At 56.2% G+C, this 57671-nt stretch carries 42 protein-coding genes and 1 riboswitch (2 of these 43 cut by a window edge); of the genes, 10 read left to right on the top strand and 32 right to left on the bottom strand.

Annotated features, from left to right (window positions below):
• The 8 genes from ABH899_RS16420 to uvsE form a co-directional block, all read right to left on the bottom strand.
• Positions 1-847, bottom strand: the 5' portion of a protein-coding gene (locus tag ABH899_RS16420) for an ABC transporter permease (RefSeq protein WP_009675785.1). 113 nt of this gene lie to the left of the window's left edge; the window shows 847 of its 960 coding nt (coding positions 1-847); it begins with the start codon at positions 845-847; its stop codon lies off the left edge, out of view.
• The gene (locus ABH899_RS16415; protein WP_369998179.1) at positions 848-1927 is read right to left on the bottom strand and encodes an ABC transporter permease; all 1080 of its coding nucleotides are present in this window, start codon (positions 1925-1927) and stop codon (positions 848-850) included.
• Positions 1920-3458: an ABC transporter ATP-binding protein gene (locus ABH899_RS16410; RefSeq protein WP_009675899.1), complete on the bottom strand. Its 1539-nt coding sequence runs from the start codon at positions 3456-3458 to the stop codon at positions 1920-1922. Before ABH899_RS16410 ends, ABH899_RS16415 begins: the two co-directional genes overlap by 8 nt.
• Before the next feature lie 151 nt (positions 3459-3609).
• Positions 3610-4650, bottom strand: coding sequence for a BMP family lipoprotein (locus ABH899_RS16405; protein WP_009675828.1), 1041 nt, complete (start codon positions 4648-4650; stop codon positions 3610-3612).
• 249 nt (positions 4651-4899) lie between these two features.
• A complete protein-coding gene (gene ilvA / locus ABH899_RS16400) occupies positions 4900-6156 on the bottom strand; it encodes a threonine ammonia-lyase IlvA (protein ID WP_369998175.1) in 1257 nt (418 codons plus the stop codon).
• Between the two features lie 196 nt (positions 6157-6352).
• Complete coding sequence (locus ABH899_RS16395) at positions 6353-9709, bottom strand: efflux RND transporter permease subunit (protein WP_369998172.1); 3357 nt, start codon at positions 9707-9709, stop codon at positions 6353-6355.
• A gap of 215 nt (positions 9710-9924) precedes the next feature.
• A complete protein-coding gene (locus tag ABH899_RS16390; RefSeq protein ID WP_369998170.1) occupies positions 9925-12246 on the bottom strand; it encodes a YcdB/YcdC domain-containing protein in 2322 nt (773 codons plus the stop codon).
• A 164-nt stretch (positions 12247-12410) separates the two neighbouring features.
• Entirely contained in the window at positions 12411-13367 is a 957-nt protein-coding gene (uvsE, locus tag ABH899_RS16385; RefSeq protein ID WP_369998168.1) for a UV DNA damage repair endonuclease UvsE, read from the bottom strand.
• 207 nt (positions 13368-13574) lie between these two features.
• Between uvsE and ABH899_RS16380 the strand changes: the two genes are divergently transcribed.
• On the top strand, positions 13575-14210 hold the full coding sequence (locus ABH899_RS16380) for an FMN-dependent NADH-azoreductase (RefSeq protein WP_369998165.1): 636 nt from the start codon (positions 13575-13577) through the stop codon (positions 14208-14210).
• A 134-nt stretch (positions 14211-14344) separates the two neighbouring features.
• Here ABH899_RS16380 and ABH899_RS16375 read toward each other — a convergent pair whose 3' ends face one another.
• The 16 genes from ABH899_RS16375 to ABH899_RS16300 form a co-directional block, all read right to left on the bottom strand.
• The gene (locus ABH899_RS16375; RefSeq protein ID WP_009675810.1) at positions 14345-14650 is read right to left on the bottom strand and encodes a hypothetical protein; all 306 of its coding nucleotides are present in this window, start codon (positions 14648-14650) and stop codon (positions 14345-14347) included.
• Positions 14651-15072: 422 nt separating this feature from the next.
• Entirely contained in the window at positions 15073-17091 is a 2019-nt protein-coding gene (locus tag ABH899_RS16370; RefSeq protein ID WP_369998256.1) for an ABC transporter ATP-binding protein, read from the bottom strand.
• 75 nt (positions 17092-17166) lie between these two features.
• Entirely contained in the window at positions 17167-18918 is a 1752-nt protein-coding gene (locus ABH899_RS16365) for an ABC transporter ATP-binding protein (RefSeq protein WP_369998162.1), read from the bottom strand.
• A 479-nt stretch (positions 18919-19397) separates the two neighbouring features.
• On the bottom strand, positions 19398-20423 hold the full coding sequence (locus ABH899_RS16360) for a cytochrome d ubiquinol oxidase subunit II (RefSeq protein WP_218230507.1): 1026 nt from the start codon (positions 20421-20423) through the stop codon (positions 19398-19400).
• Positions 20420-21790 (bottom strand): cytochrome ubiquinol oxidase subunit I, encoded by a 1371-nt coding sequence (locus ABH899_RS16355; protein WP_369998159.1) that lies wholly within the window; start codon positions 21788-21790, stop codon positions 20420-20422. Before ABH899_RS16355 ends, ABH899_RS16360 begins: the two co-directional genes overlap by 4 nt.
• 298 nt (positions 21791-22088) lie before the next feature.
• The gene (locus tag ABH899_RS16350) at positions 22089-22808 is read right to left on the bottom strand and encodes a hypothetical protein (RefSeq protein ID WP_369998156.1); all 720 of its coding nucleotides are present in this window, start codon (positions 22806-22808) and stop codon (positions 22089-22091) included.
• 15 nt (positions 22809-22823) lie between these two features.
• Entirely contained in the window at positions 22824-23324 is a 501-nt protein-coding gene (locus tag ABH899_RS16345; RefSeq protein WP_369998153.1) for a DUF7689 domain-containing protein, read from the bottom strand.
• Positions 23325-23344: 20 nt separating this feature from the next.
• Complete coding sequence (locus tag ABH899_RS16340; RefSeq protein WP_369998150.1) at positions 23345-24325, bottom strand: ABC transporter substrate-binding protein; 981 nt, start codon at positions 24323-24325, stop codon at positions 23345-23347.
• Positions 24322-25092: an ABC transporter substrate-binding protein gene (locus tag ABH899_RS16335; protein WP_369998148.1), complete on the bottom strand. Its 771-nt coding sequence runs from the start codon at positions 25090-25092 to the stop codon at positions 24322-24324. Before ABH899_RS16335 ends, ABH899_RS16340 begins: the two co-directional genes overlap by 4 nt.
• Positions 25093-25630: 538 nt before the next feature.
• Positions 25631-25891 (bottom strand): hypothetical protein, encoded by a 261-nt coding sequence (locus tag ABH899_RS16330; protein WP_369998145.1) that lies wholly within the window; start codon positions 25889-25891, stop codon positions 25631-25633.
• Positions 25892-25981: 90 nt separating this feature from the next.
• Positions 25982-27349: a sodium-dependent transporter gene (locus ABH899_RS16325; RefSeq protein WP_369998142.1), complete on the bottom strand. Its 1368-nt coding sequence runs from the start codon at positions 27347-27349 to the stop codon at positions 25982-25984.
• Positions 27350-27542: 193 nt separating this feature from the next.
• Positions 27543-28424 carry an ABC transporter ATP-binding protein gene (locus tag ABH899_RS16320; RefSeq protein WP_369998139.1) on the bottom strand — a complete coding sequence of 294 codons (882 nt, stop codon included), beginning with the start codon at positions 28422-28424 and terminating at the stop codon, positions 27543-27545.
• 181 nt (positions 28425-28605) lie between these two features.
• The gene (locus tag ABH899_RS16315) at positions 28606-29661 is read right to left on the bottom strand and encodes a FecCD family ABC transporter permease (protein ID WP_369998136.1); all 1056 of its coding nucleotides are present in this window, start codon (positions 29659-29661) and stop codon (positions 28606-28608) included.
• Positions 29658-30665 (bottom strand): FecCD family ABC transporter permease, encoded by a 1008-nt coding sequence (locus ABH899_RS16310; RefSeq protein WP_218230515.1) that lies wholly within the window; start codon positions 30663-30665, stop codon positions 29658-29660. Before ABH899_RS16310 ends, ABH899_RS16315 begins: the two co-directional genes overlap by 4 nt.
• Positions 30666-30889: 224 nt before the next feature.
• On the bottom strand, positions 30890-31777 hold the full coding sequence (locus ABH899_RS16305; RefSeq protein ID WP_369998132.1) for an ROK family protein: 888 nt from the start codon (positions 31775-31777) through the stop codon (positions 30890-30892).
• Positions 31778-31911: 134 nt separating this feature from the next.
• Entirely contained in the window at positions 31912-34404 is a 2493-nt protein-coding gene (locus ABH899_RS16300) for a S1C family serine protease (protein WP_369998130.1), read from the bottom strand.
• 199 nt (positions 34405-34603) lie between these two features.
• On the opposite strand from ABH899_RS16300, the gene ABH899_RS16295 reads away from it, so the two are divergent.
• The gene (locus tag ABH899_RS16295) at positions 34604-34975 is read left to right on the top strand and encodes a LysM peptidoglycan-binding domain-containing protein (protein ID WP_369998127.1); all 372 of its coding nucleotides are present in this window, start codon (positions 34604-34606) and stop codon (positions 34973-34975) included.
• Between the two features lie 65 nt (positions 34976-35040).
• On the opposite strand, the gene ABH899_RS16290 is transcribed toward ABH899_RS16295, so the two are convergent.
• The 5 genes from ABH899_RS16290 to ABH899_RS16270 all read right to left on the bottom strand — a co-directional run bounded on the left by ABH899_RS16290 (position 35041) and on the right by ABH899_RS16270 (position 43178).
• Positions 35041-39294 (bottom strand): Ig-like domain-containing protein, encoded by a 4254-nt coding sequence (locus tag ABH899_RS16290; protein WP_369998124.1) that lies wholly within the window; start codon positions 39292-39294, stop codon positions 35041-35043.
• 171 nt (positions 39295-39465) lie between these two features.
• Positions 39466-40317, bottom strand: coding sequence for a DUF72 domain-containing protein (locus ABH899_RS16285; RefSeq protein ID WP_369998121.1), 852 nt, complete (start codon positions 40315-40317; stop codon positions 39466-39468).
• Between the two features lie 233 nt (positions 40318-40550).
• Positions 40551-40769, bottom strand: coding sequence for a hypothetical protein (locus ABH899_RS16280; RefSeq protein WP_016423684.1), 219 nt, complete (start codon positions 40767-40769; stop codon positions 40551-40553).
• A gap of 227 nt (positions 40770-40996) precedes the next feature.
• A complete protein-coding gene (locus tag ABH899_RS16275) occupies positions 40997-42277 on the bottom strand; it encodes a DUF445 domain-containing protein (protein ID WP_009675851.1) in 1281 nt (426 codons plus the stop codon).
• A 214-nt stretch (positions 42278-42491) separates the two neighbouring features.
• Complete coding sequence (locus ABH899_RS16270; protein ID WP_009675829.1) at positions 42492-43178, bottom strand: metal-dependent hydrolase; 687 nt, start codon at positions 43176-43178, stop codon at positions 42492-42494.
• 89 nt (positions 43179-43267) lie between these two features.
• Between ABH899_RS16270 and ABH899_RS16265 the strand changes: the two genes are divergently transcribed.
• Positions 43268-43465 (top strand): hypothetical protein, encoded by a 198-nt coding sequence (locus tag ABH899_RS16265; protein ID WP_369998116.1) that lies wholly within the window; start codon positions 43268-43270, stop codon positions 43463-43465.
• A 30-nt stretch (positions 43466-43495) separates the two neighbouring features.
• Here the strand turns inward: ABH899_RS16265 and ABH899_RS16260 are convergent, their stop codons facing one another.
• On the bottom strand, positions 43496-44509 hold the full coding sequence (locus tag ABH899_RS16260; RefSeq protein WP_483312622.1) for a YeiH family protein: 1014 nt from the start codon (positions 44507-44509) through the stop codon (positions 43496-43498).
• Between the two features lie 707 nt (positions 44510-45216).
• Here ABH899_RS16260 and ABH899_RS16255 point away from each other — a divergent pair.
• The 7 genes from ABH899_RS16255 to ABH899_RS16225 all read left to right on the top strand — a co-directional run bounded on the left by ABH899_RS16255 (position 45217) and on the right by ABH899_RS16225 (position 52497).
• Positions 45217-46128, top strand: coding sequence for a LysR family transcriptional regulator (locus ABH899_RS16255; protein ID WP_369998110.1), 912 nt, complete (start codon positions 45217-45219; stop codon positions 46126-46128).
• Positions 46129-46349: 221 nt separating this feature from the next.
• Positions 46350-47933: a phospholipase D family protein gene (locus ABH899_RS16250; protein ID WP_369998107.1), complete on the top strand. Its 1584-nt coding sequence runs from the start codon at positions 46350-46352 to the stop codon at positions 47931-47933.
• Between the two features lie 108 nt (positions 47934-48041).
• A complete protein-coding gene (locus ABH899_RS16245) occupies positions 48042-49100 on the top strand; it encodes a permease (protein WP_369998104.1) in 1059 nt (352 codons plus the stop codon).
• Positions 49101-49298: 198 nt separating this feature from the next.
• Positions 49299-49500: riboswitch (cobalamin riboswitch) on the top strand.
• A gap of 288 nt (positions 49501-49788) precedes the next feature.
• Positions 49789-50556 carry an energy-coupling factor ABC transporter permease gene (locus tag ABH899_RS16240; protein ID WP_009675832.1) on the top strand — a complete coding sequence of 256 codons (768 nt, stop codon included), beginning with the start codon at positions 49789-49791 and terminating at the stop codon, positions 50554-50556.
• Positions 50553-50840 (top strand): energy-coupling factor ABC transporter substrate-binding protein, encoded by a 288-nt coding sequence (locus tag ABH899_RS16235; RefSeq protein WP_009675911.1) that lies wholly within the window; start codon positions 50553-50555, stop codon positions 50838-50840. Before ABH899_RS16240 ends, ABH899_RS16235 begins: the two co-directional genes overlap by 4 nt.
• The gene (gene cbiQ, locus ABH899_RS16230) at positions 50837-51646 is read left to right on the top strand and encodes a cobalt ECF transporter T component CbiQ (RefSeq protein WP_369998102.1); all 810 of its coding nucleotides are present in this window, start codon (positions 50837-50839) and stop codon (positions 51644-51646) included. Before ABH899_RS16235 ends, cbiQ begins: the two co-directional genes overlap by 4 nt.
• Complete coding sequence (locus ABH899_RS16225) at positions 51643-52497, top strand: energy-coupling factor ABC transporter ATP-binding protein (RefSeq protein WP_369998100.1); 855 nt, start codon at positions 51643-51645, stop codon at positions 52495-52497. The genes cbiQ and ABH899_RS16225 overlap by 4 nt, the downstream gene beginning before the upstream one ends.
• A 141-nt stretch (positions 52498-52638) precedes the next feature.
• On the opposite strand, the gene ABH899_RS16220 is transcribed toward ABH899_RS16225, so the two are convergent.
• Positions 52639-54321, bottom strand: coding sequence for a glutamine--tRNA ligase/YqeY domain fusion protein (locus ABH899_RS16220; protein WP_369998098.1), 1683 nt, complete (start codon positions 54319-54321; stop codon positions 52639-52641).
• 391 nt (positions 54322-54712) lie between these two features.
• Positions 54713-57671: the 3' portion of a S8 family serine peptidase gene (locus ABH899_RS16215; RefSeq protein ID WP_369998096.1), read on the bottom strand. The gene runs 272 nt beyond the window's last position; the window shows 2959 of its 3231 coding nt (coding positions 273-3231); its start codon lies off the right edge, out of view; it ends in the stop codon at positions 54713-54715.

Here is a 57671-nt window from a genome sequence, read left to right as displayed (position 1 = left end):
CCTGCGGGATGCTCTGCGACCATTCGAAGAGTTGAACATAGTTCCGGATCGCCTGGGAAAGACCGAAGAAGACGGCGGCGCCAAGCGCTCCTACCGGGTGCCATTTACCGAAGATCATGGCCGCCAGGGCGATGTAGCCCTGTCCCGAGATGGTGTTATGCGAGAAGTTGCTTGTCGTCGTCAGGGCGATCGTCGCTCCGCCCAGTCCGGCGAAAGCGCCGCTCAGCATAACGCCGATATAACGCATGCGGCGTACGTTGACACCGACGGTGTCAGCCGCACTCGGGTGCTCCCCGACGGAACGCAGACGCAGACCGAACGGCGTTTTGAACAGCACATAATAGGATACGGCCACAAGAATCAGCGCGATATAGGTGGTCGGGTAGGCCGTGAAAATACCGTAACCGAGTACCGGGATTTGCGAGAGACCCGGGATCGCCCATTTGCTGAATACTTCCGTCAGCGTTTCCGTTTGTCCGGCACCCTCGAAGAGGAGCTTGACGAGGTAGACCGTTACGCCCGCCGCCAGGAAGTTGATGACCACACCGCTGATGACCTGGTCCGATTTGAACGTGATGGTCGCAACGGCATGGATAAGCGAAAACAGAACCCCGAATACAAGCGCCGCCAGAAGTCCGATCCACGGAGACATGCTTCCCATGCCGGCTTCCTGTGCGTAAAACGTACTGACCGCCGCGGCGAACGCGCCGGATACCATCAGGCCTTCCAGTCCGATGTTGGTGACCCCGGAACGCTCCGAGAAAATACCGCCAAGGGCCGCAAAAATGAGCGCCGTGGAAAATACCAGCGTTGTATTGATCAGCTGACCCAAAATATCCAAACTCATCTAGACCACCTTCTCTTTCTTACGCTTGAAATAGAGAGGGGCAATCACCCAGCGCACGATGCCTTGTGCGGCTACGAAGAAAATGATCGAACCGATAACGATCCGGATCAACTCCGGCGGCACATCGGCGCCAAAGCTCATTCCCGCGGATCCGTAAGTCAAGATACCGAACAGAGAAGCGGCAAGAAGTACGCCGAACGGATTCGTCAGTCCAAGAAGGGCAACCGCGATCCCGTCGAATCCGTAACCCGGCGACGCCGGCATAACGGTCTGGTAATGGAACACGCCCAGCACCTCGAACACGCCGGCCAGACCGGCAAACATTCCACTGATAAACATGGCTTTGATGATGTTCTTGTTCACATTCATCCCCGCATATTCAGCGGCATTCGTGTTGTGGCCTACGGCACGGAGCTCGTACCCCTGCTTCGTCTTCCACAGGAAGAAGTAGAAGAATACGGCGGCAAGGATGGCAAAAAGCGTTCCCCAGTGCAGACGGGCGTTATCAAACATAGCGGACAGCCAGCCAAGGCTGACCGAAGCCGTCGGCTCAATGTCAACGGAACGCTGCTGCCCTTTCAGGAGCAGGAAATGGTTGACCGTGTAGTTCGCCAAATAAAGAGCGATCCAGTTGAGCATGATCGTGGTGATAACTTCGTTTACGCCCCGCTTTGCTTTCAGATAGCCCGCTATAGCTGCCCAAAGGCCGCCGAGAAGGGCGCCTACGATAATGGCAAGCGGCGCGTGAATGATCGCGGGCAGTCCGCCCAGTTTGATGCCAACGAAGGAGGCGCCTGTCATCCCGACGATAAACTGGCCCTCTCCGCCGATGTTAAACAGGCCAGCACGGAAAGCGAAAGCGACGGCAAGCCCCGTCAAAATGAGCGGAGTAATTTCGCGGATCGTCTCGCCGAAATCATACATATTCCCGAATACCCTCGAAAACAGCGATGAGTATGCGGTTATGGGATTGTACCCGCCCGCCAGCATAACGATGGCGCCGAATACAAACCCGAGCACGATGGCCGCGAGAGGAATGATAGCGGAATCCCGCATAAAAAACTTCATTATTTTATTCATGGGTCACACCTTCCCGCTTCATGCTGCCGGCCATCATCAGGCCAAGTTCCTGATCGTTCGTTTCTTCCGGCAGAACTTCCCCGACTATTTCCCCTTCGTAAATGACCGCAATCCGGTCTGATACGTTCAAAATCTCATCCAGCTCGAAGGAGATAAGCAGTACCGCTTTACCCTGATCGCGCTGGGCGATGAGCTGCTTATGCACGAATTCGATAGCGCCTACATCGAGTCCGCGGGTCGGCTGCGCCGCGATAAGCAGATCCGGATTCCGGTCGATCTCCCGGGCGATAATCGCCTTCTGCTGGTTCCCCCCGGAGAGAGAACGCGCTTTCGTATGAATGCTCGGCGTACGAACGTCGAACGCTTCGATGAGCCGTTCGGCTTGTTTATCGATCGCCTCGTAATTCAGGAAACCGCCGCGGTTAAAAGCGGGACGATGGTACGTCTGAAGCACCATGTTCTCACTCATGGAAAAATCAAGAACTAGCCCGTGTTTATGCCGGTCTTCGGGAATATGGGACACGCCCGCTTCCGAAATATGACGCGGCGACCTGTTGACGATTTCTTTGTCCAGCAGCTTAATCGATCCGCTGTCCACTTTGCGCAGACCGGTCAGCGCTTCGATCAGCTCGCTCTGTCCGTTGCCGTCCACACCGGCGATTCCGAGGATTTCCCCGGCTTTCACGTCGAAGGACAATCCGTTCAGAACCGGCAGCCCGTCATGCGATTTCGCCTTGACGTCACGGACCTGAAGAACAGGGCCTTTCGGCTGCGCCGGCTTCTTGTCGACTTTGAAGGAGACGCTGCGTCCTACCATTTTCTCGGCCAGCTCGCGGGTCGTCGTCTCGGACGTTTTGACGGTATCAATCACTTTACCTCTACGGATGATCGTAACCGTGTCGGAAATTTGCATAATTTCCTTGAGCTTATGCGTAATGAGGATGATAGACTTGCCTTCGGCAACGAGACGTTTCATGATATCCATCAGCTCAGTGATTTCCTGGGGAGTCAGAACCGCTGTCGGTTCATCGAAAATAAGGATGTCAGCACCACGATAAAGCGTCTTCACGATTTCGACACGCTGCTGCATGCCGACGGAAATATCCTGTATTTTAGCATGGGGGTTTACTTGGAGGCCGTACTGCTCGGAAAGCTTTCTGACCTGCTCGGCTGCGGATTTGTAATCAATGTTCATGCCTTTCTTCGGTTCCATCCCCAAGATGATGTTCTCGGTGACGGTAAACGGCTGAACCAGTTTAAAATGCTGATGTACCATCCCGATTCCCAGCTCGATCGCCTTATTGGGGCTGTCGATCAGAACCGGCTGGCCATTGACTTCGATACCGCCTTCATCCGGCTGGTACAAGCCAAAAACAATATTCATCAAGGTCGATTTACCCGCGCCGTTCTCTCCGAGGAGGGCGTGAATCTCCCCTTTTTGCAGCTTAAGAGAGATGGAATCGTTTGCGACAATTCCGGGAAAACGCTTTGTGATTTGCTTCAACTCAACGACAGGGGTCGCTGCACTCATGAAATCACCCTTACTAAGGTTATTGGTAGAAGGTCTGGAAAGTAAGAACAAGGCCAGTTATGCAACCAGCCTTGTTGTATGCTCCATCATAAAAACGTACATAAACATGCGTCATGGTACATGGTGAAAAGGGTGCAGCCTAAACGAAATCTTATTGCTCAGGTACTTTGATTTCGCCTTTGATGATTTTCTCTTTATATTCGTCAGCAAGCTTCAGCACATCCGCAGGAACGTTCTTGCTGGAAGTGGAAGCAAGGCCTACGCCGTTGTCTTTCAGACCCAATGTTACAGGAGCGCCCGGTTTGAAGTTGCCGTCAACGACCATTTTGGAGTACTTCGTTACCGCTTCTTCAACGCCTTTAACCATGGAAGTCAGAGTCACTTGATCGCCGAATTCCAGGGATTGGTCTTTGTCTACGCCGATAACCCATACTTTTTTGCCTTGCTTGATGCGGTCGTTCGCTTCGTTGAATACACCGTTTCCTGTTGCTCCGGAGGAGTGGAAAATGATGTCCGCGCCGTCGTTGTACATAGTGGCGGCTGCCGCTTTGCCAAGGTCAGGCTTATCGAATGCGCCCGTGTAGTTGATCAGGACTTTAGCGTCCGGATTTACAGCCGCAACGCCTGCTTTGAAACCGGCTTCGAAACGTTTGATAACCGGAATGTCCATACCGCCGACAAAACCGATTTTATTGGATTTCGTCATTTTCGCCGCTACTACGCCGACCAGGAAGGAACCTTCGTTTTCGGCAAAAGTGATGGATTGAACGTTCGGAGCTTCCACCACGTTATCGATGATGGCGAAGTTAGCCGTCGGGTTTTGCTGAGCTACGGTTTTCATAGCGTCCGCAATAACGAAGCCGATCCCCCAAGTCAGGTTGTATTTACCTTGTACAAACTGGTTGAGGTTCGGAACATAGTCGGAATCCGCTTTACTTTGCAGATACTTTGTGGAAATGCCTGTATCTTTCTTCAGCTTCTCAAGCGCTTCCCAAGCGGATTGGTTGAAGGACTTGTCGTTTACGCCGCCAACGTCTGTTACCATGCCGATTTTCACATCGGACTTCTTCTCGCCGCCGGCCGCATTGCCGCTTGGCGCCGCGCCGCCATTGTCAGCCTTCTTGCCGCAGCCTGCCAACACAAGCGTGAATGCCAGCATCATGACCAGCGACAGCTTGAAAAAATTCTTCATAAAAGTAAAACCCCCTGTTTGGTTTTTGTAAGCCTAATCCCTGCATCATAGTATTGGATACGAATTGTAAAAATATGTCGAGAGGACTAGGTTTAATTATACCGCGTAACCGATTATACATGTTGGGTAATCCAAAATCCACAACTAAATATACTACGGTTAATTAAATTTTTTTGTCACTGAGAAAACGCTGCCAAGCCAGGCGGCAAAAGAGTCCCGCACCCCATGGGGGACGGCTCTTTTCAGCGGTCAAATCAGCAGATTAAACAGGGTAGGGTCGTTATTAATTTCGACATAATTGATATCTTTTTTGGATAATCTCGAGATGAGGCCTTCGTAATCGTCTTTGTTTTTCAGCTCGATGCCGACCAGGGCGGGCGCATTGTCCCGATTCGTTTTTTTCATATACTCAAAACGCGTGATGTCGTCGGTCGGTCCCAGCACTTCTTCCAGAAACTCGCGGAGCGCTCCGGCCCTCTGGGGAAAGTTGACCAGGAAGTAATGCTTGAGGCCTTCATAAATGAGAGACCGCTCCTTAATCTCCTGCATCCGGTCGATATCGTTGTTGCCTCCGCTGATCACACATACTACGTTTTTACCCGCAATTTGGCTGCGGTAAGCGTCCAGCGCCGCTACGGGGAGGGCTCCGGCCGGTTCGATGACAATGGCATTATTGTTGTACAGATCCAGAATCGTCGTGCATTCTTTGCCCTCCGGCACCAGCACGATGTCATCCAGCACGTGCCGGCAGATCTCGAACGTCATCTCGCCGACCTGCTTGACCGCCGCTCCGTCGACGAACTTGTCCACCGTCTCCAGAGTCACGACCCGGCCCTCCTCCATGGAGCGCTGCATACCGGCCGCTCCTTCCGGCTCCACGCCGATCACGGCGGTTTCCGGGGAGACGGCCTTGACGTAAGCGCCGACTCCTGCCGCAAGTCCTCCGCCTCCGATGGAGGTGAAAATAAAATCAGGCGACACCGGCATCTGATTCAGCACCTCCAGGCCGACCGTTCCCTGCCCGGCAATTGTCCGAGCATCGTCGAACGGGTGAATGAAGACTTTATTCTCACGCTCGCAATAAATACGGGCCTGAGTGGACGAATCGTCGAAAGTATCGCCGATCAGGACCACTTCCACGTAAGGGCCCCCGAACATTTTTACCTGCGAGATTTTCTGGCGCGGGGTAGTGGTCGGCATAAAGATCTTACCCTCAATCCCCAGATGGTTGCAGGAATAAGCGACTCCCTGGGCATGATTGCCTGCGCTGGCGCATACGACGCCCCGGCTCCGTTCCTCCTCCGTCAAACTTTGAATGACGTTGTAGGCACCCCGTATTTTAAAAGAACGGACGACCTGAAGGTCCTCCCTTTTCAAATAAATATTGCAGTCGTACTGCCTGGACAGAAGCTCGCTGCGCTGAAGCGGCGAAGGCTCAATCACCCGGCTTAGCGCATGGTTGGCGCGTATGATTTCTTCAACTGTGACAGTGTTCGGATTGCTCACGACAGGACTTCCTTTCCGGTGTGGTAATGGTATTCCGATTATTGTAGCACAAGTCGGGCTTTTAGCGCTTGTCTCCGCCGAAAATAAAGAAACCCGTCTCCCGGCTCAATCCGGGAAACAGGTTTCAGATGCAGAAAGGCGATGAGTATCACCCTGGGGCGCCGGAGCACGAAAATGCCGAACACCGATACAGCGCTTAGTCCTCCAGTTCGGAAGCCGGGCGTCTGCGCCGGAATTTCGCCAGAAATTCGTACACGACGGGTACGATGATGAGCGTCAGCAGCGTTGAGGAGATCAGACCGCCGATCACGGTAACGGCGAGTCCCTTGGAGATCAGACCGCCGCTTTCGAATCCGAAGGCCAGCGGCAGAAGCGCGCCGACGGTAGCGAGAGCCGTCATCAGAATAGGCCGCAGACGGGTGGCGGCCGCCTCGAGGAGCGCCTCGCGCGTTCTCATGCCAGCTTTTTCGTTATGAATCACCCTGTCCAGCAGAACGATGGCATTCGTGACGACAATGCCGATCAGCATGAGCGCCCCCATCATGGCCGACACGCTCAAGGTTTCCCCTGTTACAAGAAGGGCCACAATGGCGCCGATGATCGTGAAAGGGAGCGAAAACAGGATCGCAAACGGAGTCAGCGCTCCTCCGAAGAACATTACGAGCACCAGATACACAATCGCGACGGCCGCGATCATGGCGAGACCGAGCTGAGAGAAGGTCTCATTGATCTGTTCCGTTACACCTCCGAAATCGACGCGGACGGACGAAGGGAGGCCGAGCTTGTCGATCTCGCTCTTCAGTCCTGTGGAGGCTGCGCCCACATCCTTCGACGTAATATCGGCCGACACCTCGGCGTACAGCTTCGTGTCCCGGTGGGTAACCGCATTGGGCGACTGGCCCTCCTCTACCTTGGCTACATCCTTCAGAGGGACCTCCACACCAAGCGGGGACGTGATGGTGCTGTTTTCGATCGCAGAAAGATCCGCGTACGTTTTTTTGTCGGCTTGTACGTAAACGTCGACCTCTTTGTCTTCGACGCCAACTTTGGTCAGAACGGGACGCTCGCGATCCCGGTTGAAAGCCATGGCGATCTGACCGGCCGTCAAACCGAGCTTGCTGAGCTTGGCCGGGTCCGCGACAATCGTGTATTGGCCGTACGATTCAGACAGGCTGGAGGCTACCTTATCGAATTCCGGCCTATTCTTCATCAGAGCCTGAATTTTATCCGCAGCGGTTCGGATCTCGTCGAGCTTCTCTCCGTATACGTAGAGACTCAGCTTGCTCCCCCCTACGCCGCCGCCCATATCCATCGGCTTCCAGCTGCCTTGAACGGTGTCCGTCAACCCTTGGACCAGCCTCTTTTTCTCAGCCGTGAAATCGGCAAATGCAGGATCGTATTCCACATAAAAAAGCGCGGACTTGGACGGCCCGGGCGACATCGGATTCTGGCCGCCCACGGAGTACTGCAGATTTCGGACCCCGCTGCGCCCAAGTACATATTTCTCCGCTTCCAGCGCCTTCCGCTTTACATCGTCCAGCGTCTCGCCCGGAGAAGGCGTGTACGTCACCATCGCGTATTTCTGCTCTTCCTCCGGAAGAAAACTGACGCCGACCCGTGTAGCCAGCAGAAGGCTGCCCGCCAGAAGGAGAATAGCCGTGCCGAAAGCGATAAGTTTATGATTCAGCGTCTTGTCCAGGACCCGCCTGTAAAAACGCCCCAGACGGCCGGTTTCGTCATGGCCGCGCCGGTTTTGGCCTTTGCCGCGGACGCGTAACCGGACCGATTCGGCCGGGTCCATGCCAAGCGGAAGGGCAGCGGGCGCGCCTCCCTCCGCATAGGCGGGAACCGGAGCCGGACCCATGCGCTCCAGCCTGCGGCGGAACATGGAATGCCCGAGCATCGGCACGATGGTGATCGCGACGAGCAGCGAGGCAAGCAACGCGAATACCATCGTCAGGGCGAAGGGCAGGAACAGCTGCCCGACGGGGCCGCTCACGAAGCCGAGCGGGAGAAAGACCGCAATCGTCACGATGGTCGACGATAGGATGGGCATAAACATCTCCCGCGTCGCTTCGCGGATAAGGGCTTTGCCCCGCAGAGGCTCGGACGGACTGGACATCCGCCGGTAGATGTTCTCGATGACGACAATCGAGTCGTCCACCACGCGGCCGATGGCGACTGTCATCGCTCCCAGCGTCATGATGTTCAGCGTGATGTCCATCTGCTGCAGCAGCAGAATGCCGATGAGCAGCGACAGTGGAATCGAGACGATGGAAATCAGCGTCGTCCGCCAGTTGCGCAGGAACAGCATGATGATCAGTACGGCGAACAAAGCGCCGAATACGGCCTTGCTCAGCATCGTGTTGACCGAATCCTCGATCGGCTTGCCTTGATCGAGCATGGTCACGGTCTCCACGCCGCTGTTCGCCTGCCGGAACTCGTCGGCCTTCGCCTTGACGGCGTTCACGACGTCCACCGTGTTCGCGTCCGGCGCCTTCACGACCTGGATGCCGATGGACTCCTTGCCGTTCGTGCGGGAGATCGAGTCGGCCCGGTCGGCCAGCTCGATTGCCGCCAGCTCGGCAAGCTTCACGGTCGGCAGACCGGCCGCCCCCACAGGCGACGGCACTGCGCCGCCGACCCTGCCGGCGCCTGCGGCAGTGCCCGGGGCCGCCGCAGCACCCGCACCGGGCGGTGCGCCCGACGCCGCTCCGCCGGGGGCACCGGGTGCTCCTCCTGCGCCCCCGGCTGCCGCTCCCGACCCGGAGCCTGCCGGGCCTGCCGCGCCCGCCGAACCGGCTCCGCCGGGAACGAGCGGAATCTCCAGGTTCCGCAGGTCGTCCAGGCTCTTCACGTTGCCGTCGACGACGAGGGTTTTCTCGGTCCGCCCGACTTCGTAGAGGCCCAGGGGGACTTGGACGGCCGCCCCCTGAATGATCCCTTTGACCGTATCCTCGCTCAGCCCGTAGGTCTTCAGCTTGTCCCGGTCAAAGGTCAGGCGGACTTCCTGCTGGTGCTGGCCCGAGATCTCCACGCTTGCCGCGCCCGGAACCCCTTCGAGCGCAGGGAGCAGATCGCTCTCGATCTGCCGGGTCAACTCGTCAAGCGACTGTTTGTCCCCCGCTACGCTCAGCGATACGACAGGAAATGCGTTTATGTTGATTTTGGACACTTTCGTTTCCTGCGCCCCGCTGGGAAGCACAAAATCGGCGACTGCTTCTTTCACTTCGGAAGCGGCCTTGTCCATGTCCTTCTTATACGAATATTCCATCACTATGGAAGATACGTTTTCCATGGAGGTCGAGCTTACAACGTCTACACCGTCCAGGCTCCGGACCTTCTGCTCGAGAGGGCCCGTGATCCGGTCGGCCACTTCTTCCGGTGCGGCGCCGGGATATACCGTTGTGACGGTAAGAACAGGCACTTCCAGATTCGGAAGCGTCTCCTGCTTCATGCCGAGACCGGCGTAAATACCCGCGGCCGTCACAAGAATCGTAAGCAGCCAGATAACCAGCTTATTGTTCAGAGAATACCGGATAATCCCTCTCACTATTTTCACTCCTGTCTGTTCCTCTGAATGTGTGTCGTAAAAACAGTGACTCCTTAAATAAGGGTAACCCTGCGAATCTCCCTGAGCAAATGGTGCCCGATTCAATTCCGGCCCGTTACGGTGGTCTCCTGCCTATTCTCCTTTTTTCCCAAAAAAAAGACTGCCGAACCCGGCAGTCTCTTAATTTTTTTATGGAATTGTGTATAACGGGGAGGTTAACGCTTCTGCAAATACCGGTAGAAGGCTGTTGCCGCCTGCGCGCGCGTCACCTCAAGTTTCGGACTGAACTTGCCCCCGTCCGCGCTCATGATGCCCATTCCGGTCACAATGGCTGCGTTTCCGATGTTTTTAAGTTCGGAAGCATCCGTAAAATTACGGTTAAAGACGTTATCGAACTCCGTCAGCTTCTTGTAGTTCAGCGCACGGACGATCAGCGAAGCCATTTCCTCGCGGGTAATCGGCTGCTCCGGATTGAACTCGTCGGACGTCCGGTCGATCCATTTGCGGTCCAGAGCCGTTTCCACGTAAGAGAAATACGCATTGCTTTTCTCCACGTCTTTGAACGAGTTCTTGCGGCTGTCCATCGCTCCGGCCGGATAATACCCGCCTCCGCTGTCTGCGATGACGAGCATCTTGATAAGCTCCCCGCGCTTAATGGACTGGTCCGGCTTAACTTTGCCGTCTTTCACTTCGAGGGCCTGGTAATCGAGCATTAATTGCAGCTCGTTTTGCGCCCAGTGGCCCGTGATATCGTCGACTTTGACCGGCTCCAGGGAGATCACTTCACCGTTGTTCCGATTGCGCCATTTGCCGCTCTCCGCATCGAGAAAATAAGCGATGTTTTCGTATTTGTTCTCCAGCGTGTAAACAAGCTGGGCTTTTTGATTTTGGCTGTCCGCCGGATATTTGCCGGAAGCGACAAGAATATTGTAACGCTCAATAGGAATTCCCGGAGGAATTTGGCCTTCGATGCCGACGCTCTGGTAAACCAGGCGAAGCTGGTATTGGGAAAGCAGCAGCTCTTTCGCCTTATCTTTATCCAGCACGGCCGGCTTCTTAGCCGGGTACGTCAGCTTGCTTACATTCACGTAGCTGTTCTGAACATCGCCCGTACGTTTATCCACGCCTACATGAATATTGTCGTTCTCTACCCGGACCCCGTCAATGAACCGAGAGAACAGGAAGGTATACGCGTTATCCTGGTCGACCCCGACTATTTTGCTGTCCGTTTTGGGAGCTTCCGTCGTTTCCAGCACAAGCTGATTCGTATAGGAAGGGTTCGTTTTCTTTACGAAATCAACCGCCTTTCCTTTGGCTTCTTCAAAGGAAACTTTAACTTCCTCCGGCTTGACCGTACGGCTGGAACTATAGTCATAACTGGAGAAGTTCGTCAGTTCACCGGTTTTGGCGTCGATAGCCAGCGACACGTAACCTCTGTTATCCTTCGCTCCGTCTTTACCCGGGAGCGCCCATTGGAAATTCCAGTTAGCTTCCGTCTGCTTCGTGGATTCGTTCTCGTATTCGCTGTAGTTCGCCTCTTCGAGCTTGGCATCCGCCGGGATTTTAACCAGCTGCTGGGCCCGTTTAAGCGCGGCCTCCTTCGTCGTCACGGCCGTTCCTGTGCCGCTTTGAGGCTGCTCGGTCAGTGTCTTGACGGTGGCGGGTGCTTTGCTCTCATACAGCGGCTTGCCTGTTTTGGCGTCAATCTGAAGCGCCGCCATGCTGTAGGAAATCGCCGGTTTGAGCTCCTTCGACTGGTAAGGAAGGAGGTATTGAAGCACCGGTTCCGCTTGCGTGCGGAATGCTTTGTCAGCCTGCTCCGAGGTGATGACGCCTTCTTTTTTATCGAAAGTCACGTCTTTATCCCAGTACACGCGGTAATCGGAAAGATGTCCCTCGCTGTCTACGGCCACCGTGATGTTATTTTGAGGGAACGGAACACCGTCCACCACTCTTTCGAAAGAAAACCGGTAGTCTTCGTATACATTCAGCGGAGTTTTGCGTGAAGATTCGCGCAGGTCGTTGTACTTCACCTGCTTTTGAAGCTCGGGACTTAATTTAGCTATGTAATCGGATGCGATGGTTTTAGCTTGATCCAGGCTTGTTTTAGGCGGATAAACGGGCTTGCTGTCCGGGTTCTTGCTGCTGAAATTGTACCCGAGAAGAGCTCCGGAATCCGCATCCAGCGTATAGGACAAATAAGAATAGTAGTCTTTCTTTTCTTTGTGGCTGAAATTCAAGTTCCAGGTTTTTGCAGGCTTGCCGCCGAATCCCCGGGATACGCTTAAATTAGCCCCCTGGAGAGAGAAGCCTTCCGGCAGGGCAACGTATTTTTTAGCCAGCTCGACGGCCTGCTCCTTGGTGATTTTTACCTCCTCCTGGGAAATGTCGATCTGCTCTTTCCCTTGATCCGTAACCGGATTCGCAACAGATGCGGACGCCCCCGTAACCGCTTTGCTCGCCATAACCGGCGTAACCGTGCCGAACAGCAGTGCGGAAGTGACCACTGCCGTGCCTGCTTTCAGAATAATTTTCAAACGGACCTGCCTCCTTCGAATAGGTGGAATGGAACATACTGGATTCCAGTTCTCACCATCTGAGACGGACAAATCCGGGCAAAGGTTGCGGAAGAATTCCCCATTTCATAACCTGTTACTTTTTTGTCATTTCTCTGCGGTTTACGAGCCTTTTTCCTCCCTTGTCACATCGATAGAACGCCGCCGTCCAAGCGCCTGATTCCCCTTACGGAAGAAAGATCCTCGGCGAGCTTCAGGCATGCGTGATCTTTCCGCTTGGCCTCCACCATTACATCCAGCCGGTCCAGTCCTTCCTCCTTACATGCTTTCAGAAAAATCAGCAGCGGCCCCGCGTCCACATAATCGGCATGGGAACGGAACTCTTTGGCGTTCTTCGGCGTGGAAACATGAATTTTCATCGGGCGGTCCTTCCATGTCTCCGCTATTTGCGGGAGCATCTCGATACCCGGTTGAGAAGAGGAGTTGCACCCGTCGTGATGAAGGTCGAACATCATCGGGACCCCGCTCCGCTTACACACGGACATCGTTTCTTCGGCCGTGTAGGTTTTATCGTCATTTTCAAATGTTAGTCTCTTCAAAATACGCCCCGGAACCCGCGGCAGATTCGAGACAAGACGTTCGGCCGAAGCATACTTGTCCCCGTAGGCTCCGCCCACATGGATGTTAATGATGCAATCGCTGCCCATCCCCATGCCGTCGAGAATGTCAGCATGGTAGTCCAGGTCGCGTATCGCGGCGTCCACCACCGCATCCGAACCGTTGAGCAGCGTAAATTGGTTGGGATGCATCGACAGCCGGATATCGTGGCGACGGGCAAAAGCGCCCAGCTCGGCAAGCTCCTCCCTGTACACCTCTTTGACCCCGATATGGACATCGGGATGGGTGGCGAGCGGGATCAGCGAAGAACTGAGCCGGTACAGGCGGATCCCGTGCGCCGCATTATAATAAAGGATTCTGCGCGTAGCTTCCAGATTGCGGCGGCCCACCTCGATCGCCTTTGCCAACGATTCTTCGTAAGGCCCTTCTTTGAACCGTTTATACGTAAACGTGGAGCTCGGTGTGTTGTGATAAATAGCCAACGCCTGCGCTACATAGCCGATGCGAACTTCCAAGCTTTTCACCTCTTCTTCAGGTTTCCCGTGCCAAAATTTTTTACCCCGGCGCTTCCGGGTTGTATCTCTGAATGAAGAAGTTGTGCGAATTTGGCAGGCATACCCCTATCGGTGGCGGCAGATATTATCCCCGTATGGTTGTCAGCCGGAGCCTTCCGGAACCGGACGCCTCAATAAACCACAAATCTGACCGCACATTCTCAGGAGGGTTCCTTCATGTCTACGCTTCTCTATATTACGGCACATCCGCATGACGACCGGGCTTCTTACAGCATGGCCGTCGGCAAAGCGTTTCTCGATGCTTACCGCGAAAATCACCCCGGAGACCCTATCGTGACACTGGACCTGTACAAAGCGTACATTCCACACATCGACACGGACGTCTTTAGCGGCTGGGGTAAGCTGCGCTCCGGCAGTTCGTTTGATCAGCTCTCGGAAGAAGAAAAGAAAAAAGTGACCCGTTTCGGCGAACTGACGGATCAGTTTGTGGCGGGCGACAAATATGTTTTTGTCACCCCGATGTGGAACTTCTCCTTCCCTCCCGTTATGAAAGCCTATATCGATACGATCTGCACGGCGGGTAAAACGTTCAAGTACACGGAAAACGGCCCGGTCGGCCTGCTTGCCGGCAAAAAAGCGCTGCACGTCTACGCATGCGGCGGTATTTATTCGGAAGGCCCTGCAGCCGGGTCGGACTTCGGAAGCCCGTATCTGAAAACGATCATGTCCTTCTTCGGAATACCGTCTTTTGAAACGCTTTATGTGGAAGGGATGGCCCAGTTCCCCGACCGCGCCGAGCAGATTAAGCAAGACGCCATTAAAAACGCACAGGAAAAAGCGCGGACGTTTTAGTCCGAAACGACTTGAAAAAATAGGAGGGATGAAGCCCCTCCCTTGTCCCCGGACAGAGAAAAACCCGTAAATCCTAAGATTTACGGGTTTTCTTTGGTGCATAAGCGCTTCAGCGTCCCGACAGGGAGCTGAGCTTAGTACTGGTCGCGTCTGATCAGGGAAATGTTGTACGCGGACACCAGCAGACCGACGATTCTCGTGACATAGCCGACGAGCGGAATGTAGCTGAGGAAGGCCAGCACGATGTTGACGACAGCCGGAAGGAGCGTCCGGTTGCTGTTGATCAGGCCGATGACGGCACTCACGAATACGAGAGGCACTACCCAGCCGCCGGACCATAGAAATCCGAACGGGATAAGGCCGACTACGTAGCCGATGATAATTCCGATTTCCACAATAAGCTGAATCACATTCAAAACGCGTTTCGTTTCCGAACTCACGATAAATCCCTCTTTTCGCAAGGCGGCGGCGTGTGGTGAAAACGCCCCGTCCTATATAATTTTACACATAGCAGGGTGTAACTCTCGATCCGGACAACCTTACATAGGCGCGGGAGCAGTCCGCGAATCATGCAGATCGTTTCACCGGATTTTTATGCCCTTAAGCTTATTTTACGTACCGAGGCGTCTTCGCGTTTCATGCGTCCGCCTTCTTTCTTCCTAATTATACCTTAAAAATTTTATAAAAAAAGACCCGGACTTCTCCGGGCTCTATAGAAAATATAAAAAGACGAAGGGAAACCGTCTCCCAAAGGTCCATGGTAGGCCCCGCGGAGTCTCGAACAGTGCCGCGGCACGTTCATCCTCGTGAACCAGGGCGGGCAGCAATAGCAGACCGGGTTCCCTCCGAAGCTTAGCTGCTTTTACGTAGAAGCCGCGATACCGGTTGTGACGCCGCCCGAAGCAGCGCCCGCAGCGGATCCTCCCTGCTGCAGACGGTACATCTGGGAGTACCGGCCGCCCAGCTCCAGCAGCTCCTCGTGATTCCCCCGCTCCACAATCTCGCCGCGATGCAGGACCAGAATCAGATCCGCGCTGCGGATCGTAGACAGCCGATGCGCGATGATGAAAGTGGTCCGGCCTTTCTTGACGACATCGAGCGCAGCCTGAATCACGGCCTCCGTCTCCGTATCGATGTTCGCGGTCGCTTCGTCCAGGATCAGAATCGCCGGATCGAAAGCAAGCGCACGCGCAAAAGAGATCAGCTGCCGCTGGCCCGCGGAGAGCGTGCTTCCTTTTTCGAGCACGGGCTCGTCGAAGCCTCCCGGCAGGTTGGCGAATATGCGCTCGCCGCCGACATCTCGCAGCGCCGCATCCACCTTCTCCCGGGAAATCGTGCCGTCCCCGAGGCTGACGTTACTGGCAATCGTGCCCGTGAAAAGAAACGGGTCCTGCAGCACGATGCCCATATGCTGACGCAGAAGCTGCTTAGGCATGGCCGTGATATCCCGGCCGTCCACCCGGATCGTTCCTTTCTGCGGATCATAGAACCGGAACAGCAGGTTCATAATGGAGCTTTTGCCTGAACCGGTATGGCCCACGAGCGCCACGGTCTGGCCCTGCTTCGCCTCGAAGGAGATGTTCTTGAGCACGTAATCTTCCTTGTAAGCGAAGGACACCTGCTCGAAGCTGACATCGCCTTTGTAGCGGGGCAGCCGGCCTTCGGTAACGTCTTCGCCCGGTTCATCCATCAGCTCGAACACGCGTCCCGCCGAAATGATGGATTGATCGAGCGTCGCAAGCTGATTCACCATCCCGGTGATCGGCTGGAAGAGCCGGTTCAAGTAGTCGATGAAGGCGTACAGCACCCCGAAGGAGATCACGGATTCGGCTCCCGTTCCCATTGCGGCGCCTCCGAAATGCCAGAGCAGCAGCGCGAAAGATATGTTCCGCAGCACTCCGACCAGGTTATGGGAGGTGAGGGCGTTCAAGCTTTGCAGCTTCTGCTGGTGCTTGAGGTAATCCTCGTTGAGCGTTTCGAACTCCTCCATCGTTTCTTTCTGACGGCGAAACGCACGGATGATGGTCATCCCCTGGATGGCTTCATTGATCATCCCGTTAATGTCGCTTAAGCGCGAACGGATAATTTTGTTGTACCGCGAAGCGTACTTGCGGTAAACGATGACCCAGACGACCAGCAGCGGAACGATCAGAAGGCAAATCGCGCCCAGCTTCGGGTCCAGAAGGAAGAGGGCGATAAAGATCCCCGTGATATACACGAAGCCGGTGAAAAAGTTCGCCAGCACCGTCACGAACAAGTCGCGGACGGCCTCGGTGTCATTGGTCACTCTGGATACGACCTTTCCGGCCGGAAGATTGTCGAAATAATGGATGGGCAGCCGCTGAATTTGCCTGTACACGTCCAGCCGCAGCTTCTGAATAACGCGGTTTGCGGAAACCTGTAGCATATACCGCTCTCCGAAAGTGAAGACAGCCGCTATGGCCAGCAATCCGAGATAAAGCAGGGCTAGCTGGATTAATTTGGCCAACTCCGGCCGATAGAACACATAGAGCTCGCCTTTGGTCAGCGACTTCGCTTCGTATGCGGCGCTCTCTCCGCCTCTTGTAACCGTCAGCTTGCCGTCCTGCCAGGACCGCTGGCCGTCAAAGGAGATCGGTCCGTTAACGAAGACGAACCGGGTGCCGACCTGAAGCAGCCTGGCCTCGTCCCCGCGCGCTTCGCCTTCCGCGAAACGGTCCCCGCGTTTGTAAACGTCGCCCGCGTAGGACACCGTGTCCCCGTTTTCCATGGTATTTCCGGCGTTGCCGGTTTCCCGCGGGACTTTGTACCAGGGCTGCTCGATCCCGATGATATGCGTATCGATCATCCGCTTGGCGATAAAAGGACCCGACAGCTCTGCCGCTACCGCGACCGTAAGCATAAGAAGTGCAAGAATAAACAATTTTTTATGATGAAGTGCGTACTGCACCAAACGTTTGCCTGTGTGCAAGGCCGATCACCCCGCTTCCGTCAAATTGGATTCGACCTGCTGGCGCTCGTACTGTTCTTTGTACCAGCCGCCCAGCGCCAGCAGCTCTTCATGGGTTCCCGCTTCGACAATCCGGCCCTCGTCGAGGACGAGAATCCGGTCCGCGTGCTCGATGGCGGACAGCCGATGCGTGGAGATGAGCGTCGTTTTGCCGGCACGCTCCCGCCGGATATTCTCGATGATTCTCGCTTCGGTCCGCGCATCCACGGCCGACATCGCATCATCGAGCAGCAGAATTTCCGGATCGGCGATCAAGGCCCTCGCCAGCGAGACACGCTGCTTCTGTCCCCCGGACAAGGCTACGCCCTTCTCGCCGACAAGGGTATCGAGCCCGTTCGCCAGCGTACCGATGTCCTGCGTGAAGGCGGCCCGTTCGATCGCCCGCAGCACATCGTCCTCGCTTGCGTCGGACTTGCCGAACTTGATGTTCTCCCTTACGGTCTTGGAGAACAGAATCTGCTCCTGCGGCACATAGCCGATCCACGACTGCAGCTGCTCCAGCGGAATCTGCTGGATAGGCACGCCGCCGATGGTGATCGAGCCGCTGCCGGTCGGATACTGGCGCAGCAGTTGCTTCAGCAGCGTGGATTTCCCGCTGCCGGTCCGGCCGACCACGCCAAGGGTCTCCCCCTGACGCAGCATGAAGCCGATGTCCTCCAGATTGGGAGTACCCGAGGAAGGATATTTGAATGCGGCTTCCCGGAAGCCGATGGTACCCGGCTTCGCATCCGTCGCCGGCTGCGGAACGTCCTGCACATCGGGCCGGTACCCCAGCGTTTCGTTGACCCGGTCCAGAGAAGCGTTGCCCCGCTGCATGATGTTGATCAGTTCGCCGATCGCGAACATCGGCCAGATCAGCATCCCGAGATAGATGTTGAAGGACAGGAGCTGTCCCAGCGTAAGCTCGGTCTGAAACACGAGATACGCGCCGTAGCCGAGACCGATCAGGTAACTCGCCCCGACAAGCAGCTTGATCGTCGGATCGAACAGGGCGTCGATTTTCGCAACCGCAATGTTCTTGTTGTACACATCCTCCGTCAGCTCGCGGAAGCGCTCCTGTTCGTTGGCTTCTTGAACATACGCCCGCAGAACCCGGACGCCCGCCGTCGCTTCCAGCACCTGATCGTTCATCTGGCCGAACGCATCCTGGGCGGTCGTGTACCGCTCATGAATCGTTTTGCCGTAAAACTTCATGGCCAGCGCGATGAACGGAAGCGGCAGCAGGGCCGCAAACGTAAGCTTCCAGGAGATCGTGATGCCCATCGTAAAGAGGATCACGAGCATAAACGCGCTGGAGTCCACCAGCGTCAAAATACCGAAGCCCGCCGTAGCGGAAACGGACCGCAAATCATTGGTGGCGCGGGCCATCAGATCGCCCGTCCGGTATTTTTCGAAAAAGGTCGGAGTCATCTTGAGCAGATGCCGCATAAATCTGGAACGCAGCACGCGTTCCACCAGAAAAGCGCCTCCGAACAGCTGGTACATCCAAACATAGGTCATCAAATAAATAAGGACCGTAATTCCTAGCGTCCACGAAATCATGGCGATTAGCCGGTCCGCCGTAATCGAGCCCATATGGATCTCGTCGACCGCGTAACCGAGAATCTTCGGCGGAATAATTTCCGCGATACCGGCGACGATCAACAGCGTAATCGCTACCGTGTAGCGGATCCAGTGCTTTTTAAAAAACCAGCCGAGCTTCTGTAAAATACTGAACAAACAGGTCACCTTCTTTCTTTGTCCACGAAAAGCTTCTTGTTCTTTGTTTCCGTCATTCGTGTCTCTGTAGAAAAATGAGGGCGGTCTCCTTGCGGGACCATGAAAAAAGGACGCACCGTTCAACTAACAAACGGTACGTCCTCAAAAGCGCGGCAAAGCCTGCGCCCATTAAACCGGCTGCGGGCAGCCATGGTTACGGAAATGCGGGCGTCTGAACGCCGCTATCCCGATGTGCGGTTTAACGGGTGTACCGAATATTCAGCTGTTCCCTTGTTCACTGCATACGGACGCAGTCCATGGACAGGCAACATTCTAAACATCGATACCACCCTTTCTTCTCCGGTCATTTTTCTGCGCTTTCGCGTCAACTTGGTGTGATTGTAACACCCATTGGAAAGGAATGTCAACCCGAACAAGCCGGAGAAAATAGTTATAACCAAAATGGAGCAGTGCCGCCCGAACGGCCCTTTTTGCTCCGCTTATTCCTTTTGCAAATAGCGCTTATCTTTGAGAAACAGCCTCCAAAACAAATAAAACACGGGAACCAGAATCGCCGAACTCACGATATACCCGATGAAAAGCGAACGGAACATCGTCGGGTTCGTAATCCCTTCGTCGAACGTCAAGTGAGGATAAACCATGTAAGGCATGTGAGCGGAAAAATACGCATAGCTCGCCAATCCGTACTGGATGATGACCGTAATAATCGAAGCCCGCGGGTAGCCGCTGCGGCCGTCCGGTCTTCCTTTTAGCAGCAAAATATAGGCGGCGATGAAGGCCGCTACGGAAAGACCGAACCAGAAGGCGTACCGCTTGAAACCCTCCACCATCCACGGCGCATGCTCGGAAAAGGTGCTGACGGTGAGCAGGGCCATCAGCAGATTGATGGGCCCCCAGATAATCGCGAGCCTGCGGTAATCGCGGTACGTCTCCTCGTCCCCCGCTTCGCGGGAGTAGTCCGCTAAGAAGAGCGCGGACATGAACAGCTCGGTCGACAGCCCGAAGCCGAGATGCGCATACTCCGTCAAACTGGTGAACAGTTCACCGAGGTGAAGGACCGGCACTCCGTCTTCAACGGTGACGAAGCCCCCCAGCGTGATCGGCAGTACGCTGACCAGAAGCCCCGGGATAAGGAGACCCGTAATCCCGGAAACGACCCGCAGCAGGCGGCCGTGCTTCGCCACGGAGTATGCGTAGACCATAAACGTGCTGCGGACGAGCAGCAGCAGGAGAACGAGCGAGACCGGCACGAGCAGGGCCGCGCCGAGCATATGGGTCGCCTTCGGGAAGAAACCCGCAAGAGCCACGACGAACAGGACGAGAAACACGTTCGTCACTTCCCAGGTCGGCGACAAATACCGGTTCGCGAGGGCCCCCGCCTTCGTATGATGCTGTCCGCTAAAGTACATCGACCAGAAACCGGCGCCGAAGTCGATGGAGCCGAGAATCGAGTACGTAAACAGGAATACCCAGAGTACGCTGACTGCCAAGGTTACGTCGCTCATGTACTCGCCCCCTCGGCAGCCGGGGTCTGGTCTCCGTTAGCGGCGGCAAGTCCAAGCGCTTCCGAGACGGGATGCCGCTTGAAGTAGACGTGCATGACGATCGACGTCACGACAAGCAGAAACACGTAGACGGACACGAACATGACGAACAGGGTCCCGATGCCCTGGGACTGCAGGGCGGCTTCGCTGGTCCGCTGCACGTGGTAAACCGTCCAGGGCTGCCGGCCCGTGCAGCTGAAGATCCAGCCGATCTCGATCCCCAGCATGGAGAGAGGCCCCGAAGCGACCAGGACGGTCAGCAGCCAGCGCGGGTAGGGCTTTTTGAACCAGATCCGGATGAGCAGGCCCAGAAAGGCCAAGGCAAGCAGGAACATGCCGATGAACACCATCAGGTTAAAAAGGGTGTGAATGTAAAGCGGCGGCCAGTTCTCCCGCGGGAATTCGTTCAGGCCCCGGACCACGGTGTCGAAGCGGTTGCCTGCCAGCAAGCTGAGGAAGCCCGGTAGCTCGATCGCTCCCTTGATGGACTGCGTCGCTTCGTCGACTTTGCCGAAAATGGCAAGCGGGGCATGAGATTGCGTCTCGAACAGCCCTTCGGCGGCAGCGAGCTTTTCGGGGATGTGATGATGCAGCATCTGGGCCGTCGCATGTCCGTTGACGGCCGTGAAGGCGGTCATGATGCCCCCGAAGATGAGCGCGAGAAACAGGCCCTTGCGGTGGTAATCCGCTTCGCGCGGGGCTTTGCGCGCCTTCAGCAGCTTGTAAGCCGCCACGGACGCGACGGCGAAAGCGCCTGTCATATAGGCGGTGGACAGGACGTGCAGCGCCGTCGACCAGAGGCTCGGGTTGAACACGGCCTCCCACGGGCGGATGTCGACGAAGTCTCCGTTCGCGTTGATGGAGAATCCCCGCGGCGTGTTCATAAACGCGTGTGCGTCCGTGATCATCACCGCCGAGGCGCTCGCCCCGATCGCGACGAAGATGACGCTGATGATCCTGGCGATCGGAGGCAGTCGGTCGGCCGCGTACAAGTAGATCGACATAAAGAGGGCCTCGAAGAAAAAGGCCCACATTTCGATCTGAAACGGCAGGGCGATCACCTGTCCGACGATCCGCATAAAGCCCGGCCAGAGCAGAGAGAGCATCACGCCGACGATCGTTCCCGACGGGATGGCTACGCCGAGCAGAATGCCCGAAGCTTTCGTCCACCTTCTGGCGAGCACCACGTAGTCGCGGTCTTTTTTGACATGATACATAATTTCCGCAAACACGATCATCATCGGAAGCCCGACCCCGAGCGTCGCAAAAATAATATGAAACGCCATTGACGTGCCGAACAAGGCCCGCGCCATCACGACGGTATCCATAGATCCACACTCCTTTTGTAGCCACCCGGCCCAATTGCTTCCTGTAATATGGGTCAAAAAGGAAGAAAGTATGCGTTGGGGTAAGGAGAGATGTATCTGTCCGCACATAAAAAGAGCCCCTGTAATCCCAGAGAGGGACCTAGGGGCTAATGAATCTCATCCACGTTTGTTGTTTCTGGCAGATTTTCAAGCCAAGTGCAACAGTTCATCCATAAAGCATCGTAAGGAGAGTTGTATCCTCAATAGAGCCACTTTGCCAAGAAGAGGGCTTCAAAGTTGACCATGAAGGTCGTGAATACTAATTCTTTACTCTAAAACTTTTATTAATTCCCGGTTCTTCCGATGCCTTTTTTATCAGCGCTTTTAGTATCTTCACATCCTGCTTATGCTCACTTTCCCACTGTTCCATACTAATATCATCGTGTTGAATGGACGGGAGCTGGGTGGGACTATGGCTAACAATTATTTTTTGTAGAGATGGTTCTATTTCTTTTATTCCTTTTTCTTTAATGTATGGAATTGCCGGCGCTCCTAACTCAGCTAATTTATCGTTCTTCCATTCAAATGTTTCATTTGCGCTTACAATTTCATCCACCTTTTTTGGAACAGACTTCAAGTGGAGTTTCCACGCACGGATGAATTCTTCGGCATCAGACCACCGGTAATCTCCATTTTTGAGGTTTACCTTTGCAATTTCTTCAGCTGCTATGGCTAAGAGGTATTTATCTAACCCATAATTTTCACCTTCAGAAATGCGTTGTTCAATAACGGGTAAAGCAGGAATGCCCAGTTTAACTATGCGCTCATATTCTTTGTTGTTTTTTAAGTAAGAATAGGGATTTGAACTCAGACTGAGTTGAGGATCGATTTCTGTAAGGCGTTTAACTTCTAGCTGCATGTCTGTAAGGCTAATGTATATGTTTGAAGAAAGCGCAGCTGAAGAGTTTGAGCTTATCAAAACAAAAGATACTATCCCTACCAGAAACCCCGCTGTAACGCTTAACAGTAACTTTTTCATAAATTGTTTCTCTCCTCAATAATAGTATTGAACAGCCGGTCCATATCCCGGTGAACTGTTATACGGACTAAGAGAATGTGTAAAAACAATTTCAAGAGCACCCCATTTTGATTCTGTGGAACTTCCATTTGTCATTACTTTTGCAATATGTCCAACATTACTAACGGACCCATAAACAATCAATTTAGGAGGATTGTTAGGAGATCCATTATTTGTAGCGCTGTATCCGAATTCTTTCAGTACTTTTGTCATTTCTGATGCAGTCGGATTATTTTGTCCCCAAGGCCAAATTGTGTATGAAGTAACACCCAGTACGTAAGCTAAACAGTTGTAATTGGGGCTGAATGTTCCTTTTTGTACTTCAAAAGCTACGTTACTCCTGAGGTGTGCCTGATAATATGCTAGTGGTTCTTTATAAGGACCCGAATTAGCAAATACACTAACCGAAATAAAAGTTGTCATCGCGGTAATACATGCAATACATAATAATTTGAGTATACTCAAGCTCTTTTTCAATTTTTATCCCCATTTCATTTTTATAGTTTTCCTCTCAATTCAGGGTGTATAAATTCCGCCAATTGAATAAGATCTTCCGAAAGGCTACTGACTGAGCCGAAAGATATCGGCAGCTCAATCACGTTATTATTTTTTATAGCCGCTATATTCTCCCATCCATCACGCCTGTTTACTGGCTGGTAACCTTGTACAAACTTGATTTCATAACCGGATACTAGGATGCACTGTGGATTTTTATCTTGTATATCCTTCAAATTAGTTTCGACTCTATAAGGATTTGGTACCGTTAAATCTTGAATGATATTCTCTCCGCCCGCCATTTTAAGTAAATCATTTTCCAGAACGTCCCCCCCAATAGCCAGGAAACTCTTGATTTCTTCAAACTCCACATCTAAGCTGTTTTCCCAATAAACCGATGGTCGATTTAAGCCGTAGACAGCCTGCTCCACTTTACGAATGGTCTCGCTTAATTTTTCTGAGGCTTTTTTCGCCTGCTCTTTGGTGTTTATAATATTCCCAATCTGCAATAACTCTGACGCAACCTTTTTAACGGTAGATTGATCTGATACATAAGCAGGTATGCCCATTTTTTGGAGAGCTTTAGCGCTTTTGCAGTCACCTTCTGTCGGTTTGTATTTTGACATAATAACGACCAGATCAGGAGTTGTTTCAGCCGCAATCCTCCTCTCCGTCTCGTTAATCGAGCCGCCTATACCCATTCCTTCAAAACGTTTGACTTTTCCGCCAGCTCCCGCTTCTTTCAGAAAGTCCTCCTCCCATGAACCCTGAACAACAACATTTTGGGGCTCTTTCTGAATGAGCACCTCCGAACCGCAAGCATCTATGAATGTTTGTGGATAATGAGCTTTTTCTTCGGTGCTAGATTCGCTTTTACCGTTGATTGAACATCCGGATATCAAACCTACTACTATCAGGGTCATCATGAAAAATTTAATAAGTTCTATTCTCGGATTCTGAATATAAATTTCCTCCTTCCTCAAATTAATCCCCCCATCTCATTGATTCGGCTTATTGCTTCTGGATGAATCGCCTTAAAAAGAGTCATCAAGTTGTCTGACAACTCACTGTAGCGCATTTCATCGAAAGGATAAGCATACAGCTGTGAAGTCCGTATGGCGCGCAGGTTTTGCCACTCCTCACGCTCCTTAGTAGGAACATATTCAGGTGAACGGAAGTAATTTTGGTATAGAATCAGATCCGGATCAGCCTTGCGCAGTTGTTCCAGTGTAATGGGGATGCTATCCGGGCTTTGGTTGTCTACCCACGGTAGAATATTCTCTCCTCCGGCCGTGGAAAGCAAATCATCTTCCAACGTATTTTTTCCTACGCTTACACTGGTCACTTGATTATTCTTGGAAAAAGAGCGGTTGTACCCCCGTTCCCAGTAGACCTTTTTCATCGGCAGTCCCTTCCGGGCTTCCTTCACTTGCACAATGGCCTTCCCAAGCTTGTCCGATGCTTGCTCCGCAGGCTCTCGCCTGTTCAGAATGATCCCCACTGTGAGCATATCCGAAGCAATCTGGTCGATCTCGGAATGCCCTGTTACCCAGATAGGAAATCCCAACGTCCGAAAGCTTTGTATATTCATGCACATCTCCGAACCTGGATAAACCAGAACGGAAGGGGCTGGATAAAGGAAAAAATCCGGTTTCGATTTTGCGATAATCCGTTCCCTTGCTCCCCACAAACTGCTTGCCGAATCTTCCGTTACTTCGACGATTTTGTCGCTTGCCCCAATGACTTTCATAAAGTCGTTAAGTTCAGCATTGTCTACGGCGACCCGTTGTGGTTCACTCGGGATGGTAACCTCTGCCCCGCAAGCATCCTTCAAGACCAGAGGATAGGCCGTTTGCTTAGCTTTATGTTTTGAGACTAGAGAATCTGGAGTGGTAGCAAGTTGCGGATTCAGGGACTGCTCGTGAGAACAGCCGGAAGTGGCCGCTATACTTGACAGCGCAACCAGCTTGACCAGGAAACACCGGCACTGTCCGACACGTTTATTTTTAATTTGAATAGGCGCGGCCCCCTCCCTAATTATTCCCCATACAACAGTACTATTTTTTTACATATTTGTAAGTCGAAAAGCATAAAGAATGCATAAAATTATGTTGGTTGGATAAGGCTCCATCTCAACAATTTTATTTTGAGTATTCCTTGGGGTTCCATAAGTTGTACAAGATCGTTACTCATGGTATTCGTGCGGTTATCGCATCAAAAAAAGCCCCATTCCCCCAGCCTGGACTGAAGGGAATGGAGCCGCCTGAACCTGCCGGGGCAGGAAAGCCTCAGGAACGCGTGCCGTTGTGCAGGTCTTCGATCTCCTGCCGCAGTCCGTTTTCGACTTCCTCGAATGCAGGCTGGTTAAAGCTCAGCGAAGCGTCCTCCACGGCGCGTTCGGCATGCCGGATAGCCTGATTCGCCTGCTCTTCAAGCTGGGCTGTCGGGTGGGACAGCGCTTGGGAGACGGCGTTGTGGACCTTTTCCAGCGAATTTTGCGCTTGGGAAATCGGATTTTGCGACTGCAGACTGGAATCGCGTTCGGTCATGATTGAAGCCTCCTTCATCTCGATAGGAATTTCAGACTCCTATAGGATGAGGCAACCCTGCGGTGTTTATGCTAACGGGCTTTTTACGGATTAAGAAATGATTCCGACCGAGTATAGGAAAATAAGAACGATCAGCGGCGGAATCACGATGCGGAGCAGGAACACCCATACCCGCAGCAGTGTACCTTTGAGTCCGGCTTCTTCCATGGCGCGTTTCGAGGCGTACGCGATAAAGAGCGTAACGACCAGGCCCCCGATAGGAAGCAGAATGTTGGAGGTGACGAAATCCAAGGAATCGAACACCGTCTTGCCGCCGATTTTGAAATCGCTCAGAACACCGCCGACCGACAAGGCCGAAGGCACCCCGACGATAAAACAAACCGCGGTCGTCCAGGACGTCGCTTTAAGCCGCGACCATTTCCAGCGGTCCATCGCAAAGGCGACCGGCACTTCCAGCAGCGACAGGATCGACGTGAAAGCGGCGATGGCCAGCAGGATGAAGAACAGGCCGCCGAAGGCCGCGCCCAAAGGCATCGAAGAGAACGCCGCAGGCAGCACGACGAAGACAAGTCCGGGCCCTTGAGCCGGCTCCAGGCCGAACGAGAACGTAGTCGGGAACACGATGAGGCCCGCGATAAGGGCGTACAGCAGATTGCCGCCCGTAACCGCAACGGTCGCTTTGCCCAGAGACTGCTCTTTCTGCACATAGGAGCCGTACGTGATCATGACGCCCATCCCGATCGACATCGAGAAGAAGGCTTGCCCCAGGGCCACGAGTGTGGATTCGCCCGTCAGCTTGCTGAAATCCGGCTTCAGGAAAAATTCGATGCCCGCTCCGGCTCCCGGAAGCGTCAAGGCACGCGCCATCAGAATGAGCAGCACGACCGCAAGCGCGGGAATAAGCACCTTGTTGAATTTTTCGATACCGCCGGATACTCCTCTCGCAATTACCCAGCCGGAAAGCCCCAGAATAAGGAACTGCCAGGCTATCGGGCTGTACCCGGAGGTAAAGGTTTGAAACTGAGCGGCGTAATCCGTTCCTTTGTACAAAGCCCCCGTAAAGGAGCTAAGCGCATAATGCAGCGTCCAGCCCGCGATGACGGAATAAAAAGACGTGATCATAAAGGAACCGAACACCCCGAGAAAACCGAAGAAGCTCCAGCGTTTGGAACCCGACAAATTAAGAAAAGAGGTGGAGGCGTTCCCGCGTCCCGCGCGTCCTATGGCCATTTCGGCCAGCAAGACCGGCATGCCGACGATGACGAGACAGATAATGAACAGCAGCACAAAAGCCGCTCCGCCGTATATCCCCGTTATATAAGGAAATTTCCAAAGGTTGCCGAGACCGATCGCACTTCCGATCGCCGACATAATGAAACCGAGGGAAGAGAAGCGTTCCCCGCCCTTTTCACCGGCTGCCGGACCTGAAGTTCCCCCGTTTAAATCTTGTTTGCTCATGCTGTCACCTGCTTGTATTGGTCTAGGATTTTAACGGTCTGTATTAAACAGAGGTTTATTTTATCGGAAAGGCGAGGGTGTGTCCAGTTATTATTGACCTACGTTCAATAAATCACTATAAGTTCTTGAGGACTATAGCGGCCAAATAAAAAACGGCCGCCCGCAAGGGGCCGCCGCGTTACGATCTATTCGATTAAACCGGCAAAGGCGTCGGTTCGGACAAAGGGGAATCCGGAGACGAGACCGATTTGGCGTTTACGAAGTTCACCATCTCCTCGCAGCCCGGGAGTCTCCGTCCTTTACCGAAAGGCACGCACGTAGGCGTTCCGAAAATAGGATCGCGGACGAGGCGGCAGTTCAGGCCGAACACGTGGCGCACCAGTTCCTCCGTTACGATTTCCTCGGGCTTGCCCGCGGCATAGACCTTCTTGTCGCAAATAGCGACGATGTGGTGCGCATAACGGCAGGCCAGGTTGAGATCGTGGAGAACCATGACGATCGTCGTGTTCTCCTTCTCGTTGAGCTCCCACAGGAGATCGAGAATTTCGATCTGATGCGTCATGTCGAGATAGGTCGTCGGCTCGTCGAGCAGGATCGTGTTGGTCCCTTGCGCAAGAGTCATGGCGATCCAGGCCCGCTGTCTCTGTCCGCCCGACAGCGAATCCACTTGACGCTCGGCCAGCGCAGCCATCCCCGTCGCTTCCAGCGCCTTGGTTACCGCAGCCTCGTCTTCCCGGGTCCACTGCTTCAGCCAGTTCTGGTGCGGATAGCGCCCCTGCTTCACGAGTTCAAAGACGGTCATCCCTTCCGGAGCGGTAGGACCCTGCGGCAGAATCGCCATCTGACGGGCCACTTCCTTGGTGGACTGCTTCGCGATTTCCTGGCCGTTCAGCAGCACGGCGCCGTTCTTGGGCTTCATCAGCCGGGCCATGGAGCGCAGCAGCGTCGATTTACCGCAGCCGTTGCAGCCGATCAACACGGTAATCTGACCCTTCGGAATCTCCAGATCGAGATCCTCGATAATATCCGTTTGATTGTAAGAAAGCGTCAGCGACTTGGTTTCGATCCCATACATACGCTCAATCTCCTTTGCCAAGAAAAGTGGTGTTCATCCAGATGACGAGAGGCGGCTAATCGTTCCGGGCGGCAGTCCGCGCTGCGTATCTCCCGTGTGATAGAACTGTCCGCCGCAAATGCGGATGACAGCAGCCGTATCTGGGCGCAGCGCCTTCCTATCTATATACCGGATCGCTCATTTATGAGTTCCGGGATTTGTACAGCAGATAAATAAAATACGGGGCCCCGACGCAGGCCGTAAAAATCCCGGCCGGATAATCGTGCGGCGGAAACGCCGTGCGGCCGATATAATCGGACACCAGCACGACCAGGGCGCCGAACAGACCCGACGCCGGCAGCAAAGCGCCGTACGCGCTTCCGACAAGCCGCCGCGCCATATGCGGGGCGATCAGCCCGACGAAGGTGATGCCTCCGCCGAAGGCTACGGCCGAACCGGCAAGAGCGGTGCTGAGCAGAATCAGCACGACGCGCTGGCGGTTCACCCGGCTGCCCACGCTAGTGGCGACCGAATCGCCCAGCGCCTGAACGTTAAGGCTGCGAGCCATGTACGCGAGAATCGGAATCAGCACCGCCAGCCATACGGCCAGCGCTCCGACATGGCTCCAATTCGAGCCGTAGACGCTCCCCACCTTCCAGGTAACGGCCTGGGTAGTCAGCACCGGCGGGGCGAGCAGGATCAGCATCGTGTTCACCGCGGACAAAGAAGCCGCGATTCCGATGCCGATCAGCACGAGCCTTACCGGCGGCAGCCCGTTCTTCCAGGCCAGGGCCATGATGACCAGCGCCGTCAGCGAGGCGCCGACGAAAGCCGCAAGCGGCAGCCACTGGGCCTGGGAAAGGAACGTGCTGCTCGTGCCGGTCGTCATCACGATGAAGGCGACGACGAACACGCCGGCGCCGTCAGTGATGCCGATGATATCCGGGGACGCCAGCGGATTGCGGCTGACGCCCTGCAGGATAGCTCCGGCCATAGCCAGCGCCGCCCCTACCATGACCGCCACGAGAACCCGCGGCAGCCGGAACGTGTGAATGACGAGCGCATCCTGCGGCGTGCCCATCCCGAACAGCGTGCGGAGCACCTGCAGCGGGCTGATTTTGATCTCTCCCGTGCCCGTCGAGACGAGCATGAGGAGGAAGAGCAGCACCGCGAGAACCGCGGTGACGAGCAGGGCCCGTTTATCCAGTACAAATGAAATGGACGGCCATTTTAGACGAATATGTTTGTAGCGGCTCATGAGGAAGTCTTAAACCCCCTCCGCGCGATATAGACAAAAAACGGCGTTCCGATAAAGGCCGTCATCACACCGACGGGAACTTCCTGCGGCATGATGATGAAACGCGAAAGCGTGTCGGCCGCCACCAGCAGCAGCGCGCCGCAGATTCCCGCGTACGGGATGACCCAGCGGTGATCGAAGCCGACGAGCGACCGGACAAGGTGCGGCACGATAATGCCGACGAATCCGATCGGGCCCGCCACGGCGACGGAGCCTCCCGCCAGGAAGACAACGACGACGGCCGCGATCAGCTTGATGTAGACCGTGCGCTGTCCCAGCCCGACGGCCACGTCCTCACCCATCATCAGGACGTTGATCTGACTGGACAGCAGCAGGGCGACGAGCCAGGCTGCGCCCAGATACGGCAGCACCGGGAGCAGAATGTCCAGCTTGCGCCCCTCGACCGATCCGGCCAGCCAGTACAGGACGTCCTGGATGCGCGTCTCGTTGGAGAGCAGCACGCCCTGCGTGAGCGAGTTGGCCAAGGCCGCGACCGCCGCGCCGGCAAGCGTCAGCTTCATGGGCGTGAGCCCTTCCCGGCCGACGGAGCCGAGCATGTACACGACCGCCGAAGCGATGGCCGCGCCCAGAAAGGCGATCCACGCCAGCGTGGACAGCGAGCTGACCGACAGCAGGGACATCGCGATCACGATGAGCAGGCCCGCTCCCGCATTAATGCCGAGAAGCCCCGGCGAAGCGAGCGGATTCTTCGTAAGCGCCTGCATGAGCACGCCCGCAATGGCCAGGCTCGAACCGACGGCGGCCGCGATCAGCGCTCTGGGCATCCGCGCTTCGCGGATGATCAGATGCTCGTTGGAGCCGTTAAAAGCACGGTAGGCATCCCAGGCGGTATGCCAGTTGGTGCCCGTATATCCGTAAACGATGCTGCATCCCATAGCAAGTATAAGAAGGGCGACACCGGTCAGAAGTCCTATGGTTTTGAAAGTGTTTGATCTTAGAGGCAAATCGGCAAACCCCTTTGCGAGTAGCGGGCATACCGGACAAACCCTATACGCCCTCTCCCTATTCTTCCCTTAGTGTAAAATACACCCCGCCCAATGTCAATGAAGTTGATAATCATTATCACAGGTAACCGTGACAAAATCCGGGACGTTTATACTTACTCTTATCTAAGAAAAAATACCCATCCGCCCGGGTTCGGGAGAATGGGTACGGCTTTGCGGACCCGCTATCGGATTTCCGATCCGAGCGCGCGGGCAGCCAGCGCCAGAGCGCCGCAGATTCCGGCGTTGTCGCCGAGCTGCGGGTATACGACGTAGTCGGCGATCCCCGCCGCAACTTCCTCTTTCTGAACGTAGCCGTTCAGAAGTTCCTGCAGGCGGGCGTGGATCAGCGGAAACAGCTGCTGCTGTTTCATCACGCCCCCGCCCATGATGATCTTCTCCGGCGACAGGATCAGAATGTAGCTCATCAGCGCCTGGGCCAGGTAATCGGCTTCGAGTTCCCAGGCTTTGTGATCCGTGCCCAGCTCGGTTCCCTTCACTCCCCAGCGCGCCTCGATGGCCGGACCAGCCGCCAGTCCTTCCAGGCAGTCTTTATGGTAAGGACATTTTCCTTCATATGTGTCTTCCGCATTGCGGCGTACGAAGATGTGGCCCATCTCCGGATGCGTGAGCCCGTGCACGAGTTTGCCGCCCACAACGGCTCCGGCTCCGATGCCGGTTCCCACCGTAATATAAAGGCAGCTCTCCAGCCCTTTGGCCGCGCCCCAGGTCGCTTCCCCTAGCGCCGCCCCGTTCACATCCGTGTCGAACTCCATCGGTACGTCGAAATGCTTTTTCAGTTCGCCCAAAATATCATAGTTGCCCCAATGCGGCTTGGGGGTCGTTGTAATATACCCGTAAGTCGGGCTCTTCTTATTGGGATCTACCGGCCCGAACGAGCCTACGCCAAGCGCTTCGATCCCTTTGCCCTCAAAGAATGAAAGGACGCTGCCCATCGTTTCTTCCGGAGTGGTCGTCGGGAAACTTACCCGTTCCAGTACCGTTCCGTCCTCGCTGCCTATCGCACAGACAAACTTGGTTCCGCCTGCTTCAATTGCTCCTAATGTACGCATCTGCTGTGTCCTCTCCTCTTCCGGTTACGAAAACAGACGGGCAGGAGAACGCGTCTCCCGGCCGTCTGTTCCTGTTATGCCCATTGTAAGAGATGCCGGATGGACATGCAATCGTTCCAGTCACACAAATCCGACTATTTTCCGAAAACCATCGACCGGACGGCCTTGTTCAGCCGCTCGGCATTCGCTTCGGTATGCACCGCGTCGCTCAACCTTGTCGTAATCACGTAGACTTTCCCGTTTCTGGAAAGCACATACTCGGTTTCTTCGTAGCCGACTTTTTTTACCGAGTAATGAACGGTAAATTTACGGACTGTCGTACCCAGCAGACTGACGTCCTCCGCTTTGACCTTGTAGTCCGCATCGGCCTCGGCGCTTTTCTCGTGGCCGGCGTTGATTTCAGCGGCTTTCTCCTGCCAGTCGGTTCCCTCCTCCGCGTCTACGGCAAAGTATCCGCCGGTGAAGGTATAGAAGGAAGCGCCGCCTTTTTCGAAATCCGGATCGTCGTAATCTTCCGCGTATTCGCGGGTCCACGTTTCCGGTATTTTCACCGTATACCCGTAGTCCTCATCGGCATACCGGATCGTCCGGTTTTTGTCCAAAATTTCCTGTTCGTCCTGAATGAAGCCTACGCCGGCGTCCATTTTTTTCACATCCAGCCGGATGGAAGAAATAACGGTTCCGAGCAGCTTGTCGGTCTCGTCGGCCTTCAGGTCCTTCGGATAATGGATCGAAAACTTGTATTTATACCCTTCTTTCACCAGATAAACCTGGTGGATGCTGTCCCATTTGTCGCCCATCGTCGCGGAGAACGTAACCTCCCGGGACTCCGTACCGTCCAGCGTTCCCTTTTTGACTTCCGAAGTCTCTCTGTAGGACGCGGCGAAGGTTTCTTCGAAATCCGTTTTGTCCCGTTTCACCCAGGCATCGAGCGTATCCCCAGATGTTTGGGAAGTCACTTCGATGGAGATTCCCTGGCTCATGGTATCGTTCGAATATTGGACATCGGTCCGGTAAGGCGACTCGTTCCATTTATCGGGCAGGGCAAAGGTAAGCCCGTATTCGTTCGACACCTCGTCCCCGCTGCCGCTTTTCGTCTTGGCAATGTCCTTGAGCTTGGCATCCTGCCGGTCGAAAACGGTCCGGAAGCTGTCCAGCAGATCGGCGTAGCTGTTCGGCCCCGCTTTCGTGCCGTTCTCTTTGTCCTGGCTGTAGGTCAAAGCCAGCGAGTACAGCTTGTCATGGTCCTGATAAAGCCGAATCTGGTAGACCATGCCTCCCAGCTTGCCGGTTACTTTGGCGTACGGCTGCGCGCCGCTCTTCACGTACTGCTTTTCCAGAATGGTGCCCATTTTCAGCTCCGCAGCCGTCTTGAGCAGCATGGCCGGAGAAAGCTCGTCGCCCTGATCTTCGACGGAGACGGACAACGTAAAATCGCCTTTGGCGTCGGCAAACCGCACCACCGTGCCGTCCGCGCTCTGGAACTGCTTGATCAGCCCGCTCGGATATTTCATCGACCAATTCTGGTTGCTGTCTCCGATTTTCGTCTTGCCCCGGTCCGTATTCAGTCCCGTATTGTCGGTATTGTCTGTCTGACGGGCATCCTCGGACTTCTCTTCTCCCAGCGCGACCTCGCGGGTTACCGTCTTCCCTCCCGCCTGCACGGTCAGCTTCACGCTCTGTCCGGGCAAATACTGCTTTAATACTTCGTTGTACTGGACGGTCGTGTCCACCGCCTTGTCACCGATAGACACCAAGGTGTCTCCCTCTTCGATGCCCGCCTTCTCGGCCGGCGATCCCGGTTCCACGTGTGAAACCGTCAAGCCGTCATCGGAAGGAAGGCCGACGGCAGCTTCCCAGCTTTCTTCCAGTTTCAGCCCCAGAAACGGGCGTTTCACTTTGCCGTAAGCTTCGAAATGCTTAAGCACGTAATCCACGGTATCCACGGGAATGGCAAACCCGAGATTGTCGACTCCGTACTCCGAGTATTTGAGCGTATTGATGCCGACGACCTCGCCCTTCATGTTCACGAGAGCGCCCCCGCTGTTGCCCGGGTTGATGGCGGCATCCGTCTGGATGAGTCGGTATTGATCGTTCACCGAGCGGTCGATGCCGCTCACGATCCCTACGGTGACGGAGTTCCGCAGCGCGAAGGAAACCGGCGTACCGATGGCGACGACGGTTTCACCCACGCGGAGGCTCTTCGGATCGGCGAACGATGCCGTCTGAAGGCCGGTCGCTTCAATTTTGACCAGAGCCAGGTCGCTCTGTTCGTCCAGATTGGTCACCTTGCCGGTATGAGACTTTCCGTCCGAGGTCACGATGACCAGGTTGCTCATGCTTTTCACCACATGCGCATTGGTCACGATGACCCCGTTCGATTTAATGATCACTCCCGTGCCGTGCGCCAGATCGTAGCGGTCTTTATCTGTGCCTTTATCGGTTTTACCGCCGGTAGGCTTGCCGATGATGGCGACTACGGACGGCGATGTGCGCGCGATAATCTGCGGCAGCTCGTCCGAGTCGGCCGCGGCCCGCACAGGCGTGCCGAACCCGAAGCCGGAAGCGGCTGCCAGCATGATTGCCAGCACAATTCCGCACAGCCGGAAGGTATTGCGGTTTAGCATTGGTAGACCCCATTCCCCATGAAAATTTTGGTAATCTATATATTCCGCTTCAAATCTAGCACATTCCTCCCAAGGTCGGCAATGGAATTTTTTCATGTCAAAGCATCTCGCGCCCGGGCGTTTGCCGGGCACCAAATGCCCAGCCGGCACATACAATACGGCAGCTACTATCCTAACTCCGTTCATGGGAGGAACCTTTATGAATACTTATGTCGTGCAGCCCGGCGACACGCTGTATCTGATCGCAAACCGCTACAACACAACGGTGGAGGCTCTGCTCCGCGCCAACAACTTGTCCACCCCTTATGTCTATGTGGGACAGACGCTGTATATTCCCGCCCCTGGGCCTGTGCCGGGTCCGGGTCCGGGACCGTGGCCGGGACCTGCACCAGGACCGGGACCTGTACCGGGACCCGGCCCTGGCTTCGGGAACCTGGAACAGCGCGTAAACCGCCTGGAGCGCGAATTCAACCAGCTGAACCGGGAAGTGGGCAGACTCACCCGGGAAGTCAACCGGCTCGATCAGCGGCTCGACCGTCTGGAACAGCGAGTTACCAGGCTGGAACGGTAATCGCGGTATCCCCGCAGCGGCAAAAGGACTTTGGAGCCTATTCGTCTCCAAAGTCCTTTTCGTTCTTACGGCGTGTGACGGCCCATAAATTGATAACTTCCTTTGGGGTGCACATTCCATTCTCCGTATATGGAGAACTGCTTCGATCCGGTAGAAACGCCGGACTTTCTAATCAGCGTTCCGCCGTTAGGCAGGAACTGCGCCGTCGAAGAAGGATCTCCGAGCACATCGACGACCTGGCCGTCTTTTTTCAGCACCAGGGCCACTGTGTTCCATTCAGCCGGATTGTAGAACCTGATCCCGTCCTCGTTATAATAGACGGCTGTGGTTTTATCAAAGAAATCGTAAAAGATCGAGTCGATGAAAATATAAGGAACAATAAGCGGTTTGCCCGGCCCCTGATCAAGAAGCGCCTTGCTGATCACGTTCATTTTCCCGGTTTTTTTCATATATTGATGCGCCTCAACGGTATAGCCGGTCGGTTTCTTGCCCGGATCCATATCCCCGCTGTAATAGAGCTCAAACGCGATTCGTCCGTCCCCTCCGTCCAAATATTCCGAGAAGAAAATTTGCGGAGCGCCCTGGGCTTCGGTGACAACCTGGAATACGGCCGCTTTGCCTTGAGCGCCGATTACCCATAAATATGGCGTTTCGTTAGCCAGCGCAAGCGTTTTTCCGTTCAATACGGTAGGACCGCTGATGATGGCATCCGCCGTGCCTTTGTACAAGCGGAACGAGGTCTCACCCGGAAACAGCTCGGCCAAATCGTAAGTGAGCGGGTCTTTTATGCCCTGTTTGGTCCGTACGGTAACGATCTCGTTGTTCACGAGCTGAGCCGTGCGCACGTTAATCCGGAACTCGGCGGTCCCGCCCTTACCGTCGTCTGCCGTAACCGTCACCTGTCCGTCCGCGCTTCCCGTGCCCGGGTTCAGCGTTAAGATATTGCCCGACACGGCAGCCGAAACGGCGGCCGGAGAAAAACCCGACACCGTGTACGACAGAGCATCTCCGTCCGCATCCGCGAAGTACGAAGCGAGATCGAACGTCCGCACATTCGTGACGCCCGGTGTAAGGAGCTGATCGGGGATGTTTTTAACCACCGTCGGCGCGCTGTTCAGATGCTGGACGACACGGATGGCGAATTGTGTACTCTGATCGCCCTCGACCGGGTGGTACACGCTTAGGGTGACCGTAGCCGTACCTTCGCTTATCGGCGTCATGGTCAGTTTTCTGTCCGCCAAAAGAATCGTCGCAACAGAAGTGTCGTACGTATTGGCCGTTACCGTAGCAGCGGCATCAAAGCCCGCCAGAAGGGCGGTCAGATCCAGCAGTTTAGGCGTTCCGAGCTCCACCGTCTGATCCGGGATCGTACCCAGCATATTCGGCATACGCACGTTGACGGTAAAGGTCACGGCGGCCTCGCCGCCCCGTCCGTCTTTGGCGGTGACCCGGAAAGCGGAAGTGCCTACCTGAAGGGCATGCAGCTTCAGCTTCTGCCCGGCTACCTCCCAGGACGCCGTACCCGGAACCGATGACAGAACTTCATAGGTCAGAGGGTCCTGGTCCGCATCCGTAAACAGCTGCGAAAGATCCAGTTCGCCGTCCGCTCTGCCCGCCACGAGGTAAACATCATCCGGATTGCGGACAGCCGCCGGCGCACGGTTAACGGACACGGTGAAAGAGGCGCTCACCTCTCCGCCCTTGCCGTCCTTGGCCGTCAGCTTAATCACGGCCTGTCCGCCTTGGAGCGCCGTCAGCAGCAGGGAGTCGCCCTGCCGGACTGCCCCAACGACGGAAGGATCCGATACGGTATATTCGTAAACAAGCGCATCCTGGTCCGGATCGGTAAATACTTGAACCAGATCCAGAGCGGTATCCGTCTGGCCTACGGCAAGCAGCCTGTCCGCAGGCTGCCGGCTCACAACCGGAGACTGGTTGAAGGGGCTGACGTGAACGGTCAGATCCGCGGTGCCTTCCCCGCCTTTTCCGTCCTTTGCCCGCAGTCTGATGACGGCCGTTCCAGGCTGGTCAGCCTGGATGGTCAACAGGCCGGACTGGACGCTTGCGGTCGCAACCGACGGGTCGCCTGACTCGGCTTCGTAAGTGAGCGCGTCCCCATCCGCATCCGTGAACAGCTGCGAAAGATCGAGAGACGAATCGGCGGCTCCCGGAGCCAAATACACATCAGCCGGATTTTGCGATGCCGAAGGAGCCGTATTTACCGTGAGCTCGAACGTGACCGACGTTTCACCGCGAGACCCGTCATTCGCCACGATATCGTTCTGGGCCGTCACCGTTACGGACGTGCGCCCGGAGCGGAGAGGGGTCAGACTCAGCCCATCCCCGTTTACCGACACATCCGCGATTGCCGGGTCTGCCGAGGAAGTGGAATAGGTCAAATTCCGCAGCGCCTTGTCGCTGAAATAATCGCTCAGCCGCACTGTGCCCGCCCCACCGTTCAACTGGACAAGCTGATCGGGAATAGGCTGGGCAACCGGCAGCGCGTAAACGGTGACCTTGACGGAACCGCTGATTTTATTGCCGTGCTGGTCGTCGACGGATACTTTAATCGTTGCAGTCCCGCTTGCCGCAGGCGTCAAAGTTGCCGTGTACCCGCTCGTGGATACGCTCACGACCCTGTTGCTGCTGGAGATGGCCGAAATTTTCAGCGTGTCTCCATCGGGATCTGTAAAGAATGCCGATAGGTCGATCGAGGCCCCCGTGCCCCTCTCCATGAAAATATATTCAGGGAAAGGAGTTACCTGAACCGGTGCGCCGTTGGATGAACCGGAAGAGGAGGAGCCCCCGGTGCCGCCGGCAGGGGCCGAGCTTCTCGTAACCGCCGAAGTAGGTACACCCTGCCCCAGTGAAACCGCCGCTACCTGGGACGAAGATCCGATTACCACCTGGGAAGTCGCATTCGAGACCTGCAGCTGGTCAATCGTTCCCGTGCCGTCGATGCTTACGGAAGCGGAACCCGTTACGTTCAGCTGCCGGATCGAAGCGCTTCCTGTAATCTGCGCGGGCTGCGAGCTCTGTACGGTAACCTGCTGAAGCGATCCGTGGAGATCCACTTTGGCAGAGCCGTCGGACAGGGTAATATCCGGTACCCGAGCTTCCGCGCCGACTTCCACTTGGGCCGAAGACCGGATGTCCATCTGCTGGACGACGGTTTTACCCGAGGCCACGATCCGCACATTTTCTTTAAGTATAGTCAGGCCGTTCAGCTCGGAATTTTCGAAAACGACCGTATTGTCGTCTCCCCCGGCTACTCTCGTCTGCCCTTTCACTTTGATACCGCTTGCGTAAAAGTCGTTCTCCAGCCCCTTCGCAACGGTCAAATCGCCGTTGACTTGCAGGCCGGTCACGGACAAATAATTATTGGATACGATCAGATCCCCCGGCAGGACGGCCCCGTTCCCTTCCAGTATCAGGTTGCGCGAAAATTCTTCTTCCCCTTCTCCGGCCGGACTTCCGGATGCGCGCAGTTCAAGCGATGTAATCGCGTCGATCTTACGGCCGTTCGCATGAAATTTCAGCTTGGCTTTAGCAAGAACCGCCTTGTTCTTCTCCGTAAAAAGGGCCGCCGTCTCTTCGGACAACTCATATACGACACCGTTCAGTTTGATGTGGCGGGAATCTCTGATCTCCTGGAGGATCATGTCATGTTCGACGGAAAAAAAGGTGGCTAGCAGCATTTCGGCCGCTTCGCCGCGGGAGACGGACCCTGTCGGAAGAAATGAGCCTCCGGCAAGCTTCATGGAACCTTGTTCCAGACTGGCCCGCACGTAAGATTTCGCCCACGGAGCGGTCCGATCCCAGTCTCCGGGCAAAACAGACTCGCTGCCGCCTTCGGAAGAAAGCTCGGCTGCGCGCATCAGCATGGCCGCCATTTCCTGGCGGGTTACGGGAGCTTGAGGGCGGTAGTTCCCCTCTCCGTCGCCTTGGACAATACCGGCCTTGCGGATCGCCTCAATATACGGACTTCCCCAGCTGCTTGCGGAAACATCCTTAAAGGACGAAGACGATGCGTCAAGCGGAAGCTCCAGTGCATGTGTAAGGAGAACCGCCATCTCCACCCGGGTCAACGGATCTTTCGGCCGGAAAGCTTCCGCAGCACCATCGAAAAGCCCCAACTCGACCGCCCGTTGAATATTTTGCAGCGGATTTCCGGTTATCCCCGAAAGATCGGCAAAGCCGGCTTTCTGGGTTGCGGGGGCGGCACTTACGGGCGAGCCTCCCGCCGTTCCGGCGGAAGCTGCCAGAGCGCCTGCCATCAAAACAGATAAAACCTGTGGAATCTTACGTTTCTTTCTCATCTTTCATCTCCGCTTTGGTTGAATTTTCTTTGCTTAAATGATCCGGCTTATCCGACCCTTCTAAATATCACGAGATTGATTCTTTCCGAGGGTTGCCGACTCCTCTTTTAAACGACAAAAAAAGCCATTTGCCCGTAAAAGGCATAATGGCTTTTCATTTCGGAGTAAAGATCAGAAGAGGTCCAGCTGTCTCGGAGCGAGTCCCTGCTCGTCCTCAATGCCGAGCAGCTCCATCATCTCTTTGGCGTTGGCGGCTGCATCTCCGCCGGAATTATTGTTGAAAATAACCGCGACTTCGCGGCTGCTCCGTTCCAGCACCTTAAGACGCTCCTTCCACTCCAGGAGCTCGGCCCGGCTGTAGCGGTACAGGTACCGCACGTCGCGCCAGCTCTTGCCCGGAGGCGCACCGACCCAGCCGCCGTCGTTGCGGCCGTGGAACCGGACCAGCGTCAGGTCCGGATTGGCTGCGCGGAGCACGATCGGCACCGATCCGCTGCCGACCTGGGGCTCGTCGCAGACCGTGTGAATCCAGCCCTCCTGTTCCAGGAAGCCGAGCGTGCGTTCCCGCACTTCCGGGGCATACCAGCTGCGGTGCCGGAACTCCACCGCGAGCGGCAGCCCGTCCAGGAGGCTCTTCGCTTCACGGAGCGCGTCCACATTTTCGCGGGTACAGTCAAACCAGGGCGGATACTGCATCAGCACCGCCGTCAGCTTGCCCGCCTCGCGCATCGGCTCGATGGACTCCGCGAAAGCACGGAACATCTGCTCCGTGCTTTCGAAGGGATTTTTCCCGCGCAGGTGTCCCGTCATACCCTGGTACGCTTTAACGACGAACCCGAAACCGGGCGGCGTCTCCTTCACCCACTTCCGGGTATTGCGCAGGGGCTGGACGGCGTAAAAGGAGCTGTCCAGCTCCACAACCGGAAAATGCGAGGCATACACTCTCAGCTTTTCTTTCTTGTCCGCAGGAGTCGTATAGAGATCGTCATGATCTCCCCAGCCTGCCAATCCGATTCGTATCATGCCAATCCCTCCTCCGGCAGCGTCTTTTATCCGGCTGTAATCAACCGCTTTTTTCCATTTTAACACATATGTACGATTACCCGAATCCTACCCGTTTGCCCCACCCGGCTCAAGGTTCCGGACTGAAGTGCCTTATGACAACAAGAGCATTCGCCAATAATCCCAATAACGAGACTGCACAAAAAGCGCCGGAGAACAATTCCCCGGCGCTTTCCCTAGTATCGGCTGGATCGTTAACGGATTGGAGAAGGGCAGAATTCGTCTCTCACCGTGTAGCAGTGAACGTGTTTAGGGACGGGCACACAGTGATGACGGTTAACGATTTCGATCGGATGAACGACTTCTACGATCTGCGGGTGATAAAAATCTCTGTAGACTCGCGTAGGCGGATCGAATACCTGCTTCTCCGGGCAAAGACAGTGATTATGGTGGTGGTGATGATGATGACTCATATTGAACCTCTCCTCTCGGATATTTCTAATTCAGCATACGGAGGGAGAGACGTTTATGCCTGTTCACTTGCCTATTGCGCGGAGACTTTTTTCCGCTCTTGTCCCAGGGAACATGACCGTAGGCGCCGGCGGCCCTTATCGGACACACGGCCCCTTATCGTGCAGCAAGCACAGGGCGGTGCGCTCACCCGGCGCTATGAGGAGACTGCCGTCTGGAGCAGCCGGCGTTAGTGTCCGAAGAGCATACGCACCCCTTCGAGTGCGAGCCCGATAATAAATCCGCAGACGGCGCCGTTGACCCGAATCCACTGAAGGTCTTTGCCGACCTTGTTCTCGATGAACTCGATTAAGGTGGCATTGTCCATCTTGTCGATATTCTCGCGGACAAGAGCGCCGATTTTGGAATGGTTGCGCTCCACAAACTCGGTGATCTGCGCCTTCAGCCATTCCTCGAGCTTACGCACGGTATCCTCGTCGCTGCGCAGGCGGCGGACGCCTTCTTCAAGCAGCGGCATGACGGTCTCGTCCAGCAGCGGCCCTTCCTGCAGCTGTTCCAGGAGCCGGTCGCGCCAGCTTTCGATCATAGCGGTAAGCCGCTCCTCCAGCCGGAGCCGGTCCGGCAGCTGCCGCGCCAGGTTACCGACGGCTTCGTGCAGCCGCTCGTTGTCTTTGAGGCCGGCCAGCTCCCGGCGGACGATGTCGAGCAGGCCCGCGCGGTTGCGGTGGCCGGGAAGCCGCAGGGCGGCCAGGTTATCGAGCAGCGCATGCTGAAGCATGCCGCCAAGCTTGTCCCCGGACAGAAATCCGAGGAATGCATTCTTGGCGAAGGCCATCAGCCCGTTCATCTCGATTCCCTGGATAACCCCCTCGGCGATCTCCCCGAGGAGGCGGCGCGTCTCGGCCCGCACGGCCCAGCGCTCGGCACGGTCGATCAGGAAATCAATTGCCGGCTCTTCGTAGCCGTGCGACAGCACCTGATCGACCGCCAGCCCCACGGCCGCGGCCGGGTCCATTTTGCCCGCCGCCTGCCGGATTTGCTGCGAGGCAAAAGCGGCGATCTGCTCGGCGGGCAGACGCTCCAGCGCGTAGCGGCAGGCGCTGCGCACCGCCTCGCGCGCGCCTTCCGAGCGGAGCGCTTCTTCCGCTTTGACGAGCATCGTCTCGACAAGGCGCATTTGGCCGATCCGCAGCGCGATGCTTTCCTTGCCCAGCAGGTTGTCTTCCACCGCGGAAACGACCGCCTTCGTCATCTGGGCGCGGTTGTTCGGCAGCAGCGCCGTATGCGGGATCTTGATCCCCAGAGGGTGCCGGAAAAGAGCCGTGACCGCAAACCAGTCCGCGAGTCCCCCGACAAGGCCCGCTTCGAAGCCGCTCTGCAGAAAGGCTCCCGCGGTATGCGGAGCGAAAGGAAGCGTGGCCAGGAAGCCCGCTCCCATCACACCGAGCGAAACCGTCGCGATATGTTTGGTCTCTTTAGGTTTTTTCTCTCTCGATTGAAGTTCCTGCATAGATGAATCCCTCCGACAGGGCATAACCGGGTGGGCAAACGGATGCCGCCGGTTTCCTGGTTTTTATCGTTAACAGCATTATCGCCGATTTTTCCTATGAACTCCAGAGGGTGCGTACTCCGCCGCCCGGGATACCGAAGCGGGGCTGCCTTTGTACGTATGTACGCAGACAGCCCCCTCGTTTTTGGTTCCCTTATCGTTGCCCCGGCAGGTCCTAGACGTCCAAGGTCTCGCCCGGAGCGAGCCGAACGCCTTCCTGATACGCCTGCTTCAGCTTTTGAATCCATTCGCTTGCATCCTGCTTGATCACGTCGAACGTATTGTAGTGGGTCGGAATGTATTTTTTGGCGCGCAGCCATGTAGCCGCAAGCACCGCTTCATCCGGTCCCATCGTAAAAACATCTCCGATCGGCAATGCCGCCACATCGATGTTGTACATTTCTCCGTACAGCTTCATATCTCCGAAAAGGGCCGTGTCGCCCGCGTGATAGAACGTTTTGCCGCCCATGGTCAGCAGAATGCCCCCGGGTTGTCCCCCGTCCACGAATTTGCCCGGCTCTACCTCAATGCTGGAGGAATGGAAAGCGAGCGTATATTTGACGGTGCCCCATTCGAACTTGGCGCTGCCGCCGATGTTCATGGCAAAGGTTTTGAGTCCCTTGGATGCGAAATAAGAAGCAATTTCAAAGTTTGCGATAATGACGCAGTCATTTTTGCGGGCGATTTCCTCGGCATCCACGATGTGGTCACTATGGCCGTGTGTAAGCAGGATGGCGTTCACTTGAATTTCTCCCGGATCGGCTACAGCCAGTGCATTTCCGCTTAGAAAAGGGTCCAAGAGTACCCGGTATCCTTCGTTTTCTACCAAAAAACACGAGTGTCCGTGATAAGTAATTTGCATATGAGCGCCTCCTTCAAGTTTCAACTTGTTCATTACCCCGTTGATGGGCTTCCGAAACATCCATTATAACCGGTAGGTGTATGTATAAAATGCGGCCTGCAAACAGACCTTTCAATGGAAGTGTGCCCAGCGGAACGCCGGTTCAAACAGGATCTTTCGGTTCCCTGTCTCTATTAAACCCCAAACTGGAAGGCGAATACAACTATTCGGGTATGCAAAAAGCCCTCTTGCACGGACAGGCGGTGGTCATCGCCAAGCATCTGTCCGCTTCAAAGGGCTTCATCTAAATCGCGGGTTCATGGTCTATTGTTCATCTCTCAGCCAAGCAGACGCAGGACATAGACCTCCGCGATGCCGAGCAGCGAGAGCAGCACCGAGCCCAGCAGCACGGCTGCGGAAGCCCGGAGGCCGTGACGCCGGAACACGGCCAGGTTCACGTTCAAGCCGAGCCCCGCCATCGCCATCGCGATAAGCAGGTAAGCGCCTTGAACGGCGGCGGCCGCGGCGGGCGGCGGTACGATCCCGATCGTGTTCAGAGCGGCGGCCGCCAGGAAGCCCACGATGAACCACGGGACCGGAACGCCCGCCTTGCGGGGAGCGGCGTCCCCGGCTGCGCGGGAAGCCGCGGAGCCCGCGGCGCCTTCGCCGGCGCCCCGGCGTTCCCGCCGCGCCGCCCAGACGCCGAGTGCCAGAGCGACCGGCGCGAGAAGGGCCACGCGCGTCAGCTTCGCGACGAGCGCGCTGTCTACCGCGGCACTGCCGCCCGGAGCGGCGGCCGCGATGACATGGGCGATCTCGTGCAGCGTCGCGCCCGAGAAGAAGCCGTACTCGGCGGACGAGAAGCCGAGCAGCGGATACACCAGCGTGTACGCTACCGTGAACAGCGTGCCGAGCAGCGCGATAACCGTGACGCCGACGGCCGTTTCGTCGTCGTCCGCCTTGATTTGCGGAGAGATGCCGGCGATAGCCGCCGCCCCGCAAATCCCGGTGCCGCAGGCGCTCAGCATCGCGAGGCGCGGGCCTACGTTCATCCGCCGGGCGATGGCGTATACGACGACGGTCGCGAAGAGGATGTTGCCCGCCGACGCGGCGAACACGGCCGGCCCCGCATGGACCACATCCAGCAGGCTGAGGCGCATGCCGAGCAGGATGATGCCCGCGCGGAGCAGCTTCTTGCTGGCGAAGGCCAGCCCGGCCGGGGCGGATGCCGGCACGGGAGCGGCGGCACGCCAGGCGATGCCGAGCAGCAGGGCGAGCACGAGCTGCCCGACGACATTCAGGCCCGGAATGAGGGCGAGCGCTTTGGCCGCGAGGGCCAGCGCAAGCGTCATTCCGAGGCCTGTCGCGAGGCGGGCGGCGGCTTTACCGAGCCCGGGCCCGGGCTGCACGGCTGCGGAGACAGCCCGAACAGCTTCGGCTGCGGGCTCGGCGGAAGCTGCGGCAGCAGAAGCGGAGGCGGATGACCCGGAGACTGCGCTGCCGGAGGCCGCTGCCGGGATGGCGGGCGCGCTGCCCGCTTCGACGGAGCCGGGAGTACCTGCCTCGCGCCCGGCTGCGAAATCCGAGGCGGCAAGCGTACCGGCTTTTCTTTTCGGCACAGCCGGGTGTGTCTCTTCCGGCCGTGTTTCTTCTTTTATAACAGGAGATGCTGTTCTGTCTTGAGAAACGGTGCTTAATCGTTCGTTTATTAGAGAGCGGTTTTCACTCGCATCCGTCTTTGCTTTTCCCGTTTCCCTTAAAGCCGGGGTTCCTAACCGCTGCGTGAAAGTTTTCATCTGTCGACCCCTCCAGTTCGTTTCTGGCTCGTGTTCACACGGCTGTCGAACGCGTTCTTTATTTTCACTATAAGAGGACGTGCGGGGGAACGGAAATACAAATACGCGATGCCAATCATTACAAAAACTTATGATACAATGGAGGCAAAGGCCGGACGCTCTTTTCGCTTTTACAAAAGGGCTTTTGAACCGCCAGGTTTTCAGCCGCATGCAGCCGCTTTCCGGCTGTCTTTCCACACTCAATCGTTGCGGAGGGATTTACGATGATCGTCGACCATTTGCGCGTGTTTGCCGCCGTGGCGGAGCAGCGCCATTTTTCCCGGGCCGCCGAGGCCCTGAATATTTCCCAGCCCGGCGTCAGCCAGCATATCCGGAATCTGGAGCAGGAGTTCGGCGCCAAGCTGATGATCCGCTCTCCCAAACAAGTCAAGCTGACGGAAGCCGGAGAGCTTCTTTATGCGAGAGCCAAAAAAATTTTGCGCCTCTACGAAGAAGCCCGGCAGGAAATCAACGCTTTGCAGCACGTCGTGACGGGATCGCTTAAAATCGGCGCCAGCTTTACGATAGGCGAATATATCCTCCCCCGCCTGCTGGCCGATTACGCCAAGCATTACCCGAAGGTGGACATCCAGTCCACGATCGCGAACACCGTCGAAGTGGTTCAAGGCGTGCGCCGAGATCATTTCCACATCGGGCTGATCGAGGGGATCGCGGACGCTCCGGACGTAGAGATCGAACCTTTTATGGAAGATGAAATGATTCTCATTGCTCCCCGCGATCATCCTCTGACACGGGAACCGTTCAAGCTCCAGTCCTTGCAGAACGAGACGTGGGTTTGGCGGGAGCCCGGTTCGGGAACCCGCGATTACAGCGACAGGCTGATCGCCGAATGGCAGCTGAACGTGAAGCGCTCCTTTATGTTCAGCAGCTCCCAGAGCGTGAAAGAAGCGGTGTCCGCCGGCCTCGGGATCGCTCTATTGTCGAGATGGATCGTGCGCAAGGAGCTGGAATCGGGAGAAATCGTCCATCTGGGAGCCGGCGGCCGCCGTCTGACCAGGACGCTGACGATGGTGCGCAGAGCCGCGGGTGAAAACTCGAAGGCACTGGAAGTATTCGTCCAGAAAGTTCGCGGCGCTCATGAGGCGATGCAGGTTCCGGGCCCCTCCGCACCCTGACCGGTCTCCGGTCCGATTCCATGCGCAGCCCGACTGCCGCTGTCTTCGGTTCCGTTCTTCTTCCTGTTCCAAAACTCCCCTGCTTCACATGTCCCTTCCCGGCGTTAAATAGTCGGTAGCCTGTAACGGCCTGCCCCTACCCCTGCGGAAGTCTATAGACTCCCCGCACCGGCGGACAGACAGGCTCCGTTACGTCCATTACAAGTACGGGGAGAATGCGCATGGAGCCCTTAAAACGAACCGAACGAAAACTTTTACCCCCGGTCAGCTCTTCGGAAGATACACGGAAGCAAACCGAAAAAAGCTGGCTCTCCTCGAATTGGCTGAAGAGCGGTATCCTGCTTCTCGTCTTTTTCATCTGGGCCGGTATCGTGGCCGCCGTTCATACACACAAAGCTTTGCCTCCGGGCCTGTCGTTCGAAGGAAAAGCCTACCGGGCGGAGAGCGTGGATTTTCTCTATGATCTTTCCTATAAAAAAGACGGCGGCTATCATCAGGAACAGATGATTTTCGACCGGGTCAACCAAGCTATCGCGGAAGCGAAGGAATTTATCGTGGTCGATATGTTCCTGTACAGCGGGTACTATGACAACGACCAGTCCTTCCCGCCTCTGAGCGGACAGCTGACGGAAAGCCTCCTGGACGCCAGGCGGAGACACCCTGCCATGCCAATCACGGTCGTTTCCGATGAGGTGAACACGACCTACGGCTCGCACCCGTCTCCGGAGCTTGAGCGGCTCAAGGCGGCCGGTATCAGGGTCGTACTCACGGATACGGACCCGCTGAGAGACTCCGTCCCGCTGTACTCCGCCGTCTGGCGGATGGGGTTCCAGTGGTTCGGACAGTCGGGCAAGGGCTGGCTGCCCAACCCTCTGGCGGATTCCGCCCCCAAAGTGACGCTGCGCTCTTATTTGAAGCTTTTCAATGTCAAAGCGAATCACCGTAAAGTGGTCGCCACCGAAAATACGGCGCTGGTGCTGTCCGCCAACCCGCATGACGCCAGCTTCAACAACTCGAATATCGGGTTTCAGATAACCGGCAGCAAGGATTTCATCTCCGAAGTCGTCGGAACGGAGCAGGCCGCTTCCGTTATGTCGGGCGGGCCCGCGCAGCTTCAGCCGAAGGCGGCCGATAAGCAGGGGGAACCCGCACGTCCGGAAGCGGCGTCCGGAAACGGAACGCCAGAACCTGCTGCGTCCTCCAAGGACGCCGTGACCGTACGTCTGCTTACGGAAGGGAAAATCTATTCCCGCCTGCTTGACAGTATCTCGGCAGCGCCCAAGGGCAGCGAGATCCGCATGGGGATGTTCTATCTCGCCGACCGCAAGGTCATCGACGCTCTGCTGGCTGCTTCCGCGCGGGGCGTGTCCATCCAGCTGCTGCTCGATCCGAACCAGAATGCGTTCGGGCACAGCAAGACCGGGATTCCGAACCGTCCGGTCGCCGCGGAGCTGAGGAAGAAAACGGGCGGTAAAATCGCCGTTAAATGGTACAACACCGCACAGGAGCAGTTTCACACGAAGCTGATCGACATCCGTCATCCGGACGGCAACGCCGTCATTAACGGAGGCTCCGCCAATTTCACGCCCCGTAATCTCGACGATCTTAATCTGGAAACGAACGTGGAGATAACGGCCCCGGCAGGCAGCAAAATTACACGGGACCTCGACCGCTACTGGGACCGCCTGTGGAATAACCGGGATGCAGAGTATTCCCTGGAGTATCCGGCCTACGAGGATAAGCTGGTCGGCATCAAGCGAATCGTCTATCATCTGCAGGACATGCTCGGATTTACGACTTACTGAATTCTTAGTTCTCTACTTGGAACAGGGATTTCTGACAGAAGTAGGCCATTCTTTTTCCCCGGCGACTATGGTATAGTTGCAAGTGGATTTAGAAAGGTGGGACATCACGTGAATACATCTCCAACTCCGGCTTCCACCAAAAGCAGACCGCGTGCTGCTTACTGGAAGCCTTTTATATTTATCGCCATTCTCATAGGCGGGTTGTTTTACGTAAAGTGGGAGCCCTACTTCCACAAAGCGCTTATCGCGGCGGCCAAGCACGACATCGGGAAGTCGATTCTCGCAGGTTCCGCCGAGCCTTCGCTGGCCGCGGCTTGGGACTATACCGTCGTCTATTTCAAAGCCGTCTGGAAAGCCGCGATTCTCGGCATCGTCCTCGGTTCTCTGCTTCAGGTGCTGATCCCGCAAGACTGGCTGAAGCGGGTGTTCGGCAAGCGCACTTTCGGCAGCACAGTAGCCGGCGGACTTAGCGCCATGCCCGGCATGATGTGCTCCTGCTGCGCCGCTCCGGTAGCGGTCGGCATGCGCAAGCAGTCGGGCTCCATCGGATCCGCTCTCGCCTTCTGGATCGGCAATCCGGTACTGAACCCGGCGACGATCATTTTCATGGGCTTCGTGCTTGGATGGAAATTCGCCATTCTGAGAATCGCCGCGGGGATCGTGCTCGTGTTCGGCGTCTCGTACTGGGCGGAGCGCCTCGTCAAGAAGGACGATGCAGTGACCGGCGAGCTCCCGCAAACGCCGGTTATGCAGCCGCAGTCCGGGCCGGTCGTCGTCCGCTGGCTGAAAGCGCTCTGGACGATGTTCTGGACCGTCGTTCCCGTCTATTTCATCGCCGTATTCATACTCGGCGCCGCACGCGCTTGGCTGTTCCCGGCCCTCGATCCCGCGATCGGTAACAGCCTCGTCGCCTTGATCGGGCTCGCTTTGGCCGGAACCCTGTTCGTCATCCCGACCGCCGCGGAAATTCCGATCGCCAAAACGATGATGGCCCTGGGCCTGGGCACGGGACCGGCCGCCGCGCTAATCATGACACTGCCTGCGGTCAGCCTGCCGTCCCTCATTATGGTGCGAAAGGCTTTTCCCGCGCGAGTGCTCTGGTTCACAGCCGGTATGGTTGCCCTGACGGGAATCGTAACCGGCGTGGTCGGCATTTTCGTCCTATAAGTTCAGAGTTTGGGTTCAGGTTTTAGTCTATAAAATAAATTTCAGCGAGAGGGCCGATACCCCTCTCGTTTTTCTTTTCCGCAAACAAAAGAAAGCGATGTCAAAGAATCCGATTCCGGCAGTGTTTCAGCCTTGAAATTCATGCCTTTTCCGCAATTGACAAGGTTTGGGACATCCTGTAGTATTATCACGGAAAACCGCATATTTGTGGAAACAGGTATTTTAGAGCCACTCTAAAATTTAAAAGGGAAGAACGGTGAAATGCCGTCGCGGTCCCGCCACTGTAAGGGGAAACACTCTCATTCACATCCGGCACGAAGCCACTGGAACTAAGACGTTCCGGGAAGGAGCCGGTATGGACGCCCCGAGCCAGGAGACCTGCCTGTTTTGACAGCACTGATACGACCTACGAGGAATAGGGAGGTGTTTGAGATCGCAAACTTTTTTTTGTTGCGTGCATAAGACATCGTGTTCCCGTGCGAAGGGAAGGATGTCTTTTTTTGTGTGCGGAGAAGAGATCCGGAGCCGGGAATTACCGCATCGGAATCATCGGAAAGAGCTTGCGGAACTGGCAGCCGGGCGGCCGGTTTAACGAATCAGCGTCCGAAAGCACAGCAGGGGCATGGCCCCGTTCTGCCGCACTGGCCGCCGCTTAAGGCGGACCCACATTTATGAAGGAGGATTTCCGATGAACATCCGTAAAACCCTGGCGTCTTTTCTGCTTATAACCGGAATCGTCTGCTTCTTTCTGGTAAACGAGCCGGAGTCGGCTTACGCCATGCATATCATGGAGGGCTTTTTGCCGCCCTTCTGGGCCTTATTCTGGTGGGTGGTCTTCCTGCCTTTCTTCATCCTGGGCGTCCGCGCTCTGATCCGAATTACAAAAGAAACGCCGGAGCTCAAGCTTATGCTGGGTCTGGCCGGAGCCTTTACGTTTGTCCTGTCCGCCCTGAAAATTCCTTCGGTTACGGGAAGCAGCTCCCACCCGACGGGTACCGGACTCGGAGCCATCCTGTTCGGACCGCTTCCCATGAGCGTCCTCGGCTCCGTTGTCCTTCTCTTTCAGGCTCTTCTCCTCGCCCACGGCGGGCTTACGACACTAGGCGCCAACGCATTCTCGATGGCCGTTGCGGGACCGTTTGTCGGCTATGCCGTGTACAAACTCATGATCAAATCGACGGGCAGGCAGAAGCTCTCCGTCTTTACGGGCGCCGCGCTCGCCGATCTGACCACCTATCTGGTCACCTCCGTGCAGCTGGCGGTGGCATTTCCCGCAGCCGACGGGGGCATGCTCGCGTCTTTTGCCAAATTTGCGGGCATTTTCGCCGTCACCCAAATTCCGCTCGCGATCAGCGAAGGGCTGCTCACCGTGCTGGTTCTGGGCTGGCTGCAAGCCTACACGCCGCATGAAATTTCCGCTCTGCAGCGCAATTTGAAGGGAGCTGACCGTTCGTGAAAACGTGGAAGAAGAATGTCTGGATTCTGGTCGTGGTCGTCCTGCTTGCCGTGCTGCCGCTCATTTTCGTTAAAGGAGAGTTCGGAGGAGCGGACGGAGCCGCGGAGGAAGCGATTCAGGAAATCGCTCCGACTTACGAGCCTTGGTTCGCGTCGCTGATGGAACCTCCGGCTGAAACCGAAAGCATGCTTTTCGCGCTGCAAGCCGCGCTCGGAGCCGGGTTTATCGGGTATGTGATCGGCCTGTATAAGGGGAAGGCGTCCAAACCGAAGCCCAAAGCATGATGCTCAAGCGGATTGACACGATTTCCTATGCCAATGCTTTCCGGGGAATCTCCCCGGTCTGGAAATGCGGATTTGCCGGCTGTCTCTTTATCCTGTCCTATGCCGGCGCTCCGCCCGTTCAAGCGGCCGTTTTCGGATGGATGACGCTTTGGACTCTGCTTTACGCACGTGTCCCGGGCAAGCTTTACTGGCTCGTATACGGCGGCTCGCTGCTGTTCTTCGCGGCCAGCCTACCTGCTCTCCTGCTGGAATTCGGAAGAAACACGGGGACAGGGATTCCCCTTTCTTCGGGATGGATCATCGGAACGGCCGGTCCGTGGACCGTTTACGTCACGGAAGAATCTTTATCCCGCACAGCGGGGCTGTTTATGCGGGTCTCCGCCTGCCTCGCTTGTCTGCAATTTGTATTGTTCACGACGCCCTTGCTGGAAATTCTTCAGGTGATGAAAAAAATCCGCATTCCTCAGATCGTGATTGAGCTGACCCTAATTATGTACCGCTTTATTTTTTTGCTCGCCGATACGGCTCACGCCATGCGGACCGCCCAGCGCTGCCGGGGCGGACAGAACGGATTCGCAGGCGGGCTGCGCGATACCGCTCTGCTGATCGTTCATCTGTTCGGCCGGACGATGCAGCGTTACCGCGGTCTGGCCTACGGGCTAACCTCCCGCGGCTTCACGGAACGGATCGAACTTGCCCCCTATGAAGCGGCCCCCGTTCCGCCTCGCTACAAAGCCGAAGGCGTGACCGGGATCTTTATGCTGACGGCAGCACAGATTTGGCTGAAATGGAGGGGATTCGCATGAACCCGATCATAGAACTGGCGGACGTCGTCTACAGCTATCCCGGTACCGAAAAAAAGGCCCTGGCCGGACTCAGCCTCACGATTCCGTCCGGCCGGAACATCGCGCTTTGCGGGCATAACGGCTCCGGCAAATCGACCTTTTTCCTGCATGCCGTCGGCATCCACCGGCCGCAATCGGGGACCGTGCACTGGAAGAGCGCCCCTGTGTCCTACAAGCGCCAGGATCTGCAGGAGCTGCGCAGGCAGGTAGGACTCGTGTTCCAGGATCCCGAGCAGCAGCTCATTCTCGGTACGCCGTACGAGGACGTCTCCTACGGCTTACGAAACGCCGGCGTTTCCGAGCCCGAAATCCGCGCCCAGACCGAAGCCGTACTGGAGAGAATGGGCCTGGAGCAGCTCACCCATACCCCTATCCATCACCTGAGCCTCGGGCAGAAAAAGCGCGTCACCCTGGCCGGCGTTCTCGTGCTGGAGCCGAGCCTGCTGCTGCTCGACGAGCCGACGGCGTACCTCGACCGCGCGTCGGAACGGCTTCTGCTGGATGAGCTGGCGGACATCCGGCAGAGCGGCGTCACCGTGGTCATGGCGACCCACGACATGGACCTGGCCTACACGTGGGCGGACGAAGTCCTGGTCATGGACCAGGGTGCCTGTCTGCTGCAGGGGACGCCCGAGCGGGTTTTCGCGGAGACGGACACCATCGAGCGCATCGGTCTGGAACTGCCCATGCTCCTCCGGCTGTGGCGCTCCCTTCCCCGTGCGCTGCGGGAAGGCATCGACCCTCCGAGGAGCGCCGACGCCTTCGGGGAGCTGCTCGCGGCCCGGCTTCAAGCGGCGGCCGCGAAGAGCTAGGCGCTTGAAGCCCACACAAAAAAGCAGGTCAGGACTTTCTCCTGGACCTGCTTTTTTGTGTTAAGCGAAGAACTCGGACGGACAGAGCCCGCTCGCGGGGCCAAGCCCGGCAAACCCGGGCCCGTCTGTTGTTCCCGCTTTTTAAGCTTGCTTGATATCGAAAGAGCTTTTCAGCGATACGGTCAGATTGAAGACCAGATGATCTTTCGTGGACGCTTTAGGGTCCACATTGAAGTACCCGTGGCGGAAGAATTGGAACTTGTCGTTACCCTCGGCATCCTTCATGTTCTCCTCCACAAATCCGCTCAGGACCTCCAGAGAATTCGGATTAATCCGGTCGAGGAACGTGCTTCCTTCTTCCTTCTCCTCCCGTTCGGGAAGGACTAGAGGCTCATAGAGCCGGAACTCCGCCGGCACGGCGCGGCTCGCTTCCACCCAGTGGATCGTTCCCTTCACTTTGCGGCCGGTAAACCCGCTTCCGCTCTTCGTTGCGGGATCGTAAGTGCAGCGGAGCTCGATCACGTTGCCCGCCTCATCCTTAACCGCTTCTTCGCATTTGATGAAGTAGGCGTGCTTCAGACGCACTTCGTTGCCGGGAAATAAGCGGAAATATTTGCTCGGCGGATTTTCCATGAAATCGTCCTGCTCGATATAAATCTCCCGTGAAAACGGAATTTGGCGGATGCCCATCTCCGGGTTCTCCGAGTTGATTTCCGCATCCAGCATCTCCACCTGGCCTTCGGGATAATTCGTAATGACCACCTTGAGCGGTTTCAGAATACCCATCGTGCGCGGAGCCTTCAATTTCAAATCTTCCCGGATAAAATGATCCAGGTATTTCACATCGACCGTGCTGTCGCTCTTCGTCACGCCGATTTCACGGCAGAAATTGCGGATAGATTCCGGCGTAAAGCCCCGGCGGCGCAAGCCCGACACCGTCGGCATGCGTGGATCGTCCCAGCCGTCCACAACCCCTTCGTCCACCATCTGTTTCAGGTAGCGTTTGCCCATGATCGTATCCGTCAGCTTCAGCTTGGCGAATTCGTATTGATGCGGCACATGTTCCGTTTCGCATTCCTGAATGACCCAGTCGTACAGCGGACGCTGGTCCTCGAACTCCAGGGTACAAATGGAGTGGGTAACCGCTTCGTAGGCATCCTCCAGCGGATGCGCGAAAGCATACATCGGATAGATGCACCAGGCATCTCCCGTGCGGTGATGGTGCGCGTGCGAAATGCGGTAAATAACCGGATCGCGCAGGTTGATATTCGGCGAAGCCATGTTGATTTTCGCCCGGAGGACCATTTCCCCGTCCTTAAACTCGCCTTTGCGCATGCGCTCGAACAAATCCAGGCTTTCTTCCGCCGGACGGTCCCGGTACGGGCTCTCCTTGCCCGGCTCCGTAAGCGTTCCGCGGCCTTCGCGGATTTGATCCGCATTAAGCTGACACACGTACGCTTTTCCTTTGCGGATCAGAAGCTGCGCTTTTTCATACATAAAGTCGAAATAATCGGAAGCGAAAAAGAGGCCGTCCCATTCGAAGCCCAGCCACTGCACGTCTTCCTTGATCGCTCTGACGAACTCCTCGTCTTCCTTGGCCGGATTCGTATCGTCGAAACGCAGGTTCGTCTTACCGTTGAATTCGTCCGCAAGCTCGAAATTCAGGCAGATCGACTTGGCGTGGCCGATATGCAGATACCCGTTCGGTTCGGGCGGAAAACGCGTGACGACCGTATCCACACGGCCTTCGTTAAGATCTTCGATCACGATGTTTTTAATGAAATTGGTGTTGGTTGTATTTGTTGTGACGCTTTTGTTCTCCATCCGGATCAACCTTTCTTTCTTATCGGAAATCGCTGCCGCAGTCCAATTCGGTATTTGTATTCCATCATACCCATAACAAACGGAGAGTTCAACCTGCAAAAGACGATCGGCGCCCCGAAAAGCCCCCAACCTTTTCCTGCCTTTCGCGTCTTCCTCACTCTTTATTCCCTCTTATGACCGTTCCCGCGCAAATTTCCCGTTTTTCCTTTGCCACCAGTATAGCCTGACGGCACCTTAAATATCGCTTCCCCTTAAAATGCCGCCGGTGCCGCCCCGGCTTCCCGCCGTGTCCAAGAACCAAAAAACCGCCACGGGCCGAAGCCCGAGACGGTTCTAAAAGGAAGTTACAGGGTGTTATTAACAGCACATTCAACGTTCAGTATGTGAAAAATCAGTACTCGCGCGCGCTCAGCTTGTAAATCACGCTTGCGGATTCCGCCCTCGTGGCGCCGTTCAACGGCTTGAAGGTGCCGTCTTCGTAGCCGTCGATCAGACCGAGCCCGGCGGCCTTCCGCATATACGGCACCGCCCAGCTCCCCGCCGTGCCTTCGTCGGCGAAAGAAGCCGTCTTCGGCACGGGAAGCTCGTCCGGCGCTATGCCGCTGCCGTAAGCGAAGGCGCGAACCAGCATGGCGGCCATCTGCTCACGCGTGATAGGCTCGTCCGGCATGAAGCGGTCGTCCGTGACGCCGGAGACGAGCCCCGCGCTGTAGGAGCGGGCCACGACATCGGCGTACCAAGCGCCCTTCGCGACGTCACGGAACTGCTGCTTGCCGTCCGCAGCCGCCGGAAGCTGCAGCAGGCGGGCCAGCATCGCCGCGAACTGGGCCCGTGTCACGCCCGCCTGAGGAACGAAGCCGCTGGCGTCCATGCCGTCCACGATCTGCCGGGCGGCGAGAACTTCCACGGGTCGTTTCGCCCAGTGGGTGCTCATATCGGCGAACGTGCGGTCGACCGCGAAGACAGCCGCGTACGAGGAGCCGTCGACGGCAAACGTCATGCTGCCCTCGTTTTGGGCGCCCTTCACATACTTCCACTCAGAATCGTCATCCGAGTAAACGAAGGCACCCATTTTCTCGGGGTCGACTCCCAAATCGGACGCCGCAGCGTGAGTGAGAGTCACGGTCGCGGGCTTTTGGAGATTGCCGATCATCCGGCTTCCGGCCATTATTTTAATCTCCAGGATGGAAGACATAGGCGACGCGCCTTCAGGATAAGCCGACGTCAGGCTCTCGGTGGCATGCGTCCGGCGGAGAGAAATAACCGCTTCCTCGCTACCGTCCACTTGAAGAGAGCCCGGATCCAGCCTTAAGGTCCCTTCACTCGTCGTAATGAGCAGCCCTTTGGGCTGGCCGCCGCCGAAGAAGGATGCCGGAAGATGAACTTTCGCTCCGGCGGTGTTGTTTTTTCCGGAAGAAACGGCCTGTACCCCGATCAGAGACACACCCGGATTTTTAAGCAGCGGCTGCAAATTCTCGTCGGTAACCTTCACATCCAGCATGGCATAGCCTTTTTCCTGGATTACGGTTGAGTCCGCCTTAACGGGGGTAACGGTTTCTTCCGAGGGCTGTCCGGTGCCGTCCCCGCCTCCGGTATTCCCGCCGCTTGCCGCGATTTCATAGCGGTAGGTCTGGATTTCGCTGACGGCTCCGCCTGCGGCCGAGATAACTCTCAGCGTTTGTGTCCGGGAGATCTCGATAGGGCCGCCGGTATACACGGCAGACTGTACGGTAGGCGCCGCTCCGGTTAAGGTGTAGTATATTTTGGCGCCAGGGTCGGATGCGTTCAGCGTGACTTTCTGTGTACCCGTATAGCTTCCGCTCCGGAGGCTGGCTTGGGGAGCTTGAGGCTTCTTCTGGAACGTAAGCTCGCCGCTCACCCAAAGCGGACTTTTCTCATCGTTGTAGGCAACCAATAAATATTTGCCGGCTTTATCCGGCTTGTATGTAAGAGAAGCTTTTCCTTGACTGGCTTGAAACGTTAACGTTTTAACGAACTGGGGCTCCGTGCCGTTCGGCGTGTAAGCGAACAAATCCGCCTTACCGGCACCGCTGGCGCCCGCTGCGAGAGAACCGTCTTTGTCAAGAAGCCGGATGTCAGCCTGAAGCTCGCCCGTTCCGGTCAAATTCGTGCTGCCGTTAGCCGCCTGGATATTTACACGCGGTGTTTCCATGGCTTTCTTGACATCGATCAGCCCGGACCCGTATTCATCGTCAAAGCCGGAAGGACCCAGGTCCTTGGCGGTTTCAGAAATGATACGGCCTACTCGCTCCACCCTTTCGGAAGTAGAAAGATCATCCAGACCGGCATCCCCCGCGAGAATGAGAGCGGCAAGGCCGGACACCATCGGGGCCGCCATCGAAGTTCCGTTGCGTCCGGTGTATCCGTTGCCTTTGTTCGTGCTGTATATGTCCACGCCCGGTGCGACTACGCTCAGGCTGCTGCCGGAATTGGAGAAATCCGCCACGATAAATTCCGTTTGGGGATACCAGTCGACGGCGCCTACCGCAAGGACTCCCGGCAGCTTGGCCGGAAAGGCCACATCCTTCACGAACCGGTGGGCCAACGGATCTTCGCTGCCTTTTACCTGGTCCAGTTCTCCCGTATCGTTGCCCGTCCAGTGGTTGCTTTCGTTGCCTGCGGCGGAAACGACGATCACGCCTCTTTGCAGGGCGTATTGGACCGCCTCCTCCATGACCCGGGAAGAGCTTGCCGACGTCAAGCTGAGATTTACCACATCCGCTCCGTGATCTACGGCCCAATAGATGCCCTCGGTTATCACGTCCGTTCTTCCGTAGCCTTCGCTGTCGAGTACCTTAACGGGCATAATTTTGGCTCCGCTGGCCACTCCGGCTATACCGACTCCGTTGTCTTTCCGTGCCGCCGCAATGCCCGCCACATTCGTACCGTGGCCGTTATCATCCCGGGTGTCCGGCGTGTTGCTGACGAAATTGTACCCGTCCACGAGGCTCCCTTTCAGATCGTCATGGGAAGAATCCACGCCCGTATCGACAACGGCGATCACAACGCCGGACAGTTTGGCGTCCGCCGTACCCGTATCCGCGAGATCCGACTGGATCGCCCGGTACCACCACTGCTGCTCCACATAAGGGTCGTTCGGCAAGGAAGCCGCTTTAGCGGGCGAATCCGTCGCGCTTGCGGCACCGGTCGTTGACCGCGCCGCCGCTCCCTGCCCGGTGCGACCATTCCGTACGGCAGCCTTCGTCTCGGCGGCCCATACGGGATAAACGGGTTCGACGAAATCCACGTCGGGGTCGTTCTCCAGTTCCTCAAGCACGTCCGAAACCGGCTCGGACTTGGGAAATTCCATCGTGACCAGACCCTTCGAT

This window comes from Paenibacillus sp. RC84 (assembly GCF_041260495.1).
GTDB lineage: Bacteria > Bacillota > Bacilli > Paenibacillales > NBRC-103111 > Paenibacillus_F.
Note: the sequence above shows the minus strand (reverse complement) of the source record. Positions and strands in the feature narration are given on the sequence as shown.

Bases quoted from the DNA above. Each gene is read 5' to 3' on its own strand.
- ABH899_RS16415 (WP_369998179.1), bottom strand. From the start codon at position 1,927: ATGAATAAAATAATGAAGTTTTTTATGCGGGATTCCGCTATCATTCCT.
- ABH899_RS16410 (WP_009675899.1), bottom strand. From the start codon at position 3,458: ATGAGTGCAGCGACCCCTGTCGTTGAGTTGAAGCAAATCACAAAGCGT.
- ABH899_RS16405 (WP_009675828.1), bottom strand. From the start codon at position 4,650: ATGAAGAATTTTTTCAAGCTGTCGCTGGTCATGATGCTGGCATTCACG.
- ABH899_RS16380 (WP_369998165.1), top strand. From the start codon at position 13,575: ATGTCTACGCTTCTCTATATTACGGCACATCCGCATGACGACCGGGCT.
- ABH899_RS16370 (WP_369998256.1), bottom strand. From the start codon at position 17,091: ATGCTTACGGTCGCGGTAGCGGCAGAGCTGTCGGGTCCTTTTATCGCC.
- ABH899_RS16360 (WP_218230507.1), bottom strand. From the start codon at position 20,423: ATGAGCGACGTAACCTTGGCAGTCAGCGTACTCTGGGTATTCCTGTTT.
- ABH899_RS16355 (WP_369998159.1), bottom strand. From the start codon at position 21,790: ATGGATACCGTCGTGATGGCGCGGGCCTTGTTCGGCACGTCAATGGCG.
- ABH899_RS16350 (WP_369998156.1), bottom strand. From the start codon at position 22,808: ATGAAAAAGTTACTGTTAAGCGTTACAGCGGGGTTTCTGGTAGGGATA.
- ABH899_RS16335 (WP_369998148.1), bottom strand. From the start codon at position 25,092: ATGAAAGTCATTGGGGCAAGCGACAAAATCGTCGAAGTAACGGAAGAT.
- ABH899_RS16330 (WP_369998145.1), bottom strand. From the start codon at position 25,891: ATGACCGAACGCGATTCCAGTCTGCAGTCGCAAAATCCGATTTCCCAA.
- ABH899_RS16325 (WP_369998142.1), bottom strand. From the start codon at position 27,349: ATGAGCAAACAAGATTTAAACGGGGGAACTTCAGGTCCGGCAGCCGGT.
- ABH899_RS16320 (WP_369998139.1), bottom strand. From the start codon at position 28,424: ATGTATGGGATCGAAACCAAGTCGCTGACGCTTTCTTACAATCAAACG.
- ABH899_RS16315 (WP_369998136.1), bottom strand. From the start codon at position 29,661: ATGAGCCGCTACAAACATATTCGTCTAAAATGGCCGTCCATTTCATTT.
- ABH899_RS16305 (WP_369998132.1), bottom strand. From the start codon at position 31,777: ATGCGTACATTAGGAGCAATTGAAGCAGGCGGAACCAAGTTTGTCTGT.
- ABH899_RS16300 (WP_369998130.1), bottom strand. From the start codon at position 34,404: ATGCTAAACCGCAATACCTTCCGGCTGTGCGGAATTGTGCTGGCAATC.
- ABH899_RS16295 (WP_369998127.1), top strand. From the start codon at position 34,604: ATGAATACTTATGTCGTGCAGCCCGGCGACACGCTGTATCTGATCGCA.
- ABH899_RS16290 (WP_369998124.1), bottom strand. From the start codon at position 39,294: ATGAGAAAGAAACGTAAGATTCCACAGGTTTTATCTGTTTTGATGGCA.
- ABH899_RS16285 (WP_369998121.1), bottom strand. From the start codon at position 40,317: ATGATACGAATCGGATTGGCAGGCTGGGGAGATCATGACGATCTCTAT.
- ABH899_RS16280 (WP_016423684.1), bottom strand. From the start codon at position 40,769: ATGAGTCATCATCATCACCACCACCATAATCACTGTCTTTGCCCGGAG.
- ABH899_RS16275 (WP_009675851.1), bottom strand. From the start codon at position 42,277: ATGCAGGAACTTCAATCGAGAGAGAAAAAACCTAAAGAGACCAAACAT.
- ABH899_RS16270 (WP_009675829.1), bottom strand. From the start codon at position 43,178: ATGCAAATTACTTATCACGGACACTCGTGTTTTTTGGTAGAAAACGAA.
- ABH899_RS16265 (WP_369998116.1), top strand. From the start codon at position 43,268: ATGCGGCCTGCAAACAGACCTTTCAATGGAAGTGTGCCCAGCGGAACG.
- ABH899_RS16260 (WP_483312622.1), bottom strand. From the start codon at position 44,509: ATGACGCTTGCGCTGGCCCTCGCGGCCAAAGCGCTCGCCCTCATTCCG.
- ABH899_RS16255 (WP_369998110.1), top strand. From the start codon at position 45,217: ATGATCGTCGACCATTTGCGCGTGTTTGCCGCCGTGGCGGAGCAGCGC.
- ABH899_RS16250 (WP_369998107.1), top strand. From the start codon at position 46,350: ATGGAGCCCTTAAAACGAACCGAACGAAAACTTTTACCCCCGGTCAGC.
- ABH899_RS16240 (WP_009675832.1), top strand. From the start codon at position 49,789: ATGAACATCCGTAAAACCCTGGCGTCTTTTCTGCTTATAACCGGAATC.
- cbiQ (WP_369998102.1), top strand. From the start codon at position 50,837: ATGATGCTCAAGCGGATTGACACGATTTCCTATGCCAATGCTTTCCGG.
- ABH899_RS16225 (WP_369998100.1), top strand. From the start codon at position 51,643: ATGAACCCGATCATAGAACTGGCGGACGTCGTCTACAGCTATCCCGGT.
- ABH899_RS16220 (WP_369998098.1), bottom strand. From the start codon at position 54,321: ATGGAGAACAAAAGCGTCACAACAAATACAACCAACACCAATTTCATT.